The 56984-nt window shown below is 66.2% G+C and carries 51 protein-coding genes (1 of these 51 cut by a window edge); 27 read left to right on the forward strand and 24 right to left on the reverse strand.

All coding sequences use genetic code 11. The features are described from left to right. Positions 1-66: 66 nt before the first annotated feature. The 3 genes from ASE91_RS00055 to ASE91_RS00065 form a co-directional block, all read right to left on the reverse strand. On the reverse strand, positions 67-1707 hold the full coding sequence (locus ASE91_RS00055) for a glycoside hydrolase family 43 protein (RefSeq protein WP_056621624.1): 1641 nt from the start codon (positions 1705-1707) through the stop codon (positions 67-69). 29 nt (positions 1708-1736) lie between these two features. Continuing rightward, complete coding sequence (locus tag ASE91_RS00060) at positions 1737-3086, reverse strand: glycoside hydrolase family 27 protein (RefSeq protein ID WP_056621626.1); 1350 nt, start codon at positions 3084-3086, stop codon at positions 1737-1739. 97 nt (positions 3087-3183) lie between these two features. Beyond that, on the reverse strand, positions 3184-4746 hold the full coding sequence (locus tag ASE91_RS00065; protein WP_056621628.1) for a glycoside hydrolase family 43 protein: 1563 nt from the start codon (positions 4744-4746) through the stop codon (positions 3184-3186). Positions 4747-5028: 282 nt separating this feature from the next. Between ASE91_RS00065 and ASE91_RS00070 the strand changes: the two genes are divergently transcribed. Both ASE91_RS00070 and ASE91_RS00075 read left to right on the forward strand, forming a co-directional pair. Then, positions 5029-5808, forward strand: a complete 780-nt coding sequence (locus ASE91_RS00070; protein ID WP_082453726.1) for a FadR/GntR family transcriptional regulator — start codon at positions 5029-5031, stop codon at positions 5806-5808. 107 nt (positions 5809-5915) lie between these two features. Next, a complete protein-coding gene (locus ASE91_RS00075; protein ID WP_082453727.1) occupies positions 5916-7874 on the forward strand; it encodes a sialate O-acetylesterase in 1959 nt (652 codons plus the stop codon). A 42-nt stretch (positions 7875-7916) separates the two neighbouring features. Here the strand turns inward: ASE91_RS00075 and ASE91_RS00080 are convergent, their stop codons facing one another. Next, positions 7917-8543 (reverse strand): nickel uptake transporter family protein, encoded by a 627-nt coding sequence (locus tag ASE91_RS00080; RefSeq protein ID WP_056621632.1) that lies wholly within the window; start codon positions 8541-8543, stop codon positions 7917-7919. A 191-nt stretch (positions 8544-8734) separates the two neighbouring features. Between ASE91_RS00080 and ASE91_RS00085 the strand changes: the two genes are divergently transcribed. The 4 genes from ASE91_RS00085 to ASE91_RS00100 are packed head-to-tail and all read left to right on the forward strand — an operon-like array spanning position 8735 to position 13060. Beyond that, the gene (locus ASE91_RS00085; protein ID WP_235530200.1) at positions 8735-10918 is read left to right on the forward strand and encodes a TonB-dependent siderophore receptor; all 2184 of its coding nucleotides are present in this window, start codon (positions 8735-8737) and stop codon (positions 10916-10918) included. Continuing rightward, the gene (locus ASE91_RS00090; RefSeq protein WP_056621634.1) at positions 10915-11229 is read left to right on the forward strand and encodes a hypothetical protein; all 315 of its coding nucleotides are present in this window, start codon (positions 10915-10917) and stop codon (positions 11227-11229) included. The genes ASE91_RS00085 and ASE91_RS00090 overlap by 4 nt, the downstream gene beginning before the upstream one ends. Beyond that, on the forward strand, positions 11226-12812 hold the full coding sequence (locus ASE91_RS00095; RefSeq protein ID WP_056621636.1) for a PepSY-associated TM helix domain-containing protein: 1587 nt from the start codon (positions 11226-11228) through the stop codon (positions 12810-12812). Before ASE91_RS00090 ends, ASE91_RS00095 begins: the two co-directional genes overlap by 4 nt. Next, entirely contained in the window at positions 12809-13060 is a 252-nt protein-coding gene (locus ASE91_RS00100; RefSeq protein ID WP_056621637.1) for a DUF3325 family protein, read from the forward strand. Before ASE91_RS00095 ends, ASE91_RS00100 begins: the two co-directional genes overlap by 4 nt. Here ASE91_RS00100 and trmFO read toward each other — a convergent pair. Continuing rightward, positions 13047-14372 (reverse strand): methylenetetrahydrofolate--tRNA-(uracil(54)-C(5))-methyltransferase (FADH(2)-oxidizing) TrmFO, encoded by a 1326-nt coding sequence (gene trmFO, locus ASE91_RS00105; protein ID WP_056621639.1) that lies wholly within the window; start codon positions 14370-14372, stop codon positions 13047-13049. The two genes, ASE91_RS00100 and trmFO, sit on opposite strands and share 14 nt — an antisense overlap. Positions 14373-14476: 104 nt before the next feature. Here trmFO and ASE91_RS00110 point away from each other — a divergent pair, with 104 nt between their 5' ends. Next, positions 14477-14908 carry a DUF488 domain-containing protein gene (locus ASE91_RS00110; RefSeq protein ID WP_056003706.1) on the forward strand — a complete coding sequence of 144 codons (432 nt, stop codon included), beginning with the start codon at positions 14477-14479 and terminating at the stop codon, positions 14906-14908. A 23-nt stretch (positions 14909-14931) separates the two neighbouring features. On the opposite strand, the gene ASE91_RS00115 is transcribed toward ASE91_RS00110, so the two are convergent. Together ASE91_RS00115 and gyrA are read right to left on the reverse strand one after the other, a co-directional pair. Then, a complete protein-coding gene (locus ASE91_RS00115; RefSeq protein ID WP_056621641.1) occupies positions 14932-15276 on the reverse strand; it encodes a DUF952 domain-containing protein in 345 nt (114 codons plus the stop codon). Further along, on the reverse strand, positions 15273-18056 hold the full coding sequence (gyrA, locus tag ASE91_RS00120) for a DNA gyrase subunit A (protein ID WP_056621643.1): 2784 nt from the start codon (positions 18054-18056) through the stop codon (positions 15273-15275). Before gyrA ends, ASE91_RS00115 begins: the two co-directional genes overlap by 4 nt. Before the next feature lie 127 nt (positions 18057-18183). Between gyrA and ASE91_RS00125 the strand changes: the two genes are divergently transcribed. Continuing rightward, a complete protein-coding gene (locus ASE91_RS00125) occupies positions 18184-19269 on the forward strand; it encodes a mechanosensitive ion channel family protein (protein ID WP_056621645.1) in 1086 nt (361 codons plus the stop codon). Here ASE91_RS00125 and ASE91_RS00130 read toward each other — a convergent pair. The 3 genes from ASE91_RS00130 to ASE91_RS00140 are packed head-to-tail and all read right to left on the reverse strand — an operon-like array spanning position 19247 to position 22541. Continuing rightward, the gene (locus tag ASE91_RS00130) at positions 19247-21076 is read right to left on the reverse strand and encodes a DUF885 domain-containing protein (RefSeq protein ID WP_056621646.1); all 1830 of its coding nucleotides are present in this window, start codon (positions 21074-21076) and stop codon (positions 19247-19249) included. The two genes, ASE91_RS00125 and ASE91_RS00130, sit on opposite strands and share 23 nt — an antisense overlap. A 56-nt stretch (positions 21077-21132) precedes the next feature. Next, complete coding sequence (locus ASE91_RS00135; RefSeq protein ID WP_056621648.1) at positions 21133-21567, reverse strand: NfeD family protein; 435 nt, start codon at positions 21565-21567, stop codon at positions 21133-21135. Beyond that, the gene (locus tag ASE91_RS00140; RefSeq protein WP_056621650.1) at positions 21564-22541 is read right to left on the reverse strand and encodes an SPFH domain-containing protein; all 978 of its coding nucleotides are present in this window, start codon (positions 22539-22541) and stop codon (positions 21564-21566) included. The genes ASE91_RS00135 and ASE91_RS00140 overlap by 4 nt, the downstream gene beginning before the upstream one ends. Positions 22542-22590: 49 nt before the next feature. On the opposite strand from ASE91_RS00140, the gene ASE91_RS00145 reads away from it, so the two are divergent. From ASE91_RS00145 to ASE91_RS00170, 6 genes are all read left to right on the forward strand, one after another. Then, entirely contained in the window at positions 22591-23388 is a 798-nt protein-coding gene (locus ASE91_RS00145) for an HpcH/HpaI aldolase/citrate lyase family protein (protein ID WP_056621652.1), read from the forward strand. Positions 23389-23425: 37 nt separating this feature from the next. Then, the gene (locus ASE91_RS00150) at positions 23426-24877 is read left to right on the forward strand and encodes a M20/M25/M40 family metallo-hydrolase (protein WP_056621654.1); all 1452 of its coding nucleotides are present in this window, start codon (positions 23426-23428) and stop codon (positions 24875-24877) included. Between the two features lie 19 nt (positions 24878-24896). Continuing rightward, positions 24897-26354 (forward strand): IMP dehydrogenase, encoded by a 1458-nt coding sequence (gene guaB / locus ASE91_RS00155; protein ID WP_056621656.1) that lies wholly within the window; start codon positions 24897-24899, stop codon positions 26352-26354. Positions 26355-26521: 167 nt separating this feature from the next. Next, positions 26522-27700: an RsmB/NOP family class I SAM-dependent RNA methyltransferase gene (locus ASE91_RS00160; protein ID WP_056621659.1), complete on the forward strand. Its 1179-nt coding sequence runs from the start codon at positions 26522-26524 to the stop codon at positions 27698-27700. Positions 27701-27725: 25 nt separating this feature from the next. Continuing rightward, positions 27726-28250, forward strand: a complete 525-nt coding sequence (locus ASE91_RS00165; RefSeq protein ID WP_056621661.1) for a tetratricopeptide repeat protein — start codon at positions 27726-27728, stop codon at positions 28248-28250. Positions 28251-28318: 68 nt separating this feature from the next. Further along, positions 28319-29056, forward strand: a complete 738-nt coding sequence (locus ASE91_RS00170; protein WP_235530202.1) for an SIMPL domain-containing protein — start codon at positions 28319-28321, stop codon at positions 29054-29056. Between the two features lie 10 nt (positions 29057-29066). On the opposite strand, the gene rsmA is transcribed toward ASE91_RS00170, so the two are convergent. The 4 genes from rsmA to ASE91_RS00190 form a co-directional block, all read right to left on the reverse strand. Further along, the gene (rsmA, locus tag ASE91_RS00175; RefSeq protein WP_235530204.1) at positions 29067-29912 is read right to left on the reverse strand and encodes a 16S rRNA (adenine(1518)-N(6)/adenine(1519)-N(6))-dimethyltransferase RsmA; all 846 of its coding nucleotides are present in this window, start codon (positions 29910-29912) and stop codon (positions 29067-29069) included. Continuing rightward, complete coding sequence (pdxA, locus tag ASE91_RS00180; RefSeq protein ID WP_082453728.1) at positions 29909-30904, reverse strand: 4-hydroxythreonine-4-phosphate dehydrogenase PdxA; 996 nt, start codon at positions 30902-30904, stop codon at positions 29909-29911. Before pdxA ends, rsmA begins: the two co-directional genes overlap by 4 nt. Before the next feature lie 13 nt (positions 30905-30917). Beyond that, entirely contained in the window at positions 30918-32279 is a 1362-nt protein-coding gene (locus ASE91_RS00185) for a peptidylprolyl isomerase (RefSeq protein ID WP_082453738.1), read from the reverse strand. A gap of 86 nt (positions 32280-32365) precedes the next feature. After that, positions 32366-34570 (reverse strand): LPS-assembly protein LptD, encoded by a 2205-nt coding sequence (locus ASE91_RS00190; RefSeq protein WP_235530211.1) that lies wholly within the window; start codon positions 34568-34570, stop codon positions 32366-32368. A gap of 203 nt (positions 34571-34773) precedes the next feature. Here ASE91_RS00190 and ASE91_RS00195 point away from each other — a divergent pair, with 203 nt between their 5' ends. The 3 genes from ASE91_RS00195 (at position 34774) to ndk (ending at position 37287) form a co-directional block, all read left to right on the forward strand. After that, the gene (locus ASE91_RS00195; RefSeq protein WP_056621823.1) at positions 34774-36243 is read left to right on the forward strand and encodes a leucyl aminopeptidase; all 1470 of its coding nucleotides are present in this window, start codon (positions 34774-34776) and stop codon (positions 36241-36243) included. A gap of 109 nt (positions 36244-36352) precedes the next feature. Further along, positions 36353-36790 carry a DNA polymerase III subunit chi gene (locus tag ASE91_RS00200; RefSeq protein WP_056003755.1) on the forward strand — a complete coding sequence of 146 codons (438 nt, stop codon included), beginning with the start codon at positions 36353-36355 and terminating at the stop codon, positions 36788-36790. A gap of 74 nt (positions 36791-36864) precedes the next feature. Next, on the forward strand, positions 36865-37287 hold the full coding sequence (gene ndk, locus ASE91_RS00205; RefSeq protein WP_056399893.1) for a nucleoside-diphosphate kinase: 423 nt from the start codon (positions 36865-36867) through the stop codon (positions 37285-37287). Positions 37288-37689: 402 nt separating this feature from the next. Here the strand turns inward: ndk and ASE91_RS00210 are convergent, their stop codons facing one another. The 4 genes from ASE91_RS00210 to purM form a co-directional block, all read right to left on the reverse strand. Then, the gene (locus ASE91_RS00210; protein ID WP_056621668.1) at positions 37690-38301 is read right to left on the reverse strand and encodes a hypothetical protein; all 612 of its coding nucleotides are present in this window, start codon (positions 38299-38301) and stop codon (positions 37690-37692) included. A 105-nt stretch (positions 38302-38406) separates the two neighbouring features. After that, positions 38407-38667 carry a hypothetical protein gene (locus ASE91_RS00215; RefSeq protein ID WP_056621670.1) on the reverse strand — a complete coding sequence of 87 codons (261 nt, stop codon included), beginning with the start codon at positions 38665-38667 and terminating at the stop codon, positions 38407-38409. Then, a complete protein-coding gene (gene purN, locus ASE91_RS00220) occupies positions 38664-39236 on the reverse strand; it encodes a phosphoribosylglycinamide formyltransferase (RefSeq protein WP_268795930.1) in 573 nt (190 codons plus the stop codon). The genes ASE91_RS00215 and purN overlap by 4 nt, the downstream gene beginning before the upstream one ends. Further along, entirely contained in the window at positions 39226-40332 is a 1107-nt protein-coding gene (gene purM / locus ASE91_RS00225; protein ID WP_056621673.1) for a phosphoribosylformylglycinamidine cyclo-ligase, read from the reverse strand. The genes purN and purM overlap by 11 nt, the downstream gene beginning before the upstream one ends. A gap of 60 nt (positions 40333-40392) precedes the next feature. Here purM and ASE91_RS00230 point away from each other — a divergent pair, with 60 nt between their 5' ends. The 4 genes from ASE91_RS00230 to ASE91_RS00245 are packed head-to-tail and all read left to right on the forward strand — an operon-like array spanning position 40393 to position 45930. Then, positions 40393-41637 (forward strand): hypothetical protein, encoded by a 1245-nt coding sequence (locus ASE91_RS00230; RefSeq protein ID WP_056621675.1) that lies wholly within the window; start codon positions 40393-40395, stop codon positions 41635-41637. After that, positions 41634-42272: a hypothetical protein gene (locus ASE91_RS00235; protein ID WP_056003774.1), complete on the forward strand. Its 639-nt coding sequence runs from the start codon at positions 41634-41636 to the stop codon at positions 42270-42272. The genes ASE91_RS00230 and ASE91_RS00235 overlap by 4 nt, the downstream gene beginning before the upstream one ends. Further along, positions 42269-44443, forward strand: a complete 2175-nt coding sequence (locus ASE91_RS00240) for an RNA degradosome polyphosphate kinase (protein ID WP_056003777.1) — start codon at positions 42269-42271, stop codon at positions 44441-44443. The genes ASE91_RS00235 and ASE91_RS00240 overlap by 4 nt, the downstream gene beginning before the upstream one ends. Further along, a complete protein-coding gene (locus ASE91_RS00245) occupies positions 44413-45930 on the forward strand; it encodes a Ppx/GppA family phosphatase (RefSeq protein ID WP_082453730.1) in 1518 nt (505 codons plus the stop codon). Before ASE91_RS00240 ends, ASE91_RS00245 begins: the two co-directional genes overlap by 31 nt. A 210-nt stretch (positions 45931-46140) precedes the next feature. On the opposite strand, the gene ASE91_RS00250 is transcribed toward ASE91_RS00245, so the two are convergent. Both ASE91_RS00250 and rnd read right to left on the reverse strand, forming a co-directional pair. Then, the gene (locus ASE91_RS00250; RefSeq protein WP_056621677.1) at positions 46141-46491 is read right to left on the reverse strand and encodes an I78 family peptidase inhibitor; all 351 of its coding nucleotides are present in this window, start codon (positions 46489-46491) and stop codon (positions 46141-46143) included. After that, a complete protein-coding gene (gene rnd / locus ASE91_RS00255; protein WP_056621679.1) occupies positions 46488-47663 on the reverse strand; it encodes a ribonuclease D in 1176 nt (391 codons plus the stop codon). Before rnd ends, ASE91_RS00250 begins: the two co-directional genes overlap by 4 nt. A gap of 109 nt (positions 47664-47772) precedes the next feature. Between rnd and aspS the strand changes: the two genes are divergently transcribed. Continuing rightward, positions 47773-49569 (forward strand): aspartate--tRNA ligase, encoded by a 1797-nt coding sequence (gene aspS, locus ASE91_RS00260; RefSeq protein ID WP_056621681.1) that lies wholly within the window; start codon positions 47773-47775, stop codon positions 49567-49569. Positions 49570-49613: 44 nt separating this feature from the next. Here aspS and ASE91_RS00265 read toward each other — a convergent pair whose 3' ends face one another. After that, positions 49614-50240, reverse strand: a complete 627-nt coding sequence (locus ASE91_RS00265; protein WP_156357586.1) for a carbonic anhydrase — start codon at positions 50238-50240, stop codon at positions 49614-49616. A 107-nt stretch (positions 50241-50347) separates the two neighbouring features. Between ASE91_RS00265 and lipA the strand changes: the two genes are divergently transcribed. Both lipA and ASE91_RS00275 read left to right on the forward strand, forming a co-directional pair. Continuing rightward, a complete protein-coding gene (gene lipA / locus ASE91_RS00270) occupies positions 50348-51274 on the forward strand; it encodes a lipoyl synthase (protein WP_056621827.1) in 927 nt (308 codons plus the stop codon). Continuing rightward, positions 51274-51774 carry a type II toxin-antitoxin system RatA family toxin gene (locus ASE91_RS00275; RefSeq protein ID WP_056003792.1) on the forward strand — a complete coding sequence of 167 codons (501 nt, stop codon included), beginning with the start codon at positions 51274-51276 and terminating at the stop codon, positions 51772-51774. Before lipA ends, ASE91_RS00275 begins: the two co-directional genes overlap by 1 nt. Here ASE91_RS00275 and ASE91_RS00280 read toward each other — a convergent pair. From ASE91_RS00280 to ASE91_RS00290, 3 genes are read right to left on the reverse strand one after another with little or no spacing between them, the layout of a single operon-like run. Continuing rightward, positions 51696-52235 (reverse strand): CinA family protein, encoded by a 540-nt coding sequence (locus ASE91_RS00280; RefSeq protein ID WP_056621683.1) that lies wholly within the window; start codon positions 52233-52235, stop codon positions 51696-51698. The two genes, ASE91_RS00275 and ASE91_RS00280, sit on opposite strands and share 79 nt — an antisense overlap. 4 nt (positions 52236-52239) lie before the next feature. Continuing rightward, positions 52240-52755 (reverse strand): hypothetical protein, encoded by a 516-nt coding sequence (locus ASE91_RS00285; protein ID WP_056621685.1) that lies wholly within the window; start codon positions 52753-52755, stop codon positions 52240-52242. Then, positions 52752-53894 carry a bifunctional 2-C-methyl-D-erythritol 4-phosphate cytidylyltransferase/2-C-methyl-D-erythritol 2,4-cyclodiphosphate synthase gene (locus ASE91_RS00290; RefSeq protein ID WP_056621687.1) on the reverse strand — a complete coding sequence of 381 codons (1143 nt, stop codon included), beginning with the start codon at positions 53892-53894 and terminating at the stop codon, positions 52752-52754. The genes ASE91_RS00285 and ASE91_RS00290 overlap by 4 nt, the downstream gene beginning before the upstream one ends. Before the next feature lie 92 nt (positions 53895-53986). Between ASE91_RS00290 and dusB the strand changes: the two genes are divergently transcribed. The 3 genes in view from dusB to ntrC are tightly spaced (at most 25 nt apart) and all read left to right on the forward strand, a layout consistent with a single transcriptional unit that may run on beyond the window. Continuing rightward, a complete protein-coding gene (gene dusB / locus ASE91_RS00295) occupies positions 53987-54982 on the forward strand; it encodes a tRNA dihydrouridine synthase DusB (protein WP_056621689.1) in 996 nt (331 codons plus the stop codon). Between the two features lie 25 nt (positions 54983-55007). After that, complete coding sequence (locus tag ASE91_RS00300) at positions 55008-56039, forward strand: two-component system sensor histidine kinase NtrB (RefSeq protein ID WP_056621829.1); 1032 nt, start codon at positions 55008-55010, stop codon at positions 56037-56039. Further along, positions 56036-56984 carry the 5' portion of a nitrogen regulation protein NR(I) gene (gene ntrC / locus ASE91_RS00305; RefSeq protein ID WP_056621691.1) on the forward strand. Its footprint extends 506 nt past the window's final position, so the window shows 949 of its 1455 coding nt (coding positions 1-949); its start codon is at positions 56036-56038; its stop codon lies off the right edge, out of view. Before ASE91_RS00300 ends, ntrC begins: the two co-directional genes overlap by 4 nt.

The following is a 56984-nucleotide window of genomic DNA, read 5'->3' on the forward strand; positions in this document are numbered from 1 at the left end:
GCGCCTTACCGGACCGGTCCTTCGAAAACCGGAGCGCCCAACCGACGCTCCGGTCACCATTCGCTGTTATCTGGCCTGCCAGACATAGGGCCCGACGACCGTGCCGACGAAGCCACCGGCCATCTTCGTGCTGAGGAACCGGACGTCGACGTCGCGCTTCAACGTCTGTTTCCTACCCCCCGCCGCGACATCGAACGCCATCGTGCCACGGTCCGCACGGATGGTCAGCGTGACCGGCGCGGCCCCCTCAATCGGGGTCGACGCGACCAGTCGTTCCGCACCCTTTGCCCGCGTGTAGAGCGCGACGACGCGTTTGCCGGCCAGACGGGTAAGCCCGAAGAACAGGTAATAGTCGTCATTCTGGATCGCGGCCAGACCGGCGCGGTCGCCGTCCTGCCGGGGCGTGAACGCGACCGTCGTGGCGATCGTCGCGATATGATGCTGCTGACGCCGCCCGACGAAGCCCGGCACCCCGTTCAGGTCGCCGATCGGCGCGCCGCCGTCGATCAGCAGCTCGCCGCCGGCCAGCCGATACACCGGTGTCTTGGGCGTGCGGACACCGATCCATTGCAGGCCGAGCGCCTTGCCGTCGAATTCGTCGACATAGCCGAAATCCCCGCTGGTCGGCAGTTTGGGCACTGGCTGGCGCGGCAGCGTCGGGCGGGTGGCGACGAACGGGACACGCTGGCCGGGCGGGAGGATCGTGGGCCAGCCATCCTTCCATGTCACCGGCAGCAGGAACGTCTCGCGCCCGATATTGTAGTAATCGTCGCCATAGGGACGCACGGCGAGGAACGTCGCCCACCAGTCGCCGGCGCGGGTCTGCACCAGCTTGGCATGGCCCGCCGCCGATACTGGATCGCTGCGGTCGGCAGGCAGGTCGCGCTGGGTCAGGATCGGATTGCCGCTCCATGGGGTGAACGGTCCACGCAGGTTTCTCGAGCGGAACGCCACCTGCGAATGGTTGACGCTGGTGCCGCCCTCTGCCGCGGTCAGATAATACCAGCCGTCTTTCCGGAAGATATGCGGCCCTTCGATCCATACCGGTTTCTTGGTCAGGTCGACGCCGCCGTTGATGAGTTGAGTCGATTCACCGACCATCTTGCCGGCGCGCCAGTCATATTCCTGGACCCAGATCGCGCGGTGCCCCTCGTACCGCGGCGGTTCGTTCGGGGCACGGTTGTTCACGATATACGCGCGGTCGCCTTCCCAATAGATGGAAGGGTCGATCCCTTCGAACGGCAGCCAGATCGGGTTCGACCATGGCCCTTTCGGGTCTTTCGCGGTGATGACGAAATTGCCTTTGCACGCGACGCAGGTGTTGACGATGTAGAAAGTGCCGTCGTGATACGAGATGTCGGGCGCGAACACGGCCTCCGATACACGGCGACCGGTGAAATCCAGCTGTTCGGGCCGGCTGATCGCGTTGGCGATCTGTGTCCAGTGGACCAGATCCTTCGAATGAAAGATCGGCAGCCCCGGATAATGGGCGAAGGACGACAGCGCGAGATAATAGTCGTCGCCGACGCGGGTGATCGACGGGTCGGGATAATAGCCCGACAGGATCGGGTTGCGATACTGGTCGGGGCCGGGCGTTGCCCGCTCGACACTGCGCCCTTCATAGATAAAGCGGCTGAAGCGCGCCGGTTCGGCAAGGGCGCTGGTGCTTGCGGCCAGCGCCAACCCGGTCATCAGCGTTCGGAGCATCGGTTCGTCCTGTCGGAAAGGGAGGAAGATCAGGCGTCGAGGCGATAGAGCCCGGCACCGTGCGGCGGCAGGTCGGCCTCGACCCGCGTCGCCGCCGTGCCGAGATCGCGCCGCGCCCACAGGTCTCGGATCCGGACAGGGCCTTTCAGGTTCAACCAGCGCAGATCGACGCCCGGCCGCAGCGCCTTCTCACCCGGATTGAACAAGGCGAGATAGGTCGCGCCATTCATTGCCCTTGCGGTCCATGCACGCATGCCGTCCTGTACCTGCAACGGGCGGTTGGCGGTGCTGGCCTGATTGACCGCAATGACTTCCGGATTGGTCAGCAGCGCCAGCGTCGGCGCATCGAGGTGGCGAAGGTCGCCGCCCATGATCAACGGCGATCGGGCGATCGACCATAAAGTCATCAGCGTACGCTGTTCGGCGGGCGTGAATTTGGTGTCACGCTGGCCCAGCGCCAGCCGGCCGAGCGGCAGCATGTCGGCATCGGGCCAGCCGCCGGGGCCGGCGAAACGCTGCCAGTTTTCCAGCCGGACGAACTGCGCGTCGAGCAGCGACCATTCGTCCCAGAAATCGTCGCTGATCCGCCACATCTGGGCATGGGCGCGGACATGGTCGCCGTTCGCCACCGGGGTTTCTCCGGGCGACAGACTGAGCAGGATCGGGCGACCCGACCGCGCGATCGCCGCGCTCGCTGCCTCGATCTCCGGCGCGTGGGCGTCATAGGGGCGGCTCATATCGTCCATCTTGACCAGATCGACGCCCCAGTCGGCATATTGCGCGAACACGCTGTCGTAATAGGCCTGCGCACCGGGACGACGCATGTCGACGCCGTACATGTCGCTGTTCCACGAACAGATGCTCGACGTGTCGGCAATGTCCTGCGCGCGGTATCGGGTGCCCAGTATTGGCAGGTTGCGGCGCACCGCTTCGCGCGGGATGCCGCGCATTAGGTGGATGCCGAATTGCAGCCCCATCGCATGGACCTGATCGGCGATGGCGCGAAAACCCCGGCCGTTGGCGGCGGATGGAAACCGCTTCGGATCGGGCTGCAAGCGGCCATAGCCGTCGAGCACCGGCACTGCATCGGCGCGATAGGCATAGCCGGTCGCGCCCGGTTCGTACCACTGGATGTCGATGGTGAAGATCGAATAGCCGACTGGCAGCAGCTTTTCGCGCATGATCTGCGCCGTTTCGATTGCCTGCGCTTCGGTGATCGTCGTGGCGAAGCTGTTCCAGCTGTTCCAGCCCATCGGCGGGGTCTGCGCCAGCCTCGGCTTGCCGCGAGGGGCCGCTGTCGCCCGTGCCGCGCCGGCGACGATCGGGACCGCGCCTGCCGCCCCGATCAGTCCGCGCCGTGTGATCCCGTCGATGGTCATTCCCCGTCCCCCTTGCCTGTTGTCATCATTTGTCGAGCAGCCGTCCGGGAAGGTCACGGGCAGGCGGCGGCCGGCAACGCACCCGGCGGCCGACGCTTCATTTCGAGGCCTTCAGCGTGAAGCTGTCGACATCGAGGAAGCCAGCGCTCGGTGCCGGATTGTAGCAGGAGATCGCCATCTGCTCCCCCTGAAACGTCCCCGTCCGCCATGCGAACGCCAGCGGGAAATCGCCACCGATCGGCTGCCAGCGTCTGCCATCGCTGCTGTAGGAAAGCCGTCCGCGATCGATCGTGAAGTCGAGGTCCATTGCCATCCACAGTGCCCGTCCGCCGACCGGCTGTGCCGCCACACGTCGATCGGTCCTGGGACCGGCCTCGGTGCTTTCGAGTACCTCCATCGCCAGCGACGGCGCGCCGTTGGCGGCGCGTGTTACCGACAGTGTCGCGCTGTATTGGCCGAAGGTGCCGAACCCGCAGCGGTCACCGGGACGGATGTTGGCGATATCCAGCTTCACCTCGGCCCGGCTGCGCGGTCCCTGTGCCTTTTGCACCAGCGTGTTGCGCGCCGCCCAGAACCCATCCGCCCTTGTCGGGCGCAGCCGCAGATAGCCAGGGCGCTCGGTCAGCGACCAGCGATCGTCGATCGGATTGTGGTTCCACTGCCATTGCAGGCCCAGTTTCGACGCGCCGAAGTCGTCGGAGGTGGCGGGCTCGACGAAGGGGAAGCCCTTGATCGGCTTTTCGGCGCGATCGGGTACGCGGTCGGGTGCATCCGGCGTTCCCCATACAGGCCAGTCGTCGCGCCAGAAGATGGGGCTGAGGTTCGTCATCCGGCCGATCGATCCGGAATCGATCATCACGAAGCCGACCCACTTCCCGTCCGGCGTATCGACCAGCGCCCCCTGATGCCCGCCGCTTTTGTCGTCGATCTGCGGGCGGGTTTCCCATGGTCCATACAGGCTGCGCGCGCGCGATACCGTCAGGCCCAGTCGGCGGGGAATCGCATTGAACAGGTAATAATATCCGCCTCGCCGGATGATCTTCGATCCCTCGGCACCGGCGTTATAATGGATCTTGCGATCGTCGACCACGCTTCGGAAATCGCGGTCCAGCCTGAGCAGGCGGGTCGTGCCGTCCGAACCGATCGCGGTCGCGATGTAGCCGGTGCCATCGGGCTCGATGAACATGCCCGGATCGAAGGCCGCGCGGTCGAGTTCGTTCATCGTCCATGTCCCGCGTGGATCGCAGGTGCGATAGATGCGGGTATTCTGTCCGACCGGGGTCACGGCAATGTAAAAGGTGCCGGCATGATGGCGCAGGCTGGCAGCGAACAGTCCGCGCCGATACGCGTTCTTGCCGTCGGTCAGCGCATATTCGGGTCGATCGTCGAGGCGCGGTACGACATGGCTGATGACCTGCCAGTTCAACAGATCCTTCGAATGGAGCAGGGTCAGGCCCGGCGCATTGGCGAAGGTCGTCGTGACGAAATAATAATCGCTGCCGACGCGAATAATATCCGGATCGGGATAATCGGCGTAGAAAACGGGGTTGCGATAGCTGCCATCGCCCTGATCGGCGCGCCAAACCTGTGCGGACGCGGTACCGCCCAAAGCAGCGCTGACCACAAGCATCGCCACCCGGATCGATCTGGTCGCCAACATCGCTCTCCCATTCCGGCGACTTACGGCCGTTTTTGTCTGGGTATTCAGTTGCCGGCAACGCGTCAATGTCGTTCGCGGTAGCGTTAACAGCTTGCGCTTGGTATCGGTGGCTCGGAATTGCTGCGTGCCGGAGGAGCCGGTTTTGGCCGTGATTTGACGGCGGGTGTCCGGGTCCGTAGCATCGTTTGTAAATTTCATCCGGCATCGATCCGCGGCCCATTACGTATACATCGCGCTGGCGGCCGCCACGTCGACGCCGATGGCAAGGGAAGTACGGTGAGTATGGAACCGGGGCACGATATCGACATGACCGATATCGACGAGAACGCGGGCCAACCGCCGTTGGACGAAGCCGCTGCGCCGGCACGCAAGGGCTCGGGCCGGCGGCTGCGCGGCGCCGTCGCCCATTATCTCGGCACCGCAATCGTTTCCGGCCGGATCGCACCGGGCGAATTGCTGACCGGCGAAGTCGCCAATGCCGAGGCGCTCGACGTATCGCGCAGCGCCTATCGCGAAGCGGTACAGGTCCTGACCGCCAAGGGGCTGGTCGAAAGTCGCCCGAAGATCGGCACGCGCGTGCTGCCCCGCCGGCGCTGGAACTTCCTCGACCCGATGGTCCTTGCCTGGGCGTTCGAGGGTGAGCCGAACATGTCGTTCATCCGCGGGTTGTTCGAACTTCGCGCGGTCGTCGAACCGGCGGTGGCGCGGCTGGCGGCGGAACGGCGCGACAAGGAGGATATCAAGGCGTTGCGCGCGGCGCTGGGCGGTATGCGGCGGCATACGCTTGCCACAGAAGCCGGGCGCGCCGCCGATCGCGATTTCCACGACGCGCTGATCTATGCCACGCATAACGAGACATTCGTCGCGCTCAGCGCCAGCATCGGCGCGGCCGTCAACTGGACCACGCAGTTCAAACAGCGCCAGCGAGCGTTGCCCCGCGACCCGGTACCCGATCACTCCCGCGTGTTCGAGGCGGTGGTCGCCGGCGATCCCAAGGCGGCCGAAGATGCGATGACCCTGCTGGTATCGCTCGCACTGGAGGACACCCGCACCGCGATGTGAAGGCAGCCTCTGCCGCAGGGTCGCATCCGCGCATTGTCCGTACGCCGCGGTAGCGCGTCCCTGTCCACTACGGCATGGTAGCGGTCACAATGATTCGGGGAGGGGTTATGCGTTCGGTTCGGACTTCGGCGATCTGCGCGGTGGTCGTGTCACTGGCATGGGGGGTATCGGCCCATGCCCAATCGACGGCACCGGCACTCGCCAACATCTTTGCCGACCATGCGGTCCTGCAACGTGACCGACCGATCGCGATCTGGGGCAGTGCCGCGCCCGGCGCATCGGTCACGGTCCGGCTGAACGATCGTAGCGTCACCGCGCAGACCGGCAGCGACGGCAAATGGCGGGCGACATTGCCGGCGATGAAGGCCGGCGGCCCCTATGTGCTGGTGGTCAGCGGCGGGAACGCGACGGCGGCGCAGCGACTGTCCGACATCCTGATCGGCGACGTGTTCCTGTGCGGCGGACAGTCGAACATGGAATTCCAGGTCAAGCATGCGACCGGACTGGACGTGATCCCGTCGGCCAATGACGCGTCGCTGCGGTTCACGACGATCCCCGACAGCAGCAAGACCGCGCCCGCCGGCGACCTTGCCAAGCGGGTCGACTGGCGCAGCGTCACCCCGGAAACGATCGGCGACGCATCGGCTGTCTGCTATTTCATGGCCCGCTCGCTGCGCAGGACCGAGAAGGTGCCGATGGGGTTCATCGCCTCCGAATGGGGCGGTACGCGAATCGAAAGCTGGATCAGTGCCCCGGCGCTGGCGACGCAGCCGGGCTTTACCGATGGGCTGAACGCCATCGCGACGTTCGATCGCGATCCGGCCGCGGCAACGGCGGCGGACGGTGCGCGGCGCGAAAAGGCGTGGGAAGCACTCGACCCCGCCGCGAGGACCGAGCGTGCGTTTCGGGCGGCCGACTATGACGATCGCCGCTGGGGCACGGTGCCGGGGCAATATGAGCAGTTGCCCGCCGCAGATCGCGACCGGCTGGACGGCGTGGTGTGGCTTCGCACGACCGTCGACCTGACCCCGGCACAGGTTGCGGCGGCGCAGACATTGCGGCTGGGACCGATCGGTCGGTACGACGAAACCTATCTCAACGGCCGTTTCGTCGGCGGTGGGAGCGTCGATTGGGCATGGCGTAACTATGGCGTACCCGCCGGGTTGCTGCGCGCCGGTCGCAACGTCATCGCGATCCGCGCGGTCGGCGCGAAGAAGGACGGACGGTTCACCGACATGAGCATCCGCACGATCGGTCTGTCCGATGGCGGTGCGGTGCCGCTGTCGGGACCGTGGCGGTACCGCATCGGCACCGCGTTGAAGGACGGTTCGGTCGGCCCGGCGCCGTGGGACGTCCCGAACAGTCTCACCACGCTCTACAACGGCATGATCGCGCCGATCGCACCCTACGGTCTGAAGCTGGCGGCATGGTATCAGGGGGAGTCAAATACCGGACAGCCGGCGGCCTATCGCGGGTTGATGTCGACGTTGATGGCCGATTGGCGGCGGGCATTCGCCTCGCCCGAACTGCCTTTCTTCGTCGTACAGCTCACCGGCTATGGCGCCCCGGCGACCGCCCCGCGCGAGTCCGGCTGGGCGGCGCTGCGCCAGTCGCAGGCGCAGGCGGTTGCCGCCGATGCCCATGCCGGTCTGGCCGTGACGATCGATGTCGGGGACCGGTTCGACATCCATCCGGCGCAAAAGACGGTGATCGGCGAACGGCTGGCCCGACTGGCACGGGTCGTCGCCTATGGTCAGCCGGGCTTGCGCAGCGGTCCGGAAGCGGCCGAAGCAGTGCGGCAGGGGGGCGATATCGTCGTCCGCTTCCGCAACGTGAACGGCGGACTGCAACGCTATGGCGGGGCAGGGGCGATCGGCTTCGAACAATGCGCCGGTGCGACCTGCAGCTATGTCGACGGCCGTGTGCAGGGCGATTCGGTCGTGCTGCCCGGCGCGGGTCGCCCGGAGATGACGGCGGTGCGCTATGCGTGGGCCGATGCGCCGTTCGTCAACCTGTTCGACGGAGCCGACCTGCCGGCCGCCCCGTTCGAACTGCCGGTGCGCTGAGGCGGGCGGGGCGGCGGGGATTTGCGCCCGCCGCCCGCTTCGTCAGTCAACGACGAAGCTGGTCGTCGCGATGTGATGCAGCTTGTCGACCGGACCGGCTGCAACGTGCAGCTTGCCGGTTTCGACCTGCGCGGCCGTTAGCAGATACCGACCCTTACCCGCCACCGGCACTGCTACCGCGCCATTGGCGTCGGCGGTCAGTTCGACGCTTTTGCGCTCCGGCGTGATGACAGTGACCTTGGCGGCCGGGATCGGCTTGCCGTTCCGGATCAGCGCGAAACGATTGTCGCCGGCGGTCAACGGCGCGATCTCGTACGGCATCCGGGTCTTGATGTCCGCGCGACCTGCGCGTGCGTAATAGGCTACGCCCTCCTTCGCGCCGTCTTCGCCCCATGGCGCGAACACCGAATTGTCGATCACGCGGACATCGCCTGCGGGCAGATCCGCTTCGAGAAAGCCAGCCCTGCGTTGTAGCTTGGCGTTGGTCTGTCCAACGATCTTCGGCACGACAAGCCGCTTGAACTCCGGATCGCCACCCGGTGGCAAGGCTTCGGCAGGTTCACCAAGGTAGATGCGCGCCGGGCCGTTGCCGTCACGTTCTACCCAGACTTCGTGCGCTTCCGCCAGCGAGGGTAGCGCCAAAGCGAGGATAAGGGTCAGCACGCGCATAACTTTTCTCCCGATCGCCGGCGTTTGGTGCCAGCACCACGGCTCATAGGTGTAATGCGAGTAGGTCGCAATAGCGTTGCATTGTCCGTTTCTTACGGTTAGGTGGCATCGTATTGCAAATGACTCGCAAAGGGGGAATGATGGTGCATCCGGTACGCACGATGAGGCTGGTGGGAATGTTGGCGCTGGTGATGGCAGCTCCCGCAATGGCCGAACCGGTCCTGCCGGCGGATGAGGAAACGGACGCGCAACGTGGCGATGACATTCTGGTGGTCGGCAAAAGCTATGGGCAGGCGGTCGGCAAGACCGTCACCCCGCTGAAGGACGTGCCGAACACCGTTACCGTGATCGATCAGGTGCAGTTGCAGCAGCGCAACCTGTTCACCCTTGAGGACGCTCTCACTGTCACCAACGGCGTGACCGTCACCGGGATCAGCAGCGAGGATCCGTCCTACCTGTCGCGCGGCTTCACCATCAACAACTACCTTGTCGACGGCGTGCCGACCTTTGCGTTCGCCTTTCCGGCGGTCGTGCCCGACCTGTTCCTGTACGACCGGGTCGAGGTGTTGCGCGGACCGGCCGGGCTATTCAGCGGGGCGGGCAATCCGGCGGGCAGCATCAATCTGGTCCGCAAACGACCGCTCGACCGTTTCGAGGTCAGCGCCATGGCGGGCTATGGCAGCTTCCGGAATTTCCGGGGTGAGGTCGACGTGTCGACACCGCTGGATGATCGCTCCGGCCTGCGGCTGGGCGTGATGGCGCAGGACCAGGATCAGTTCTTCGACATTGCCCACCGCTACCGCTTCACCGCCTTCGCCGTGGCGGATACCGAGGTCGGCGAGAATACGACCCTGACCGTCGGCGGCAATTACGATCTGTTCAAACCGGCGATCCAGTCGGGGCTGCCGGGCGTTGTCGGCGGCGCGAACGGCAGCGACGGACGATTGCTCGATGTCGATCGCTCGACCTATCTCGGTGCCGACTGGAACCGGTTCCGGTCGGAAAGCTGGTCGGGCTTCGTCGAACTCGCGCATCGGGTCAGCGACCGCTGGACGCTGCGTGCCACGGGCCTGCTGACCGATGTCGATCGCATCGACATCTACAGCTATATCGGCAACCAGCCGGTGACGCCGGCCAATGGCGGTACCACCAACCACATCGCCTATCGCGGCGACAGTGCGATGCAGACGCGCTCGTTCGATTTCAACGGCGTCGGCAGCTTTCCCGCGTTTGGACGCGACCAGACCCTGATCCTGGGCGCAGATTATCAGGCGAGTTCGGCGACGTCGGACTTTACCCGTTTGTCCAACTATGCGCGGATCAACGTCTTCAACCCCGTATCGCCCGCCGAACCGCCGCTCGACCCCTATGGTCCGCTGCCCGCGTTTCAGGGACCGAACGGGCCGGTGACGCAGGTATTCGGCGGATCGGAGACCGAGGTCGAGCAATATGGCCTGTACGGACAGATGCGGCTGAGCCCGGTAAAGGGACTGACGCTGGTTGGCGGCGGTCGCATGACGTGGTGGGACACGACCGTTACCACCACGCGCGTGGCGACCGGTGCGATCCCGCTGCCGACCCGCTACAGCTTCGACGAACGCTTCACCCCCTATGCCGGGGTGGTATGGGACGTCACCGACGACCTGAACCTCTATGCCAGCTACGCCGACAGCTTCACGCCGCAGGCGCCACCGGTCGGCCGCAGCCTGCCCGGCGGCGGCGCGATCCAGCCGCTGGTCGGCGATCAATATGAGGCCGGCACCAAGCTGTCGTTGATGGACAAACGCCTGCTGCTGTCGGCGGCGGTGTACCAGATCACGCAGCGTAACCGCCTGTTCAACGATCCCGACGAACCGACACTGACCTATCAGATCGGCAAGGTTCGTGCGCGGGGGATCGAGGCGGAGGCGAGTGGCGAAATCCTTCCCGGCTGGCGCGTCAACGGCGGTTATACCTTTACCCGGACCAAATATCTGGAGGATGCCAATCCGGTGCTGGAGGGGTTGAGCCTGTTGCCGGTCATCCCGGACCATATGGTCAAGCTGTTCACCAACTATGAGGCTGGCGACGGCCCGCTGGCCGGTGCCAGTGTCGGGGCAGGTGTCACATGGTTCGACAGCACGTGGAGCGGCAACCCACCCGCCTTCAACGCCAACGGTACGCTGCGCACGGCGTCGACGATCGTGCGGCAAGGGAGCTATGCCGTCGCCGATCTTCGCGCCGGATATCGCATCAATGACAATCTGTCGTTGGCACTGAACGTCAACAACCTGTTCGACCGCATCTATTACGCCCGTATTTCCTCGACCGGGCGCGGCAATTATTATGGCAGCCCGCGCACGGTGTTCGCCAGTGTCCGGTTGACCTTTCCATGAGTGCGACCACGCCGGGACGGCACATCCTCTGGCGGCGGCTGGGCGACAATGCGCTGCGGCTGATCGCGGCGATGCCGGTCGGCTATGCCGTCGCCAGCCTGTGGGCGATGGCGCTGGCCCGGATTCTGCCGGGCGATCCGGTACAGACGACGATGGCGGCGGCGCTGTTCGCACTGCTGCTGTGCGGACTGGCGGTGATGTGGGCCTATGCCGCGCGTAGCGGCTGGCGGGCGCTGTGGACGCTCGTGATGGCGGGTGGCATCGCAGGGGCGATCACCTGGGGATCGATCGCGGTGTGGGGGCGGGTATGAGCAAGGGGTTTCGCCAGTCGCAATCGACGCTGCATACCTGGTCGGGCCTGTTGCTTGGCTGGCTATTGTTCGCGATCTTCGTGGCTGGCACCTCGGCCTATTGGCGGGAGGCGCTGAACCGCTGGGCGCGACCCGAACTGGCCCCGATCGCCAGCCGCGAACGCGTTGTGGATGGGGCCGTCGCGTTTCTGACGCGTAAAGCGCCCGATGCGCAAAGCTGGTTCATCACCGTGCCGAGCGCGCAGAGCGCGGGCGGCGATGTCTTCTGGGTACCGCAGGCCAAGCCCGGTGAGCAACGCCGCCGCGGACGCCGCGACACCCGCGCCTTCATCGGCAGCGACGGGCAGGAGGGGACCACGCGGGATACGCGTGGCGGCGACTTCTTCTACCGGTTCCACTTCGATCTGCACTACGTGCCGGTGCTGTGGGCGCGCTGGCTGGTCGGCATCGCCGCGATGTTCATGCTGGTCGCGATCCTTACCGGCATCGTCACCCACAAAAAGATTTTCCGCGATTTCTTCACCCTGCGGCGGGGCAAGGGCCAGCGGTCGTGGCTGGATGGCCATAATGCCAGCGCGGTGCTGGCGTTGCCGTTCCACCTGATGATTACCTATACCGGGCTGGTCACGCTGATCGCGATGCTGATGCCATGGGCGATCGTCGCCCATTACGACGATCCCGCCAAGCTCTACGCCGCAGTCTTCCCCGAAGCGCCGACGGCCGAACGAACCGAGCGTCCCGTACCGTTGATCGATCTCGGCACGGTGCTGCGCGATGCCGAGCGCCGCGTGGGCGGCGAGATCGGCTATATCACCGTCTTCAATCCTGGCGATGCCGCCGCACGGATCACGCTGACCCGGTCGGGAACGTCGATGCTGTCGGCGCGAACGCCTGCCATCGCCTATGACGGCGTTACCGGGCGGCTGGTGTGGCAGGCACCGCCCCCGGGCGGCGCGGTCGAGACGCAGGGGGTGATGGTCGGGCTGCATGCCGGGCGGTTCGGCGACTATCCGATGCGCTGGCTGTATTTCCTGTGCGGCATCGCCGGGTCACTGATGGTCGCGAGCGGGCTGGTGCTGTGGACCGTCAAGCGGCGCGAGCGGCTACCCGATCCCGCCCGGCCGCATTTCGGGTTCCGGCTGGTCGAGCGGCTGAATGTCGGGTTCGTCGCTGGCTTCCCGATCGCGATGACGCTGTATCTTTGGGCCAACCGGTTGCTGCCGGTCGGTGCAGCGGGCCGGGCCGATGCCGAGGTCAACGTCATGTTCGCCGGCTGGGCGGCGCTGTTCCTCTACGCCCTGGCACGGAAACCGGCACGCGCATGGGTCGAAATGCTGACGTTGCAGGCGGCGCTGCTGATCGCCCTCCCGCTCTACAATATGGCAGCGCTGCCGACCGGACTTCCGGCAACGATCGCGCGCGGCGACTGGGTACTGGCCGGGGCCGACCTGACGTTCCTAGCGCTGGGCATGGGCTTCGGCTTCGCGGCGTGGCGCGTTCACCGCTTCCGTCCGACGGTGCGGCGGCGTGCCGTCCGGACCGCATCGCCGATCGACACTACAAGCTGGGCACCCGCCGAATGATCCTGATCGCAATGTTGAGCGCACTCGCCGCTTTCGCGCTGCTGGCGCTTGCCAGCGAGCGGCATCGCAGCCGCTGGGAGGGGATCGACCGGCGCTGGCGACGGCGTGGCGGCTGGGCGCTGGTCGCCGCGACCTTCCTCGCCGCATTTGCGGCGTGGGGGCCGGTGTACGGCGCGATCGGCGGTACCGGCCTGCTGATGCTGGGGGCGGGCGCGAGTTTCCTCGCGCTCAACCTCACCCGACCGTAAGCGCGCTCGCCCACGGTTCGAACGCGTCGCGGGCGCGCGCCGTGTACATCTTTTTCCGGTCCGCCTTCTTGGTACGGCCGGGGATCGGCGGCATCAGTCCGAAATTGACGTTCATCGGCTGATAGGTCTCTGCCACCGCCGCGCCGGTGATGTGGTGCAGCAACGCCCCCATCGCCGTTTCGACCGGCGGCGGCGCGACACTGCGCCCGGCCAGCTCGGCGGCGGCGAAGCGCCCGGCCAACAGCCCGACCGCGGCACTTTCGACATAGCCCTCGCATCCCGTCATCTGCCCGGCGAAGCGCAGATGCGGCCGCGCCTTTAGTCGCAGCGTTTCGTCGAGCAGCTCGGGCGAGCGGATGAACGTATTGCGATGCAGCCCGCCCAACCGGGCGAACTCGGCATTCTCGAGGCCGGGAATGGTGCGGAACAGCCGGACCTGTTCGCCATGTTTCAGCTTGGTCTGGAACCCGACGATGTTCCACAACGTGCCCGACGCATTGTCCTGTCGCAGCTGCACCACGGCATGTGGCCAGCGGCCCGTGCGCGGATCGTCCAGCCCGACCGGCTTCATCGGCCCGAAGCGCAACGTATCCAGCCCGCGTTCGGCCATCACCTCGATCGGCATGCAGCCTTCGAAATAGGGGACGTTCTCCCATTCGCGGAACTCGGCCTTTTCCGCCGCCATCAGCCCGGCGTGAAAGGCTTCATACTGCTCGCGGTTCATCGCGCAGTTGATGTAATCCTTGCCGTCGCCCTTGTTCCAGCGGCTCTGGAACCAAGCCTGATCGAGGTCGATCGAATCGCGGTGCACGATCGGCGCGATCGCGTCGAAAAAGGCGAGCGCCTCCGCCCCCGTCGCGCTGCCGATATCGCCGGCCAGACCGGCGGCGGTCAGCGGGCCGGTGGCGACGATCGTCATGCCGCTGTCGGGCAGGGTGTCGATCCGTTCGCGGACGATGGTAATGTTCGGGTGCGCCGACAACGCGGCGGTGACGCCCGCCGAAAAACCGTCGCGATCGACCGCCAGTGCGGACCCGGCCGGCACCTTGTGTTCGTCGCCCTTGGTCATGATGAGCGAGCCGAGCGCTCGCATCTCGGCATGCAGCAGCCCGACCGCATTCGATTCGGCATCGTCGGACCGGAAGCTGTTCGAACAGACCAGTTCGGCGAGATCGTCCCCCTGATGCGCAGGGGTGCTGTCGCCACCACCCCGCATTTCAGACAGGCGGACCTTCGCGCCGGCCTCTGCCAGTTGCCACGCGGCCTCGGACCCGGCGAGGCCGCCGCCGATGATGTGAACGTCATACTCCATGTCAGGGCGTCTAGGCCGCACAAGCCCAACCGGCAATGAACGTACGAAACGGGCCGTCGTTTTCTTGGGTTATGCGTTGGTGGCGTACGACGAAGGGAAGGCGCATGAAAATCTACACCATCGGCTATGAGGCAGTAACCATGGCCGAATTCGTGGCGGCGTTGCAGGCGGCGGGAGTGCGGCGGGTCATCGACGTGCGCGCGCTGCCCTTGTCGCGACGGCCGGGCTTTTCGAAATCGTCGCTCGCGGCCGAACTGTCGACGCACGCGATCGATTATGTGCATCTGAAGGCACTCGGTACGCCCAAACGCGGGCGCGACGCCGCGAAGAAGGGCGACGTCGCCACGCTTCGTGCGGTGTATGACGAACAACTCGAACTACCCGAAGCGCAGGCACAGGCGGCGATCATGCTCGGGCTGGCTGCCGAAATGCCGTCGGCCCTGTTGTGCTTCGAGCGCGAACCGGCGCATTGCCACCGGACCTTATTGCTCGCAGCGGTCGGGCAGGGGGCGGAGGTCGTGGAACTTTACGCGTAATTTCTCCCCGGCGCGGGGAGGAATTAGCCGGTAACCGGCCGTTGCACCTGACCCGCATCATCCCGGTGCAGCGGCCCGTACGCCACCACGACGTTCAGTGGCAACGGCCCATACACATGCGGGAACAACTGCCCGCCGCGCGAAGGCTCCCACTTCACCGCCTCGCCCAGCGCGTCCAGATCGACCTCCGCCACATGCAGATCGTCCTGCCCGGCGAAGTGCTTGTCGACCGTTTCGGTCAACTGTTCGAAGGTCGACAGGTGGATATAGCCATCGGCCAGATCGACCGGTGCCCCGTCGAAGCTGCCCGTCTCCAGCGCCGCCATCTGCCCGGCGGTCAGCACCTTGAAGGCGGTCGCGGCGGTCATTCCTCGATATCCTTCTCGCTGATCGTCGCCGGACCGGTGCCGTCGTCGAGTACGATATCGCCTTCGATCGGCGGCATTGCGGTGCGTTCCTCGGCGACGATCGCTTCGGCCTCGTTTTCGGGGTTCTCGTCCTCGTCGATCTTCGCCGCCGACACGACCTGTTCGCCCATCCCGACGCGGAAGATGGTGATCCCTTGCGTGTTGCGGCCGGCGACGCGGATGTCGCCGACGGTGGTACGGATCAGCTTGGCCTGATCGGTCACCAGCATCAGCTGTTCGCCATTATGCGCCGGGAAGCTCGCCACGACCGGGCCGTTGCGGTCGGAGGTGACGATGTTGGTGATCCCCTGACCACCGCGATTGGTCCGACGATATTCATAGGCCGAGGTACGCTTGCCAAAGCCGTTGGCGGTGACGGTGAGGATGAACTCTTCCGCCGCCTCGAACTCGGCCATGCGTTCGGCCGACAGCGTAACCTCGCGGTCGCCTTCCTTCCATGGTGCGGCCTTAAGATACGCCTCACGCTCGTCGGCGCTCGCTTCGAACCCGCCGAGGATCGACAGCGAGATGACCTCGTCGTCCTTGCCCAGCGCGATCCCGCGCACCCCGGTCGAGGTGCGGCTCTGGAACTCGCGCACGTCGGTCGCGCTGAAGCGGATCGCCTTGCCGGCCTTGGTCGCGAGCAGCACGTCGTCGGTCTCGGTCAGCAGCGCCACGCCGATCAGGCGATCGTCGCTGTCATCATCGAAGCGCATCGCGATCTTGCCCGCGGTCGGGATGTTGGCGAACGCGTCCATCGAATTGCGCCGCACCGTGCCGTTCGCGGTCGCGAACATCACGTGCAGGTCGGCCCAGCGTTCCTCGTCCTCGGGCAACGGCAACACGGTCGAGATCGTCTCTCCCGCCGCCAGCGGCAGCAGGTTCACCATCGGCCGTCCGCGCGTCGCCGGCCCACCTTCGGGCAGGCGCCACACCTTCATGCGGTATACCTTGCCGGCGGTTGAGAAGAACAGCACCGGGGTATGGGTGCTGGTCACGAACAGGTTCGTGATCGCATCCTCGTCCTTGGTCGTCATGCCCGCGCGGCCCTTGCCGCCGCGCTTCTGCGCACGGAACGCGTCGAGCGGGGTGCGCTTAATGTAGCCCTGCACCGTGACAGTGACGACCATCTCCTCGCGCTCGATCAGGTCCTCGTCGTCGATCCCGTCGGCGGCACCGGCGATCTCGGTTCGGCGCGGCGTCGCGAATTCGGCGCGGATCTCGACCAGCTCCTGCCGCATCACCGCATAGAGCATGCCCCGGTTGCCGAGGATTTCGAGCAGATGGCTGATCGACGCGGCCAGCGTCTTCAGTTCGTCGCCGATCTCGTCGCGGCCGAGCGCGGTCAAGCGGTGGAGGCGCAGGTCGAGGATCGCGCGGACCTGCAGATCGGACAGGCGATACACGTCGTCGGTCAGGTCGGCCTCGACCGCCTCGACCAGCTTCAGATAGGGTGCGATCTCGGCGACCGGCCATTCGCGCGCCAGCAATGCGGCGCGGGCGGCGGCGGGGCTGTCCGACCCGCGGATGATCCGCACCACTTCGTCGAGATTAGTGACCGCGATGACGAGCCCGAGCAACAGGTGCGCCCGCTCGCGCGCCTTGGCCAGCTCGTATTTCGACCGCCGGGTGATGACCTCCTCTCGGAAGCCGACGAACGCGTCGATGATCTGGGCGAGGTTGAGCAGTTCGGGTCGACCGCCACGGATCGCCAGCATGTTCGCAGCGAAGCTCGACTGCGCCGGCGTGTGCCGCCACAACTGGTTCAGCACGACATCGGGCGTGGCATCGCGCTTCAGGTCGATGACGATACGGACGCCTTCGCGGTTCGACTCGTCGCGAATGTCGCTGACGCCCTCGATCCTTTTGTCCTTGGCCGCCTCGGCGATCTTTTCGACCAGCCCCGACTTGCCGACCTGGAACGGGATTTCGGTCAGGACGATCGACCGCCGCTCGCCCCGCGCCTCGACGGTGTGGCGCGACCGCAGGATGATCGACCCGCGCCCGCCGGCATAGGCCGCGCGCGCACCGGCCCGGCCGAGCATCAGCGCGCCGGTCGGGAAATCCGGTCCCGGCACGATCTCGCACAGTTCCTCGTGCGTCAGCGGCTCGCCGCCCTCGACCCGGCGGTCGATCGTGGCGAGGCAGGCGTCGACCACTTCGCCCAGATTGTGCGGCGGGACGTTGGTCGCCATGCCGACCGCGATCCCGCCCGCGCCGTTGACCAGCAGGTTCGGAAAGCGCGCCGGCAGGACAGCAGGCTCACGCTCCGACCCGTCATAGTTCGGCACGAAATCGACCGTATCCTTGTCGAGATCGTCGAGCAGCGCCATCGCCGACTTGGCAAGCCGCGCCTCGGTATAGCGCATCGCGGCGGGCGGATCGGGATCCATCGAACCGAAATTGCCCTGACCATCGATCAGCGGCAGCCGCATCGACCAAGGCTGTGCCATGCGCGCGAGGGCGTCATAGATCGCGGTGTCGCCGTGCGGGTGATATTTACCCATCACGTCACCGACGATACGCGCCGATTTGCGATACGCCTTGCCGGGAACGAAGCCGCTTTCCTGTGCCGAGAACAGAATGCGGCGATGGACCGGCTTCAACCCGTCGCGCACGTCGGGCAAGGCGCGCGATACGATGACGCTCATCGCATAGTCGAGATAGCTCGACCGCATCTCGTCCACGATCGAGATGGGGGCGATATCGGATGGGTCGGCGATCAGCGTCGCGTCTGTCAAAGTTCGATGCTTTCGGGGAATGTTTCGGTTGGGCGACAACCTAGCCGGTCGGGTGGCGAAAGCCAAGCGTCGCGGCGCCGTTCAGCGGGTGACCGGAACATGCTGCGGCGCAAAAGGTTGCCCGTCCATGCGCGACGTACAACGGTTTCTGAACACGCTGCCCCCGGCCGCCGCCGATCTCGCCACCGTCGCGATATCGGTATTGGCGGCCCTGTTGTTGCATGCCGCCGTGTTCCGGTTGCTCCAGCGCTTCGCACAGCGCACGCCGGGGTCGGTCGACGACGTCTATGTCGACCATGCGTGGCGGCCGATGCGCTGGATCCTGATCGCCATGGTGTTGGCCAGTGTCCGCCGGCCGCTGCGCCTTCCCGAACGCTGGGACGATCTGTGGACGCAGGTCGCCGGCCTCGTCGTGCCGCTGCTGATGGGCTGGTTCGCGATCGCGATGATCCGCGCGTCGGTGAAGGCGATCGAGGTCGCGACCGACATCACCGTCGCCGACAATCTGCGCGCGCGGCGGCGGCGGACGCGCAGTGCCATCCTGGGACGGATCGCAGTGATCGCCATCGGCTTCATCACCATCTGTCTGATGCTGCTGTCGATCCCCAGCATCCGATCGATCGGGGTCACGCTGATGGCCTCGGCGGGTTTGGCCGGTCTCGCGGTGGGTGCCGCCGCACAGCCCGCGCTCAAGAACATCATTGCGGGCGTGCAGATGGCGTTCACCGAACCGATCCGCATCGACGATGTGGTCATCATCGAGAATGAATGGGGCCGGATCGAGGAAATCCGCCTGACCTATGTCGTCGTGCAGATCTGGGACGAACGACGCCTCGTCGTCCCGGTATCCAAATTCCTCGAATCGAGTTTCCAGAACTGGACGCGCACGACCAGCGGCCTGCTGGGATCGGCGTTCTTCTGGCTCGACCCCACGACCAACATTCCCCGCCTGCGCGCGCGGTTCGAGGAACTGGTGAAGAGCGATCCGCTCTGGGACGGGCGGGCCTATGTGCTGCAGGTGACCGATACCAAGCCCGACGCGATCGAGGTCCGCATCCTCGCCACCGCTTCCGACGCCGCCCGCGCGTTCGACCTGCGCTGTTCGCTACGCGAGGGGATGCTGGCCTATATCCGCGACGAGATGCCCGAAGCGTTGCCGCGCCGGCGTCTCGCCATCGACCAGCCCGATCCTATCCCCGGCGCGCCGCGATGAACGCATCGACATTGCGCCCGAGCACCGTCATCGGCACCCCGCCGCCCTGCACGACCGCATCGTTGAACGCCTTGAAGTCATAGCGTCCGCCAAGCGCGGTCTTCGCCCGATCGCGCAGCCGGTTGATCTCCGAGTGGCCGACCTTGTAGCCGCAGGCCTGCCCCGGCCACGAACAATAGCGATCGACCTCGCCGGTCACCTCGTCGACGCTCGATCCGTTGGTGCTGGCGAACCAGTCGATCGCCTGGCCGCGGGTCCAGCGTTTGGCGTGCAGCCCGGTATCGACCACCATCCGGCACGCGCGGAACGCGATCGACTGGAGATAGCCGAGCCGCCCGACCGAATCGCCCTCATACGCGCCCAGTTCGTCGCCCAGTTGCTCGGCGTAGAGCGCCCACCCTTCCGAAAAGGCGTTGAATTGCAGCAGCGAGCGGATCAGCGGCAGGCGGAAGCTATATTCCCCCTGCCAGACATGGCCGGGAATCGCTTCGTGATACACCAGCGTCGGCAACGAATAGCGGGTCCAGATGCCGGTCGTGCGCAGGTTGATCCACATCTTGCCCGGCACCTTGCCGTCGATCGAACCCGCCCCGCCATAAGCACCCGGCGCACCCGCTTCCTCGACCGGCGGGATGCGGCGGACCTCGACATTGCCCGGTGCCAGCGTGTTGAACGCACGCGGCATCCGGGCGCGGATATCGCGCAGACGGTTCTGCACCAGCTCCATGATCTGCGCGCGTCCGGCATCGCCTTCGGGAAAGATGAAGCGCGGGTCCTTGCCCAGCGCCGTCATCCGCGCGCCGACACTGCCCTTGCTATAGCCCAGCCCCTTCAGGATCACGTCCATCTGCGACTGCAACCGTGCCAGTTCGTCGCGGCCCATCGCATGGACCTCGTCAGGCGTCATATTGGTCGTGGTCGATGCCCGCAGCCCCCAGCGATACCACGCGTCACCATCCGGCCGCGCCCACATGCCGGCATCGGAGGTCGCCTTCTTCCGGTCGTCCTGCATCGCTGCCAATTGTCGTTCCAGCGCCGGCTTGACCTTGTCGCGGGCGATGGCGGCCGCCTGATTGCTCCAGTCGCCGGGAATGTCCCGGGTACGCCGCGTGAGCGACGTCACCACGTCCCAGCCTGCCGGTTCGCCTGCCAGCGACTGCGTCATCTGCTTCAACGTCTTGTCGAGCAGGAAGTCGGGCGGCACCACGCCCCGTGCCGACGCGGCGCGCACCCGCGCCGTCTCCCCATCCAACTGCGTCGCATAGCTTTCCAGCCGTGCCAGATACGCATCGGCATCGGCCTTCGTCGCGATGCTGTGATCGCTGTCGAGGAAGCGCGGCACGTCGAGATACGCGCCGACATTCTGGATCACGACATAGGGCGTGTTGCGCCATCCGCCGACCGCAACGTCGCCATAGGGCAGAGCAAATCCGTCGAGTGCGGTTTCGAACGCGGTCCGCACGACATCGATATCGGTGCGCGTCGCCGCCGAAACCTTGACCGCGTCGATCGTCTTCAGCGTAGCGACATGCGCGCGCAGATGATCGGCGACGGCGCGCTGTCCGGCTGCCGACCGATCGCCCAGCCGCTCCTTCAGCGCCGCGCGCGCGCCGGTATCGATGCCCAGACCGCTAGCGGCCTCGGGCGAATCGACCAGCATCGCCTCGGCGATCCGCGACAGCGTCGCCTCGGCCGCCGTTTCTGCGGCGCTGGCAGCGACGGGCACGTTCTGCGCGCGGGCGGGCAGGGCGGTGGCGAGCGTCGTCGCGGCGGCTCCGGCGATCCAGTCGCGGCGGGTCAGGTCCATCGGCAATCCCTTGTGAACGACGTGTCGCCGCCTTGTCCCGTCCCCGGCGCCGCGCGTCAATCGTCCGCCACGACCGTCAGGGTCGATCCGCTGACCCCGACGATCCGGACGCGGTGGCCCACCGCCAGATCGGGTCCGCGCGCGATCCACTCGCTGTCGCCGACCCGCACGCGGCCGCATCCGCCGACAATCGCCTCGACCACGACGACCTGTTGCCCGATCAGCCGCGCCGCGCGATCGTTCAGCAACGGATCGTCGCTGTCGACCGGATATTCGGCATACCAGCGCCGTCCGATCAGTACCGTTACCACGCTCCACGCACCGAACACCGCCAGCTCGGCCGGTAACGTCAGCGCCGGAAACAGCAGCGACAGCAGCCCGGTGAGCGCCGCCGCGATCGCCACGAATACGACGAATACGCCCGGCACCGCCAGTTCGGCGGCACCGAGCGCCGCCGCCAGCAACAGCCAGCCATAGCCGCCGTCGATCATCGGGCGGGCGGTTCGAACGGACCGACCGGTCGGTCCCGCAGCGCGGGTGCCGGCGTTCCGTCCTTGTGTTCGCCCAGCGCTTCCTTCGCCAACTGGCCGATCCCGCCCAGCGTCCCGATCAACTGCGTCGCCTCGACCGGGAACAGGATCGTCTTGGCATTGGGGCTGGTCGCGAACTTGCCGACCGCCTCGACATATTTCTGGGCAATGAAATAATTGATCGCCTGCGTGCCGCCCGACTTGATCGCGTCACTCACCACTTGCGTGGCCTTCGCCTCGGCTTCGGCGGCACGTTCACGCGCTTCGGAATCGCGGAACGCCGACTCCCGCCGGCCTTCGGCTTCGAGAATGCGGGCCTGTTTCTGGCCCTCGGCGCGCAGGATTTCGGACGCGCGCGTGCCTTCCGCTTCCAGAATGTTCGCGCGCTTCTCGCGCTCGGCCTTCATCTGCCGGCCCATCGCATTGACGATGTCGGCGGGTGGGCGAATGTCCTTGATCTCGACACGGGTGATCTTCACGCCCCATGGGTTGGTGGCGTGGTCGACGACTCCCAGCAACCGGGCGTTGATCTCGTCGCGCTTCGACAGCGTCTCGTCGAGGTCCATCGACCCCATTACCGTGCGCAAATTGGTAGTCGTGATCTGCTGGAGCGCGATATACAGGTCCGACACCTCATAGGCCGCCTTGGCCGGGTCGAGCACCTGAAAGAACACCACGCCATCGGTCGACACCATCGCATTGTCCCGGGTGATGATTTCCTGACCCGGAATGTCGATCACCTGCTCCATCATGTTCACCTTGCGGCCGACACGATAGAAAAAGGCGGGGTAGAAGTTGAACCCGGGCCGGGCGACCGCGGTGAAGCGACCGAAATGTTCGATCGTGTATTGATGCCCTTGCGTGACGATCTTCACGCTCGCGAACAGGTAGAGCAGCACCATCAGGACCAGTGCCGCGATCACGCCCACTATCATCGTTCATCCCCGCTTGCCTCGACCGGGACGGGTCTAGCATAGCGCCCGGATGGAACCCACCATCCCCCTTGCGCCGCGCAGCCTTTTGTTCGTCCCCGCCGCGCGCCCTGGCATGATCGAGAAGGCAGTCGGCCTGCCCGCCGACCTGATCGTCCTCGACCTCGAAGATGCGGTCCGTGCGGATGAAAAGGCGGCGGCGCGCACGGCGTTGCCGGCGGCGATCGGCCGCCTCGGGCTGCGTGCCGCCATTCGGGTTAACGCCCCCGACAGCGAGCATTTCGCCGCCGATCTGGCAGCGATCCGGGACCTCGCCGGTCCGCTGATCGTCGTGCCGAAGGTCGAATGTAGCGCGGAGCTCGCACCCCTTGCCGGGCGCGCGATGCTGGCGATGATCGAAACGCCGCGCGGCGTGCTGGCGGCGGCGGAGATCGCGGCATCGCCCGGCGTGGTCGGGCTGCTGATCGGCACCAACGATCTTGCCGCCGCCTTGCGCCTGCCACCGGATGCGGGCCGGGGGGCGATGATGCTGGCATTGCAGAATGTGGTGCTCGCCGCGCGGGCGGCTGGCGGCTGGGCGATCGACGGCGTGTTCAACGCGCTCGCCGATGCCGACGGGCTGGCACGCGAATGTGCGGAGGGTCGCGCGCTCGGCTTCGACGGAAAATCGCTGATCCACCCCGGCCAGATCGCGGCTGCCAACGCCGCCTTCTCGCCCAGTCCCGCCGAACTGGACGAGGCACGGGCGCTGATTGCCGCCGCGACCGGCGGGGCGGGGCGGTTTCGCGACCGGATGATCGAGGATATGCACGTCGAAACCGCGCGAAGGTTGATCGAACGCGCGCGTTGACGCTTGCCCGTCACGTTTCGGATCGATAGTGGGGCGCATGTCGCTCCGCCCGATCCTCGGACTCGCCGCCCTGCTGTGCAGCGGCTCGTCGGCTCTCGCCCAGCAGATCACGCCACAAATGCTGCGCGACCATGTCGCGGTGCTGGCCAGCGATGCCTATGAAGGCCGTGAACCCGGCACGCCCGGCGGTGACCGGGCCGAAGCCTATGTGTTGCAGGCCTTCGCCGCCGCCGGCCTGAAACCCGGCGCGCCCGATGGCCGCTGGCGGCAGGAAGTGGCGCTGGCCGAATATCGCGCGGGAAAGATCACCGCCGCCGTTCGGCAGGGCGATCGTACCACGCCGCTGACCGCCGATCAGATCGCAGGACTCGGACTGTCCGCCAGGACCGATATCCAGCGCGCGCCGCTCGTGTTCGTCGGGCGCGGCGATCCGGCGCAGATGCGTGGTACGGCGCTGAACGGTGCGATCGCTGTCGTCATCGGCGGTACCGCGCCCGATGCGCCGCCCGTTCCGACCGCCGACCGTAACGCGGTACTGCTGGCGGCGGGTGCGATCGGTGTGCTGCTGATCGCGCCGGCGCAGACACCGTGGACCGATGTCGCGCACAGCTTCACCAGCGCAACCGTCACCGGCACCGCCAAGCGTCCCGATTTCAGCGGAGTCGTGCCCGCGTCGCTCGCCGAAACGCTGCTGGGGCGATCGGCTGCCGATCTGCGGAAAGCCGCCATCGCCGCGGATTTCCGCCCGGTCCGTACCGCGGCGACGATCGACATCGCCGCGACCGGCACCGTCCATCGCTACACCACCGCCAACATCGTCGGCATGATCCCCGGCACGACGCGCCCGAACGAAGCCGTTCTGCTGTCGGCGCATTGGGACCATATCGGCATCTGCCGGCCCGAGGGTGCCCCCGACCGCATCTGTAACGGCGCTGCGGACAATGCCAGCGGCACCGCGATCCTGATCGAGGTCGCCCGCGCGCTGACGAAGGGACCTCGCCCCGAACGCAGCATTTATTTCGTCGCGACGACCGCAGAGGAGAAGGGGTTGATTGGTGCCGACGCCTATGCCGCCGCCGTCGCCGAAACGCCGCTGAAGATCGTCGCGAACCTGAATATCGATACGACCGCGATCATCCCGACCGGGACGCCGGTCGCGATCGTCGGTCGCGGCAATCACCCGAAGATCGACGCGATCGTCGACGCCACCGCCCGTTCGCTCGGCCGCAAGGTCGATACCGATAGCGAGGCGAACATCATGATCCAGCGGCAGGACGGCTGGGCGTTCGGCAAGCGCGGCATTCCCGCGATCATGGCGACCGGTTCGGTCAGCGACATGAAGCAGTTGTTCGCCTATCTTGACGGCCCCTATCACAAACCGAACGACGACCTCGCGCATCTCGACCTGTCGGGTGCTGCCGAGGATGCCGACCTGCATGCCGCGCTCGCCCGCGCGCTTGCCGACCCGATCCGCTACCCCGCCAACTGAAGACGAGACGACGCCTGTTATGGATATCACCCTCGGCCTGACCTTCGACGACGTCCTGCTGGTTCCGCAGGAATCGGACGTGCTGCCCAGCCAGGCCGACCCGCGCACCCGCGTCGCGCGCGATCTGGCGCTCAACATCCCGTTCCTGTCGTCCGCCATGGACACGGTGACCGAAGCCGACATGGCGATCGTCATGGCGCAGCTGGGGGGGATCGGTGTGCTTCACCGCAACCTGACCGTCGAGGAACAGGTCGCGGCGGTGCGCGCGGTCAAGCGGTTCGAAAGCGGCATGGTCGTCAACCCTATCACCATCACCGCCGACGCGCCGCTCTCGGCCGCGCGCGCTTTGATGGGGCGACACCGGATCAGCGGTATTCCGGTCGTCGAGGGTTCGGGCAAGCTGGTCGGTATCCTGACCAACCGCGACGTCCGCTTCGCCGAAAACCCGAACCAGCCCGTCGCCGAACTGATGACGCACGAGAACCTCGCCACGGTCCGCATCGGTGTGTCGCAGGAAGAGGCACGGCGCCAGCTGCATCATCGTCGCATCGAAAAGCTGCTGGTCGTCGATGACGACTATGCCTGTGTCGGCCTCATTACCGTCAAGGATATCGAAAAGGCGGTAACCTATCCCAATGCGACCAAGGACGGGACCGGTCGCCTGCGCGTCGCCGCCGCGACCACGGTCGGGGATAAGGGCTATGAGCGGACCGAGGCGCTGATCGCGGCCGAATGCGACCTGATCGTCATCGACACCGCGCACGGCCATAACCGGCAGGTCGCCGAAGCGGTGAAGCGCGTGAAGGCGATCGCACCGCACGTACAGGTCATCGCCGGCAACGTCGCGACCGGCGAAGCGACCCGCGCGCTGATCGATGCGGGCGCGGACGGGATCAAGGTCGGCATCGGTCCGGGTTCGATCTGCACCACGCGCGTCGTCGCCGGCGTCGGCGTGCCGCAGCTGACCGCCGTCATGGACGCGGCGAAAGCGGCGCAGGGGACGGGCGTTCCGGTCATCGCCGACGGCGGCATCCGCACCTCGGGCGACGTTGCCAAGGCGCTGGCCGCCGGCGCATCGGCGGTGATGATCGGATCGCTGCTCGCCGGTACCGAAGAAGCGCCTGGCGAAACCTTCCTGTACCAAGGCCGCGCCTATAAGAGCTATCGGGGCATGGGGTCGGTCGGTGCGATGGCCAAGGGGTCGGCCGACCGCTATTTCCAGCAGGACATCAAGGATCAGCTTAAGCTGGTACCCGAGGGGATCGAGGGACAGGTCGCGTTCAAGGGACCGGCCAAGGACGTGATCCACCAGCTGGTCGGCGGGGTGAAGGCGGCGATGGGCTATACCGGATCGAACACCATCACCGATCTGCAGGCGCGCGCCCGTTTCGTCCGCATCACCAATGCTGGTCTGCGCGAGAGCCATGTCCATGACGTGACGATCACCCGCGAAGCACCGAACTACCCGACGCGCTGAGGATCGCCGGCTGCGTGTCGATTGCGGCACGCAGCCTTTTCCATCCTTCCGTTCCCTTTCCCGCTGCCATGCGTTTGACCGTCCGACACCACGCCCGCGTCTTCGCGTACTGGATTGATCTAGGTTATGTTGATAGCGTCGGGCATGGTTTTTCTGGACAGTAGCGCATGACCCCGGCGGCACGTACCCAGGCTGCGATCGATCTGGTCGATGCGATCCTCGATGCCGCGCGTACAGGCGGCGCGGCGGGCGATCAGGTCGCCAAACGGTTCTTCGCCGCGCGCCGCTATGCCGGGTCGAAGGATCGGCGCGCGATCCGCACGCTTGCTTATGACGCGGTTCGCCGGTTCGGTGCGGTGCCGGTCAACGCTCGCGCCGCGATCGTCACACTGGCCGAAAGCGACCAGGATCTTGCCGCGACGTTCGACGGTTCGTCCTACGGCCCCGCGCCGATCGCTGCGGAGGAGCCCCGCGCCGAACCCGCCTATGCCCCGGCATGGCTCGCCGATGCACTGCGGAACTCCGGGCTGAACGACGCCGACCTTGCCGCGCTGCTGGAACGCGCGCCGCTCGACATCCGCGTCAACCGGCTGCGCACCGATCGCGATACGTTGCTCGACGAACTGGGTGGCGAGCCGGCGACCGACCTGCCCGACGCGATCCGACTGCCCGCCGACACGCTGCCAGCCAGCGAAGCGCTGCGCGACGGACGCGCCGAAGTCCAGGATTTCGGTAGCCAGATCGTCGCACTCGCCGCCTGCGCCGAACCGGGTGGCTTCGCCATCGACCTGTGCGCCGGTGGCGGCGGCAAGACGCTGGCGATCGCTGCCCAGATGGCGGGGGAGGGGCGCATCCTTGCCACCGATACCGATCGCCCGCGTCTGTCGCGCCTTGCCCCCCGCGCCGCACGTGCCGGGGTGTCGATCGCCGAACCCCGCCTGCTTGATCCGGGCAAGGAAACGGCGATGCTGGCCGATGTCGCCGGGCAGGCCGATTGGGTGGTGGTCGACGCCCCGTGTTCGGGTACCGGCACGTGGCGGCGCAACCCGGAGGCGCGCTGGCGGCTGACGCCCGAAAGGCTTGACCGGGTGGTCGCGACACAGAAGCGGTTGCTCGATATTGCAGCCGGCCTTACGTCGCCGACCGGCACGATTACCTATGTGGTCTGTTCGCTGCTCGACGCCGAAGGGGCGGGTCAGGTCGATGGCTTTCTGAAGCGCAATCCCGAATGGCGCGCGCTGCCGCTTGCATTGCCGCGCGGGCGCGTCCACGGTCGCGGAATGCGCCTGACCCCGGCATCCGATTCAACCGACGGCTTCTTCGTCGCACGGCTCGGTCGGGGATAAGGCTGTGTCGCGTTCGGAGAAGTTGATGCGGTTCACCTCGGTTTCGGTCGCGGCCGCGCTCGCGCTGGTATGCGCTTCGACGTCGCTCAGCGGGCAGCGTCCCGATAACCAGATCGACCCGCGTTCGACCGCTCTGCTGCAACAGGGGCGCGCGGCACAGGCATCCGGCAATATCGAGGGCGCGGTCGGACTGATCGAAAGCGCCCTCGTGGTCGATCCTCGCAACCGGCCCGCCTATATCGCGCTGGCCGATATTGCACGCGGGCAGGGATTGCCGGGAAAATCCATCCGCCTGTATCGCGAGGCGCTGAGCCTCGAACCCAATGACGTCGTCGCGCTGAAGGGCGAGGGTGAGGCGCTGGTCCAGAAGGGCGCTGTCACCAAGGCGCGCGAAACGCTTGCAAAGCTGAAGACCGTGTGCGGTGCTACCTGCCCGGCGAGCGACGAACTGGCAGCGTCCATCGCCAACGGTCCGCCGGTGACTGCGACCGCGCTCCAGACTCCACCGGCGGTACCGGTGCCGGGCAAGGTCGCTCCGACGAACCAGTAATCGCCTTTGCGCGGTCATGTGCGGCGCTTGGCATCGAAAACGCAGGGAGAGATGCGATGCAACGTGCGATGCTGCTGCTTCTGGGCCTGGCCGCGACGCCTGCAATGGCCCAGTCTGCCGATGAACGGGTGCCGGTCATTCAGGTTCTGGGTGTCGGCACCGTATCCACGCCGGCCGACGTGGCGACCATCTCTTATTCCGTCATCGGCGAAGGCAAGACCGCCGACGACGCCAGCGTGACCTTGGCAACGAAGCAGCGGGCGATCGTCGCGGAGTTGACGGCGTTGCTCGGGCGTGGCGCGCGATTGTCGTCGGGGGAGGTGAGCGTAATCGAAGCCCGATCCGACAAATGCGAGAATTTCACTGGTTATAACAGCCGCCCCCGACTGAGCGACGGGAATTGCGCCGTTACCGGATACATCGCGATCTTGCAGGGCACGGCGCGGACGGGTGCGGTCGATCGGGCCGGGACCGCCGTCGGTGCCGTCGCCCGACTAGGGGCGCGGGATGCGCGGATACAGGGGTTCTCGTTGCGCGATCCAGCGGAAGCACAACGCCGCGCAACCGCCGCCGCGATCGCTGCCGCCCGCGCCAAGGCGGAGGTGATGGCCGCCGGTGCTGGCGTCCGGCTTGGCGAATTGCTGGCGTTGCACGATCCGAACGCGCAGATGGACATGGCGATTTCGGCCGACGATATTGGGTCGATGAGCCTCGCTAACGCGCGTCCGAGGGTGGAAATCGCCGTTTCGCCCAAGGCGATCGAGACGCAGGCCCGTGTGAGCGCCCGGTACGCGATCCAGCGGTAAGGCTCGGCGGCTATCCGGTTCGGCTACCGTCCAGCACCCGCGCCATCGCCACGAATTCCGCAACGCTGACCGTTTCCGCGCGACGCGTCGGATCGATGCCGATCGCTTCCGCTGCGTCGATCGCGCCCGGCACTGACTTCAAACTCTGCCGCAACATCTTGCGTCGCTGTCCAAATGCGGCGGCGGTCAGGCGTTCCAGTGTCTTGAGCAAAACGCCTTCAGGTGCATCGGTCGGGACGACATGCACCACCGCCGACATGACCTTCGGCGGCGGAGTGAAGGCGCTGCGATGCACCGGCATCGCGATGCGCGCCGCACTCCGCCACTGCGCCAGTACGGCCAGCCGCCCGAACGCGTCGTCATTGGCACTGGCGACGATCCGGTCCGCCACCTCGCGCTGGAACATCAGCGTCAGGCTTTGCCACCACGGTTCCCACGCCGCCGACAGCCAGCCGACGAACAGCGCGGTGCCGACATTATAGGGCAGGTTGGACGCGATATGCGGCCGCCCCGCGAACAGCGACGGCGCATCAATCTCGAGGGCGTCGCCTTCGATCACGCGCAAGCGTCCGGGAAACGCCGCGCCCAGTTCGTCGAGTGCCGGAATGCACCGCCGGTCGCGCTCGATCGCGGTCACCTTCGCCCCGGCCAGCAACAGCCCGCGGGTCAGGCCGCCCGGCCCCGGGCCGACCTCCAGCACCTCCTGATCGTGCAGATCGCCGGGTACGCGCGCAATCCGGTCGAGCAATTGCTGATCGAACAGGAAATTCTGCCCTAGCGCCTTGTTCGCCGACAGATCGTGCCGCTTGATGACCTCCCGCAGTGGCGGCAGGTCGCCGACCGGAGCAACGCTCACGCGGCGGCCCGGCGGGCGGCGGCTTCGCCCGCCATCCGGATCGCGGCGATCATCGCGCCCGGCTCCGCCATGTCCCGGCCGGCGATGTCGAAGGCGGTGCCATGATCGGGCGAGGTCCGCACGATCGGCAGGCCCAGCGTAATGTTGACGCCGTCGTCGAAGTGCAGCGTCTTGATCGGGATCAGCGCCTGGTCGTGATAGGCGCACAGCGCCGCATCGTATCGCGCCCGCGCGCGGGGATGGAACATGGTGTCGGCCGCCAGCGGCCCGACGATATCGATCCCTTCGGCCCGCAATAGCTCGACCGCGGGGATCATCACGTCGATCTCCTCGCGTCCGATCGCGCCGCCTTCGCCGGCATGCGGATTGAGTCCGGCCAGCGCAAGGCGCGGTGCCCCGATCCCGAAATCGCGGATCAGGCCGCGCGCCGTCACCCGCGCCCGCGCGAGCAGCAGTTCCACCGTCAGCACCCGTGGCACGGCCGCCAATGGTTCGTGGATCGTCACCGGCACCACGCGCAAGGTCGGGCCGGCGAGCATCATCACCGCATTCTCACGCGCCACGCCGCAGCGTTCGGCGACGAATTCGGTCTGCCCCGGATAGTCGAAACCGACCCGGTACAGATCGGCCTTGGACACCGGGGCCGTCACCAGTCCCGACACCGCATCCGATCGCGCCAGTCCGGCGGCCAGCTCGAGCGACTGCAACGCACAGCGTGCCCCCCCGATATCGGGCCGTCCGGGTACGATCGCTTCGTCATCGACCACCGACACGACCGGCAGCGCACGGCGAAACACGTCTGCGGCATCGCGCGGTTCGTCGATCCGCTCGACCGGCCCGTTCCACACCGCCGATACCGCGCGCACGTCACCGACGGCAAAGAAACATGGCAGCTTCTCGCTGTCGCGCCGTTCCCACGCCTTGGCGATCACCTCCGGGCCGATCCCGGCGGGATCCCCCATCGATATGGCGAGAGGAGCTATTCCCCGCATCGCGCGCGCTGCCTCAGCGATACTCGATCACCGCGTCCCGCCGCAGATCGCGCATCATGCGCTGCGCCCGCAGGTTGACGCGTTCCTGCTCCAGGCCCTGCTGGATCTGCGCCGCACTGGGTAAGGCACCGTTGCGTGGGTCCTCGCGACCGCACAGCACCAGCACGCGCACACCGTCCTTGGGCGAACCGAAGGGCGGAGTCGCCTGTCCCACGTTCAGTTTCAGGATGATTTCCTGCAACGCCGGCGGCAGGCTGCGGACGGTCACCGCGTCGTTGTCGACGATTTCCGCCTTTTGCATCTGCGCGATCTTGGTCGCGTCGCCGCACCCGCGGATCGTCTGCGTCGCTTCGGTGAAGGCCGCGACCTTCGCGCTCGCCTGCGCTTCGGTCGTGCCGGCGGGGAAGGGCAGGAACAACTGCCGCAGCGCCAGCTTGGCGTCGCGCGGATCGGCGGTCAGCACCTGCCGCTTGTCGGTCAGATACAGGATCGAATAGCCGCCCGGCACTTCGATGGGTCCGGCGATCTGCCCGACCTGCATCTGTTGCGCGGCCCGCTGCAACGGTTCGGGCAGCATGTTCAGCCGCACGAAGCCCAGATCGCCACCGACCGCACGGGTCGATGCTTCGGAGAAATTACGCGCGAAATATTCGAACGGCGCACCCTGCCGGATCTGCTCGACCATCTTGGTCATGCCCGCCTGCACCTCGGCGGCGCGATCGGGCGTGGCGCTCATGTAGATTTCGCGCAGGCTGTATTCTTCCGCGCCCTTGGATTCCTCCATGCGCTTGATGACGGCGGCGACTTCTTCCTCGCCGACGTTCACGAACGGTTCTACCTGCCGCCGCAGCAACCGGCTCCACGCCAGCTCGCCCTCGATCTGCCGCCTGAGCGAACGATCCGACGACCCGACGGTGCGCAGATAGGCGCGCAGCTGGTCGGGCGTCTGGTTGAAACGCTGCTTGGCCAGCCGGTTGAAGCTCTGCTCCAGTTCGGCCGGCGTGACGGTGATGTCCTTCGCTTTCGCCTGCTGGATCTGCAGCGTCTCGTCGATCAACTGGCGCACGACCTGCTGGCGCAGCACCTCGCGGTCCGCGTCGCTCAGCTTGAAATCGTTCAGCGCGACGATCAGCGCCATCCGCTGGTCGACATCGGTGCCGGTCAGCACCGTATCGTTCACGATCGCGGTCGGCTTGCGGATGTTCGGGTCCAGCTTCCCGAAGATGATCGGGTTGCCGGGAAGGTTCAGGTTGGCGCCGGGTACCTCCTGCCCGTCGCTGACGGTCTGCGCCGCCAGCGTGGCGGCGGCGGCGATCGCGACGAAGCCGGCGATCGAACGGCCGATGCGGCCGACATTCACGATGTTCTTGGTCACTTGGTCGTCATATCCCATGCGCGCGAAATCAGGGCGGTGCCGCACCATTCGGGCAAATTCATGACCCGCCGCGCCTGAACAGGGCCTTATCGCCCAAGGTTCTTCAATGCCAGCGTTACCAGATAGCTGCTACCGCTGCGCGCGTCACCGATCCGCTGGTAATCGCGCTTCCACGTCAGCCCCAGCCGCAGGCAGTCGTCCTCATACTGGACGCCCAGCCGGTGACGGATCGGGTCATAACCATCGGACAGCGATAGCGAATCCTCCGATTTGTCGGTCAGATCGACCGTCGCCGATCCGAACGCCGACCAGAACGGACCATAAGCGATGCGACCCGCCACGCGGATTTCCTCGCGGTCCTGCAAATCTTCCAGTTCGTCGATATCGCGATTGAGCCGGAGATATCCGACCTGCAGATACGTCCGGCGGCTGCCGACCGTCGCGTCCAGTTCGTTGCGACGAATCTTCAGCCCGTCCTTGTCGAGCCGGTAGCGATGGGTGAAGCTGACCAGCTCGCGGAACCGGATATCGGTCCGCCCGACGATATCGGACCAGCGATCGTCCAGCCCGGTGCCGCTCGGCAGGATGCTGGCGCGCTCGCTCGCGCGATAGCTTTGCCCGACCGTCGCCGCGACCGTCATGCCGGGCAGATCGAGCGCATAATCGAGGCCGTAGGTGATGCGCGACGAATCCTCGAACCGGTCATATCCGGCAAAGCGATTCAGCGCGAACAGGTTGGAATCCTCTAGGTCGACGGCGCGGGCATCCTCGTTCGGGACCGCCAGATTCGCGATCTTCGGCGAAGCCACCAGCTGCACGCGCGGGCTGATCCGCTGCGTACCCGCCCCGAGCGGCCCGACGAACGGCCAGCGGACGTCGATCGCCGCCGCTGCGATGCCGCGCAGGGTGAAGCCTTCATCGCCGCGATAGCTCAGGACCGCCGTATCGATCGTGTCGCGCGCGTTATAGGCGTCGCCGCGCGCATAGGCGGTGAAGGTCACTTCCTGCCCCAGCGGCGTGTAGCGGGTCAGGTCCCAACGCGCGGCGGCGAACGCGCGCTGCGTATCCTGCCCCTCGCTGCGGCCGATCGCCAGCGTGTTGAGCTGCACCTGTGCGACCCCGCCCAGCAGGCCGTTGAACCGGCGTCGGTAATCGAGTTCGGGCAGCGCGACCGGCTGCATCCCCTGATCGTCGCCGACCCGCAGCGTCTGCACCGCCCAGCCGCTGATCGTCAGCATCGAATCGCGATCGATCCGCTCGACCGTCACATTGTTGCGGAGGCGGTCGTCGCGCGAAATGTCGTAGCGGCGCAGGAACGTCTGGTCGGTGGTATAGCGCAACGATCCCGACACTGCCCAGTTCGGATCGAGCTGAAACCGTCCGACCGCGTCGAGATAGCCGCGAAACGACTGTTCGCTGCCGGTCGGCACGATGCCGAGGACCAGATCGTCGCTCCGCCGGCTGACCGTCGCATAGCCCTGAACCCGGTACGCGCCGTTCGCCGTCAGGGCGCGATACTCGCCCTGCACCATCGGCAGGACGGCGGTGTAGACGTGCGGCGTGATCGTTAGGTCGCGATTGGGCGCGAGGTTGAAATAATAAGGGACGGCAACCTCGACCCCGTTGACGCGGTCGAGCCGGATCGACGGTGCCAGCAGTCCCGAATCGCTGCCATCGCCGATCGAATGCGAAAAGGACGGCAACGGGATGGCCGGCAGGCCGAAGATGGTCAGCCCCGCGCCGGTATAGCGGATGCGCTTGCGCGTCGGATCGTAGCGGACGCGGATCGCGGTGATCTTCCACGACGGCTCTTTCGGGCATCCCGCCGAATTGGTCACCGAACAGGGCGTATAGGCCGCGCTTTCGACCGTCACGACGCCGTTTTCGGACCGGGTGCCGCGTTTCGCCGCGATCCGCCCGCCTTCGTCGAGCACGACCAGCATATTGTCGACCACGCCGTCCTTCAGCGTGTCGGTCAGTTCGATCCGGTCGCCATAGGCCACGTCGCCCTGCGGGTTGGTCACCGCGATATTGCCGTCGGCGACGACCTGGCCGGTCTTGCGGTTCCACGTCACCCGGTCGGCGCGCAGCCGGTTGCCGTCGCGCAGCAGCCGCACCTCACCGCTGGCGGTGACGATATCGGCGTTACTGTCATATTCCAGCAGGTCCGAGGAAAAATCGATCTGGTCGCTAGTCGGTGCGGTCGGCAGCGCTTGTTCGGGCGCGGGCGGCGGCTTGGGCCGATCCTGCAGTTCCTGCGCAAACGCCGGCCCGCCGAACGCCAATGTCAACCCAAGGGCAAGCGACCCGATCGAACGCACCACTAGTCCCGCTTCCCCAGCACCGTCGCCGCCCCATGGCGAGCCTGTCGCCTGTGCCTATCGCATCGTGCAGCGGGAACCGCAATCGCCGTCCACCCGCTTTACCTGCCCACGCCCTGCGGCCTAGAAGAGCGAGCGCCGTAGCGCGCCAGCGTAGAAGGAAGTGCATGTCGATCTCGATCCAGTTCGCCCCCGACCGGGGAACCGCCGCCGCCCTCGTCCTGCCCGTCGCTACGGGAGGGCTCGACCGGATCGCCGCGGCCGGGCTGGACGATGCGACCGCTACGCTGGTCGCCGGTGCTGCCCGTGCCGGCCGGTTCGAGGGGGAAGCCGGTTCGATGGCCGAAATCTTCGTCGCCGGTGAAGGCGACAGCGCCAACCGCGTCATCCTGCTCGGCATCGGTGCCGGCGACGGCGCGGCGCTGGAAAAGGCGGGCGGCGCGCTGACCGGGCGTTTCCTGCTGTCGGGCCTGACCGACCTGACCGTCGATTTTGCCGGCACCGACGCATCGGCGGCATCGGTCGCGCGCTTCGCGGCGACGGCGGCCCAGCGCGGCTGGCGGCAGGATGGCTATCGGACGAAAATGCCCGAAAAGTCCAAGCCGACGCTGTCGACGATCACCATCGCCAACGCGCCGGACGGTATCGACGACGCCTTCGTCGCCGCCGATGCAATCACGCAGGGGATGGACCTGACCCGCACGCTGGTCACCGACCCGCCGAATATCCTGTACCCGGTCAGCTTCGTCGAAAAGTGCCGCGAACTGACCGAACTGGGCGTGGAACTGACCATCCTCGACGAACGGCAGATGGCCGAACTGGGCATGGGCGCGCTGCTCGGCGTCAGCCTCGGTTCGGAAAAGGAGGCGCGCCTGCTGGCGATGCGCTGGAACGGGAAAGGTCAGGGCGACGTCGACCTCGCATTGGTTGGCAAGGGCGTGACCTTCGACACCGGCGGTATTTCGCTGAAGCCCGGACCCGGCATGGAGGACATGAAGTGGGACATGGGCGGCGCGGGCGCGGTCGCCGGCACGATGAAGGTGCTCGCCACGCGCAAGGCGAAGGCCAATGTCGTCGGCGTCGTCGGGCTGGTCGAGAACATGCCCGATGGCAAGGCGATGCGCCCCGGCGACGTCATCACCAGCATGTCGGGCCAGACGATCGAGGTGCTCAACACCGATGCCGAAGGTCGTCTCGTCCTGTGCGACGTGCTGACCTGGGTCCAGAAAACGCATTCGCCCAAGACGATCGTCGATCTTGCCACGCTGACCGGTGCGATGATCGTGTCGCTCGGCAGCGAGCATGGCGGGATGTTCGCCAACGACGATTCGCTGGCCGACCAGTTGCTGGCCGCATCGCGGGAATCGGGTGATCTGTTGTGGCGCTTCCCGCTGTCGCCCGCCTATGACAAGCTGATCGACAGCCCGATCGCCGACATGAAGAATATCGGGCCGCGCGGCGCCGGGTCGATCACCGCCGCGCAGTTCCTGAAGCGGTATATCGACGACGGCGTCCGCTGGGCGCATCTCGACATCGCCGGGATGGTGTGGGCCGACAAACCCGGCAATCACCACGACAAGGGTGCGACCGGCTTCGGTGTGCGCCTGCTCGACCGGTTCGTGACGGATAATTTCGAACAGTAACGTCATTCCCGCGCAGGCGGGGATCCATAAACGCTGATCTGGCGGCTCCATCGAGGTCGTCAGCGGATATGGGTTCCCGGCTGCGCGGGAACGACGCGTGGGCACAGCCATGAAAGTCGACTTCTACCACCTGACCCGCAGCCCGCTCGACCGCGTGCTCCCGCGCATCGCCGCCCGCCTCCACGGCGACGGCGAGCGGCTGTTGCTGGTATCCGACGATGCCGACCAGCGCCGCGATCTCGACATGCTGCTCTGGACCTACGCACCCGACAGCTTCCTGCCGCACGCGCAGGCCGGGGCAGGGGACGACAGCCGGCAAGCGGTCCTGATCGCCGCCGACGCCACCCCCGCCAACGCCGCGCGCAACATTGCGATCGTCGACGGGCAGTGGCGCGACGAAGCGCTGACGTTCGACCGGGCGTTTCACTTCTTCGGCGAAGACCATATCGCCGCCGCCCGCGGCGCGTGGAAAGCCCTTGCCGAGCGCGACGGCGTCGAACGCCGGTACTGGCGGCAAGGCGACAATGGTTGGGAGCAGGCGGCGTAACGCTTGCCTGCCGCGCGGTGCCCGACTAGGGGGACCGTCAACTTCCAACCAGCAACGCAGGAGCTGCGACCACCATGGCCGCCACCCGTACCTTTTCGATCATCAAGCCCGATGCGACCCGCCGCAACCTGACCGGCGCCGTCACCAAGATGCTGGAGGAAGCCGGCCTGCGCGTCGTCGCTTCGAAGCGCATCCAGATGACCCGTGAACAGGCCGAAGGCTTTTACGGCGTGCACCGTGAGCGTCCATTCTTCAACGACCTGGTGTCGTTCATGATTTCGGGTCCGGTCGTCGTGCAGGTCCTCGAAGGCGAAGACGCCGTCCAGAAGAACCGCGACATCATGGGCGCGACCAACCCGGCGAACGCCGATGCCGGCACGATCCGCAAGGAACTGGCCGAATCGATCGAAGCCAATTCGGTCCATGGGTCGGATTCGGAAGAGAATGCGAAGATCGAGATCGACTTCTTCTTCAAGCCCGAAGAGATCGTCGGCTGATCGAACAGCTAATGTGAAAAAGGCCCGCTTCCCTGTCGGGGAGCGGGCCTTTTTTGTGTTTGCGCTGCGTGGGAGCAGACGGCGCCGATCGGTTCGTGCCGAGTAGGGACTGAGCGAAGTCGAAGAAACGTATCGAGGCACCTGTTGCGGTCCTTCGATACGCCATTTCGACAAACTCAATGCCTATTCAGGAAGAACGGTAACCTTGCGGCCGGAAATACTCCGCTAGTTGTCCACCGCTCAACCCCGTTCGGTTCGAGCAGCTTCGAGCTTGTCGAGAAGCGCCCGTCGAGAACGCGGTCGCTTGAGGCAACCCCGTCCCGACTGCGGTTCGCGCCAAGTTCGAACCAAACGGAATGGGCCAGCGAACGGTAAAAAGGGAAGGGGCCGAAGCCCCGACCCTTACTTGACCGCCGCAGTCGCCGCGACCGCGACCACCGGCGTCCCGACCGAAACCGCTGCCGTGGCCGGCACCGCAACCGGCGTCGCCGATTCGGTGAACGCCTTCAGTTCCCGCCCGGCCGGGATGCGCGCGCTCTTGCCGGTGACGAACGGCGCCGCCGGCCACAGCAGCGCCACCGACGCGACCGTCGCAACGGTATTGCCTTCGCCTTCCTGACGATACTTTCCGGTCACCGGAATGCGGCGGCCGTTCAGGTCGATCGAGCGGACCTGGATTTCCATCTTGCCCGACTTGCCGAACGCACCCTTGCCGGTCAGCCATGTGACTTCGCCGACGGCGGGCGTGCCCTTCGGGATCACGACATAGTCGCCCAGCATCACGTCGGCGACGACGGTCAGACCGAACTTGTACCCGACGTCGATGCGACCGCCCTTGGTCGTCAGGTCTTCGTTCATCGACAACAATATTTCGGTGTTTGCCGGCAGTTGCGCATTGGCAGCGGCGCCCCCGCGCGCGACGGCGGTCAACGGCACCGCCGAATCCTGCGCAACGGCAGCCGAAACCGACGCGCCAGCGACAGCCGCGACGCAAAGCATCTTCACGATATTCATAAACTTCCCCTCTACTTCCCCCCCATGGGAAGTCGGGGCCGGTATCTATCCGATCACTGTCCGACTGAATAGAGGCGCACCGGTCGTAACTGGACCGAAACGGGGTTAACGCCCGCCTGCTTCCAGCAAGCCGCGCGGTGCTGCCAGTTCCCACGCATGGGCAACGGCATCCTCGACCGCGACGGGATCGCTGTCGGCGTCGATCTCCATCCAGCCATCGTCGCCACGCACGGTCGTACTGTCGCCGACGATCCGCACGAAATCATTACCTTCGACCGAAAATACCGTCGCCTCACCCGCGTCGCGCTCTTCGGTGGCCGGCAACACCTTCACGGCTTCACGAATATGGTCGAACATGTCGGTCATCGCGTCACAAACTCCGCCAGGGTAAGGGGGTAGAGCCGGTGTTCCTCCACCAGCACCCGCGCCGCAAGGGTATCGGGGGTATCGTCGGGCAGGATCGGAACGCGCGCCTGCGCCAATACGCTCCCGGCATCCAGCTCTTCGGTCACGACATGGACCGAACAGCCAGCCTGCGTCTCGCCGGCCGCGATCGCACGCGCATGGGTGTCGAGGCCTTTGTAGGCAGGCAGCAACGACGGATGGATATTGACGATCCGGTCGCGCCACGCCGCGACGAATTCGCCGGACAGCAGTCGCATATAACCGGCGAGCGCGATCGTCTCGACCCCCGCCGCCCGCAGCGCGCCGTCGATCGCCGCTTCATACTCCGCCTTGGGAATACCCCGCGGCGACTTCGCGAAGGTCGCGATACCCCGTTCGGCGGCGTGGGTCAGGCCGGCGGCATCGGGCTTGTCCGACGCCACCAGTACGATCTCGTATGGACAATCCGCCTCGCGTGCCGCCGCGACCAGCGCCGCCATATTCGATCCCCGCCCCGAAATCAGGACGCCGACACGGTGTTTAGCCAAGATGCGTCGCGCTCCACTCGCTCCGCGCACTCCACGTGCCGGCGCTCCCCTTGACGGTGCAGCCCTTCTCGCCCGCATCCACGGTGCCGATCCGTACGACCGTCTCCCCGGCTCCCGTCAGCGCGGCCGCGACCGCATCGGCTTCCTCCGCCGAAACCAGCACCGCCATGCCGATCCCGCAATTGAACGTCCGCGCCATCTCACCCGGCTCGATATTGCCCTGCGCCTGTAGGAACGCCATCAACCGCGACTGCTCCCACGCATCCGCGTCGACCGTCGCGTGCGCACCGTCGGGCAGGACGCGCGGGATATTTTCCAGCAAGCCGCCACCGGTAATATGCGCGAGTCCGTGGATGCGCCCTTCGCGCAGCAGCGGCAGCAGCGACTTCACGTAGATCTTCGTCGGCGCCATCAGCGCGTCGATCAGCAGCACGTCCTGATCGAACAGGGCAGGGCGGTCGATCTTCCACCCCTTGTCCGCCGCCAGCCGCCGGACCAGCGAAAAGCCGTTCGAATGGACGCCCGACGACGCCAGTCCGAGGATCACGTCGCCGACAGCGACCTTGTCGCCGGTCAGCAACTGCTCGCGCTCGACCGCACCGACGCAGAAGCCCGCCAGATCGTAATCGCCATCGGCGTACATGCCCGGCATCTCGGCGGTCTCGCCACCGATCAGCGCGCAGCCGGCCTGCCGGCACCCTTCGGCGATCGACGCGACGACCCGCTCGGCGGTATCGGCGACCAGCCGGCCCGACGCGTAATAATCAAGGAAGAACAGCGGCTCGGCACCCTGTACGATCAGGTCGTTGGCACACATCGCGACCAGATCGATGCCGACCCCGTCATGCGCGTCGTGTTCGATCGCCAGCTTCAGCTTGGTACCGACGCCGTCATTGGCCGCGACCAGCAACGGGTCCTTGAATCCGGCGGCCTTGGGGTCGAACACGCCGCCGAACCCGCCCAGTTCGGCATCGGCGCCCGGCCGCTGCGTCGACTTCGCCAGCGGTCCGATGGCGCGCACCAGGGCATTGCCCGCCGCGATCGAGACGCCTGCCTGTGCGTAGGTATAGCCGCCGCCGCGGTCCGCTTCGTTGCTCATACCCGCCCGACTAACCACATCGCGCTTGGATTTCCACGCCTGCTTCGTCAAAAGGCGCGCATGACTTTGGTTCAGCCCCGCCGCATCCTTGCCGCCCTCGCATTGGGCGTGGTCGCGACCGGGGCGGTCGTGGCGCAGCAGGGTGGCATCGCGGCGGTCGACGGATCGGGCAGTTTCGAGGTGAACGGCGTCCGCGTCGACGTCGCCGGAACCTCGGCCGATGCCGCGCGCACCGCCGGCTGGCGGCTGGCACAGCGCAAGGGCTGGCAGATGCTGTCGCAGCGGCTGACCGGACAGGCGCGCTCGCTGCCCGATGGTACGCTCGATTCGCTGGTCACCAGCATCGTCGTCGAAAGCGAACAGATCGGCCCGAACCGCTACATCGCCCGGCTGGGGGTGCTGTTCAATCGCGGCCGCGCCGCCTCGATCCTCGGCATCGCCGGCGTGTCCGAACGCAGCCCGGCGATGCTGGTCGTGCCGCTGATATGGGACGGCGGCACCGGCACCGTGTTCGAACGGGCGACGCCGTGGCAGGCAGCATGGGCGCGTTTCCGCACCGGCGGCAGCGTCATGGACTATGTCCGCCCCAGCGGCACCGGCGCCGACGGCCTGCTCCTCAACGCCGGACAGGTGACCCGGCGCGGCCGTGGCTGGTGGCGTACCGTACTCAACCAATATGGCGCGTCCGACGTGCTGATCCCGCAGGTCCGCTTGTACCGGCAATGGCCCGGCGGCCCGGTCATCGGCACCTTCACCGCCGGCTATGGCCCGGACAACCGCCTGCTCGGTAGCTTCTCGCTACGCGTCAATCAGGGGGATGCGGTGCCGGCACTCCTCGACGAAGGCGTCCGCCGCCTCGACGCGCTCTACCAGCAGGGCTTGCGCAGTGGCGCGCTTCGCCCTGATCCGGTGCTGGCCGCCCCGCCGCCCGGCAGCGTCGTCTTGCCCGACGAAGTGGACCTGATCGATCCGACGATCACCGAACCCGGTATCGGTCCCTCGCCGCTGCCGACCGGGGAAAGCGTCACCCTGTCGATCCAGGCCGATACCCCGACCGTCGCCGATGTCGAATCGACCGAAGCCGCGCTGCGTTCGGTCCCCGGCATCCGCTCGGCAGCGACCTCCAGCCTTGCGCTGGGCGGCGTATCGGTGCTGCGCGTGACCTTCGACGGCGACATCGCGATCCTCACCGCCGCGCTCGAATCGCGCGGCTGGCAGGTTCAGCAGGGGGAGGGCGCGCTGCGCATCCGTCGTCGTGCCGCCGGCGCGACCCCGACCGCCCCGTCGAGTGCACCGCAGGGATGACGATCCTGTCTCGCGGTACGGTTCAGCTTACCCTGCCTCTGGAACTGCCCGCCGGTGCCCGGCAGGACCTGTTCCTCGTCGGGCCGTCGAACGAAGCCGCCGTCCACCATCTCGACCATTTCGCGACATGGCCGGTCCATGCGGCGCTGCTGGTCGGCCCGCGTAAATCGGGGCGCACGCTGCTGGCGCGGCTGTTCGCGGCGAAGAGCGGCGGAACGATCGCCGACGATGCCGACCGCTGGAGCGAGGCCGATCTGTTCCACGCGTGGAACCGCGCGCAGGGCGACGCCCGCCCGCTGCTGATCGTCGCCGACGCCGCGCCGCCGATCTGGCGGATCGGCCTGCCCGACCTGCGTTCGCGGATCAATGCGACGCCGGTGCTGCGGCTCGAGGCGCCCGACGATGTGCTGATCGAAACACTGCTGCAATATCTCTTCGACAGGAAGGAACTCGTCGCCGCGCCCGATCTGGTGCGCTGGCTTGCCCGCCGCGTCGAACGAAGCCACCTTGCGGTGCTTCGCATCGTCGAGGCTTTGGAGGAAGATGCCATGTTGCGCTCGACGCGCCGTCTGACCGTTCCCGCCGCGCGCGTCGCGCTGACCGGCAACCCGCTGTTGCTGGACCGACTACTGTGAACGATCCCGTCCCCTCCGCCCGCACGACCGTCGCCGCCGCGCCCGAGGCCCGCTATTTCAACCGCGAACTGTCGTGGCTGGCGTTCAACCGCCGCGTCCTCGACGAAGCGTGCAATCCCGATCACCCGCTGCTCGAACGGCTGCGCTTCCTGTCGATTTCGGCGACCAATATCGATGAATTCTTCATGGTCCGCGTCGCAGGTCTGAAGGGGCAGCAGATGCAGGAGGTCGGCCACGAATCGGTCGACGGGCTGACCCCGTCGCAGCAACTGGCCGCGATCACCGTCGACGCCGCCGGGCTGGTCGACAGCCAGCAGCGTATCTGGCGCGATATCGCCGCGCGACTGGCCGATGCCGACATCCTCGTGCTCGGTGCCGACGAAATCCATGGCGAGACCGAGGAATGGCTGGCCCGCTATTTCCGCGAACAGGTGTTCCCGGTCCTGACCCCGCAGGCGCTGGACCCGGCGCATCCGTTCCCGTTCATCCCGAACCTCGGCTCGGCGATGCTGTTCGACCTGATCCGCCGGTCGGACGATGTCGAGGTGCGAGAGGTCGTGCTGCTGCCCCCGGCGATGCCGCGCTTCGTCCGCCTGCCGGGCAAGACCGCACGCTATGTCGCGATCGAAACCGTGCTGCGCCATTTCTCCGGCCTGTTCTTCCCCGGCTACACCGTCCGCGCCTCTGCCGCCTTCCGCGTCATCCGCGACAGCGATATCGAACTGGAGGAAGAGGCGGAGGATCTGGTCCTTTATTTCCGAACCGCGATCAAACGGCGGCGTCGCGGCCGGATCATCCGGCTGGAGATCGAATCGGGCATTTCCGACGAACTGGTTCAGTTGCTGCGCGACGAAATGGGCGGCAGCGACGCGCTCATCACCGAAACCGGCGGGTTCCTCGGCATCGGCGACCTTGCGATGCTGGTCGCCGAGGACCGCCCCGACCTAAAATTCCCGCCCTTTTCGCCGCGTTTTCCAGAACGCATCCGCGAATATGGCGGCGATTGTTTCGCCGCGATCCGCGCCAAGGACATCGTCGTCCACCACCCGTATGAAACCTTCGACGTGGTGCTCGCCTTCCTCAAGCAAGCCGCCGCCGATCCCGACGTCGTTGCGATCAAGCAGACGCTGTATCGCGCCGGCAAGCAATCCGCCGTCGTCGCCGCGCTGGTCGCCGCGGCCGAAGCCGGCAAGTCCGTAACGGCGGTCGTCGAACTCAAGGCGCGGTTCGACGAGGAGCAGAATCTCAACCTCGCCTCGGTCCTCGAACGCGCCGGTGTGCAGGTCGTCTACGGCTTTATCGAGTGGAAGACCCACGCCAAGATTTCGATGGTCGTCCGGCGCGAGGAACAGGGCTATCGGACCTATTGTCACTTCGGCACCGGCAATTATCACCCGATTACTGCGCGCATCTACACCGATCTCAGCTTTTTCACTGCCGATCCGGTGATCGGGCGCGATGCGGCGCAGGTGTTCAACTACATCACCGGTTATGTCGAACCGCAGGCGCTGCAACAGCTTGCCATCTCTCCACGCGACCTGCGCGACCGGCTGGAGGCGCTGATCGAGGGCGAGATTCAGACCGCGCGCGCCGGTGGCGAAGGCTCGATCTGGCTCAAGATGAACTCGCTGGTCGATCCGGCGCTGATCGACAAGCTGTACGAGGCATCGGCGGCGGGCGTGCAGATCGACCTGATCGTGCGTGGCATCTGCTGCCTGCGGCCGGGCGTGCCGGGCATGTCGGACAACATTCGCGTCAAATCGGTCGTTGGCCGGTTCCTCGAACACAGTCGCATCTATTGCTTCGGCAATGGGCAGGCACTGCCGAACGACGACGCCCTGATCTATGTGTCGTCCGCCGACTGGATGCCGCGCAACTTCGACCGCCGCGTCGAATATCTGCTCCCGATCACTAACCCGACCGTCCACGATCAGGTGTTGGATCAGGTGATGGTCGCCAATCTGCTCGATACCGAACAAAGTTGGGACCTTGGCCCCGATGGCAGCTATCGCCGGATGGCGAAGGGTGACAAGCCGTTCAATCTGCACCGCTATTTCATGACCAATCCGTCGCTGTCCGGGCGCGGCGCGGCGATCGAGAGCGGTGCTGCCACCGTACCGCAAAAACTGTCGCTGCGTGCATGGCGGGCGGCCCGGGAAGGAACGACGTGATCCGTTTGCCGTGGAGCCGCCCCGCCACTGTCGCGCACAGCGCGATCATCGATATCGGATCGAACTCGATCCGCCTGGTCGTCTATGGCGGGCCGGATCGCATCCCGGCGACATTGTTCAATGAAAAGGTGCTGGCCGGTCTCGGCCGGTCGCTCGCCGAAACGGGGACGATCGACGCCGACGCGTTTCGCGTCGCCGGAGCGGCACTTGCCCGCTTCGCATGGCTGACCCGCGAGATGCAGGTCGATGTCGTCCGCACCGTCGCGACCGCCGCGGTGCGGGATGCGAGTAACGGGCCGGATCTTATCGCGCTGGCTGAACGCTACGGTCTGACCGTCGAAACCCTGTCGGGTGAGGAAGAGGCGCAGGCCGCAGGGCAGGGCGTGTTGTCCGCCATCCCCGATGCCGACGGGATCGTCGGCGACCTTGGCGGTGGCAGTCTCGAACTGGTCCGGGTGAAGGGCGGCAAGCTCGGCGAGCGGGTGTCGTTCCCATTGGGGGTGTTGCGCATCGGCGCGATCCGCGAACGTCGCGCCGGCGAACTCGACCGCACGGTGCAGCGGATGGTGCGCGATGCCGGGTGGATCGGGCGGGGGCAGGGGTTGCCCTTCTACATGGTCGGCGGGTCATGGCGCGCGCTGGCCCGGCTCGACATGCATCATACCGGCTATCCGCTGCCGATCGCGCATGGCTATTCGATTTCATTAGCCCGTATCAATGCGTTGCGGAAGATTCTTGCCGAAGTGCCTCGCACCGATCTGAAGGCGGTGCCGAACCTGTCGGGGGGGCGCGTGCCGACGCTCGACAATGCCACCTCGGTTCTTGCCGCGATGACCAAGCATCTCGGATCGGCGACGACGATGGTGTCGGCCTACGGCTTGCGCGAGGGGCTGCTCTACGCCGCACTGCCAGCCGACGTCCGCGCGCAGGACCCGTTGCTGATCGCCGCGCATGACGAGGGTGCCCGGCAGGGCCGGTTCGCCGAACATGGCGACCTGTTGCACAAATGGATCGCGCCGCTGTTTCCGCGGGACGATCCGGCGATGGTCCGGTTGCGCCACGCCGCCTGCCTGCTCGCCGATGTGGGTTGGCATGCGAACCCCGAATTCCGCGCCGAACGCGGGGTCGAGATCGCCTTGCACGGCAATTGGGTCGCGATCGACGCCGCCGGCCGCGCGATCCTTGCACAGGCGCTGTACAGTTGCCTCGGCGGCGGCGGCGATTCAGCGCCGGACCCGCTGCCCCGCCTCGCCCCGGCCGCAGCGCTGTCCGCCGCCCATCGTTGGGGGCTCGCCATGCGTCTCGGTCAACGCCTTAGCGGTGGCGTCGCCGCCCCGCTCCAGCGCACCGACCTGCGTCGCGGTCGGGGTCAGGTCGAACTGGTCGTGCCCGCCCGCGACACCGCGCTCTATGGGGAAGCCGTCCAGAAACGGCACAAGGCGTTGGCGACCGCCCTTGGCATGGAAGCCGCTCTGGTCACTCCCTAACCGCGCTTTCCTACACGCGCCCGATCTGCGACCGTCCGACCGTTCCTTCCACCGTCCGGATCACCCCGTCATACCGACCGTGCGTTGCTGAGGACACAACGCGAACGTGTCAACTTCCGCGCCCGCAACGCCGACTAACCTACTGCGATATATAGAATCTAACTGATTTCACCGACCGGCATACTGTAACCTTCGTCGACTTCCGCCACGTCATCCGCAACGCAAATTGGTCACGATACCCTTGTCGTCGACATCGATATTCAGCCGATCCTGCCGGAAGTCCATCATTACGATCGTGCCCGGCCGAATCACCCGAACCGTCCGCGTGCCGGACCGCTTGCGGGCGTCGTCCGCCATGTTTTGCGTCACCGTCTTGCCGACCAGATCCCTGATCGTTCCGAGGCCGCAACTGTCGATCTGTCCAACCGGTCCCGGCCCGACCGGACGACCACCTATGATCATCGGCGGCGTCCTTACCGGCGGTCCGGCCACCGGTGGGGTGTAGGTCTGCGGTTCGGCACAGCCGACCATCGCCACCGCCATCAACGCAAATTGCTTCATTCCACCACCTCCGTTCGGGTCATCTTCAATCGTCCACCCAGCACCGTGAACCCAAGCTGACCCTCGACCAATGCCAATGCGTCGCGGCCAAACTGTTCGAACCGCCACCCGGTCAGGATCGACAGCCCCTCGCGCTGTCCGGCGGCCAGCGCCTCCAGATCGTCCGACCGGGCGAGCAGCCGCGATGCGACCTTGATCTCGTTGGCCCGGATTTTCAGCAGCAGTTTCAGCAGGTCGGCGACCAGCGCGCCTTCCTTGCCCAATGCGGGCTTGCGTTCGTCGCGGCCCGGCATCTCGTCGGCGGGCAGCGGCTTCGCTTCGGCCAGCGCGGTCATCATTCGCGAACCGATATCGTTGTGCGCCCATGCCGCCGACAACCCGCGCACCTTGGCCAGATCGGCCTGCTTGCGCGGTGGATTGCCCGCCAGATCGGCGATCGTCTCGTCCTTGACGATCCGCCCGCGCGGCAAATCCTTGCCCTGCGCCTCCAGCTCGCGCCATTTGCCGAGCGCCTTCAATCGCCCCAGCACCTCGGGCTTGCGGCTGTTGACGCGGACGCGCTGCCACACCATCTCCGGATCGTTGAAATAATTGGACGGATCACCGATCCGCTCCATCTCCTCGTCCAGCCACAGCCCGCGCCCGGTCTTGCGCAGCTTGCCCAGCATCTTGGGGAAAATGACCGACAAATGCGTCACGTCGGCGATCGCATAGTCGATCTGCCGATCGTCGAGCGGCCGCCGCGACCAGTCGGTGAAGCGCGCGCCCTTGTCGACGGTGATCCCCAGATAGGCGTCGACCAGATTGGAATAGCCGACCTGCTCGCCCTGACCCAGCGCCATCGCCGCCACCTGCGTGTCGAACATGGGGAAGGGGGTCTTGCCGGTCAGATTATAGACGATCTCGATATCCTGCCCGCCGGCATGGAAGACCTTCAGCACGTCATCGTTATCGGTCAGCAGGTTGAGCAGCGGGGTCAGGTCGATCCCCGGTGCCATCGGATCGATCGCCGCGGCTTCCTCGGTATTGGCGATCTGGATCAGGCACAGTTCGGGCCAATAGCTATTCTCGCGCATGAATTCGGTGTCGACGGCAACGAAGTCGGACGTGGCGAGGCGGGTACAGAGGGCAGCGAGCGTCGCGCTGTCCGCGATCAACGGATGGATGTGCATCGCGCCCGCATAGCAAGGGTCGCGCGCCTTGACAAAAGGGGGTGGGAGAGGGAAGCGGCCCACGTTCCAAAATCACTATTTTAGTGAAACACCGCCAAAGGTCTTACCGATGCACGCCTATCGCACTCATAACTGCGGCCAGCTGACCGACGCGAACGATGGCGAGACCGTCCGCCTGTCGGGCTGGGTGCATCGCAAGCGCGACCATGGCGGCGTGTTGTTCATCGACCTGCGCGACCATTACGGCATTACCCAGGTCGTCGCGGACAGCGATTCGCCCGCGCTCGCGCTGCTGGAATCGGCACGGACCGAATCGGTCCTGACGATCGACGGCAACGTGAAGCTGCGCAGCGAGGCGACCAAGAACCCGAATCTCGCCACCGGCGCGATCGAAATCTACGCGCGCGCCGCGGCGCTCCAGTCGGCGGCGCAGGAATTGCCCATGCCGGTCGCGGGCGAAGCCGAATATCCCGAAGACATTCGGCTTCGCTATCGCTTCCTCGATCTGCGTCGCGAACGGCTGCACGCGAACATCCTGCTGCGCTCGAACGTCATCGCGTCGCTGCGCCGCCGGATGATCGATCAGGGGTTCACCGAATTCCAGACTCCGATCCTGACCGCATCGTCGCCGGAAGGGGCGCGCGACTATCTCGTCCCCAGCCGCGTTCATCCCGGCAAATTCTATGCGCTGCCGCAGGCACCGCAGATGTTCAAACAGTTGTTGATGGTCGCCGGTTTCGACCGTTATTTTCAGATTGCGCCCTGTTTCCGCGACGAAGATGCTCGCGCCGACCGTAGCCCCGGCGAATTCTACCAGCTCGACTTCGAAATGAGCTTCGTCACGCAGGAAGACGTGTTCGCCGCGATCGAACCCGTGCTGCACGGCGTGTTCGAGGAATATGCCAACTGGCAGGGCAAGGGCCGCACGGTGTCCCCGCTGCCGTTCAAGCGCATCCCCTATCGCGAATCGATGCTGAAATACGGCAACGACAAGCCCGACCTGCGCAACCCGCTGATCATCACCGACGTGTCCGACCTGTTCGTCGGTTCGGGCTTCGGCCGCTTCGCCTCGATCGTCGAGGCGGGCGACGTGGTCCGCGCCGTGCCGGCACCGAGGACCGCCGAAAAGAGCCGCAAATTCTTCGACGACATGAACGCGTGGGCGCAGTCGGAAGGGTTTGCCGGCCTCGGCTATGCCACCCGTAAGGGCGGCGAATGGGGCGGCCCGATCGCCAAGAACCATGGCGAGGAAGGCATGGCCAAGATCGCCGAAGCGCTTGGCCTCGGCCCCGATGACGGTGTGTTCTTCGCCGCCGGCAAGGAAGCGCAGGCCGCAAAGCTCGCCGGACTGGCACGGACCCGCGTTGCCGAGACGCTGGGCCTGATCGACGACAAGCGGTTCGAGTTCTGCTGGATCGTCGATTTCCCGATGTTCGAATATGACGAGGACGCGAAGAAGGTCGACTTCAGCCACAACCCCTTCTCGATGCCGCAGGGCGAGATGGAAGCGCTGGAGACGATGAACCCGCTCGATATCCTCGCGTACCAGTACGACATCGTCTGCAATGGCGTGGAGCTGTCTTCGGGCGCGATCCGGAACCATCGTCCGGAGATCATGTACAAGGCGTTCGAGATCGCCGGCTACACGCAGGAAGACGTCGACACGAATTTCGCGGGCATGATTAACGCGTTCAAGTTCGGCGCGCCGCCGCACGGGGGCTCTGCACCGGGTGTCGACCGGATCGTCATGCTGCTGGCGGACGAACCGAACATCCGCGAAGTCATCACCTTCCCGATGACGCAGAAGGCGGAGGATCTGATGATGGGTGCGCCGAATTACGCGACGCCCAAGCAGCTGCGCGAACTCAATATCCGCGTGACCGTCGACGGCCCGAAGGAAGGGTAAGCGGCATCAGGGGGGCGGGGGAGTATCCCCGCCCCGCGTCCTATTCACGCGTTCTCGAACGTATCGCCCTCGAGCACGCGCAAACGCCCGTCCTCGATCGCGAAGACCGCGCCGTGCAGCTTGAGCGTACCGGCCTCGACCCGTTCCTTGACGAACGGGAAGGTCATCAGGTTGTTGAGCGAGACTTTCACGCCTTCCTGCTCGAGCGCCTTCTGGCCTTCGGGACCGGTGCCATGTTCGGCCACGACCTTTTCGCGTGCCCCATCGAGCAGGTCGATCCAGTGGGCGACGAAGCCGCCTTCCCCCGGCTTGGTATTCGCCAGCGCCTGGGTGAGGCAGGCGTTGACGCCGCCGCAAGCGCCGTGGCCAAGGACGAGGACTTCCTCGACCTCCAGCTTCGTCACCGCGAATTCCAGCGCTGCCGACACGCCGTGCCGCCCGCCATCGTCCTCGAACGGCGGCACGAGATTGGCGACGTTGCGCACCACGAAAATTTCGCCCGGACGTGCGCCAAAAATGGTCGCCGGATCGACGCGGCTATCGGAGCAGGCGATCACCATGACCTTGGGGCTCTGGCCACCGGCCAATTCGCTCCAGCGCTGGCGTTCCTGCTGCCACTCGGTGCCACGAAAGCGATAATAGCCCTCTTTGAGGTCGCTGAAGTGCATCAATGATTCTCCGTCGAAATGTATAATTCTTCCCTCGGTCGGTAGACGCATGGCGCGCGCGAACGTTGCAGGCGGTTGTTCGTTTCGCCGTGCATCGCTATCTGACACGCATGAACGAGATGACGCCGCTGCCCCGCCCCGAGCGGATCCGCAAGCCCGACTGGATTCGGGTCAAGGCACCGACCGGCAAGGTCGTGCAGGAAACCCGCGCGCTGATGCGCTCGAAAAGCCTGACGACGGTGTGCGAGGAAGCGGCCTGCCCGAATATCGGCGAATGCTGGTCCAAAAAGCATGCGACCGTCATGATCCTCGGCGACACCTGCACCCGCGCTTGCGCGTTCTGCAACGTGAAGACCGGCATGCCGCGCGCGGTCGATCCGATGGAGCCGCAGCATGTCGCCGAAGCGGCGGCGGCGATGGGACTGAACCATATCGTCATCACCTCGGTCGATCGCGACGACCTGCCCGATGGCGGCGCCAGGCAGTTCGTGAGGGTGATCGAGGCGATCCGCGCCGCGAACCCGACCACGACGATCGAGATCCTGACCCCCGATTTCCGCAACAAGCATGAGGCCGCGGTCGAGATGATCGTGGCGGCACGCCCGGACGTCTATAACCACAATCTGGAAACCGTACCGCGCCTCTATCCGACCATCCGTCCCGGTGCGCGCTATTACGCATCGTTGCGCCTGCTGGAGAGCGTAAAGAAGCTCGACCCGTCGATCTTCACCAAATCCGGCATCATGCTCGGCTTGGGCGAAGAACGTCTGGAAGTGCATCAGGTGATGGACGACATGCGATCGGCCGACATCGATTTCCTGACGATGGGCCAGTATCTGCAACCCACGCCCCGCCACGCGAAGGTCATCGACTTCGTCACGCCCAAGGCCTTTGACGGCTTTGCGGCGATCGCCCGGGCCAAGGGCTTCCTGCTGGTCGCGTCGTCGCCGCTGACCCGGTCGAGCTACCATGCCGGTGACGATTTCGAACGGATGCGGGCGAACCGCGATGCCAAGCTGGGCGTTGTCCGCGGCTGATGCCAAAGCACAACGAAACCCGCCATCTGCCCTATTCCCCCGAGCAGATGTTCGATCTGGTCGCCGATGTCGCGCGCTATGGCGAATTCCTGCCATGGGTAAGCGCGATCCGGGTGCGATCAAACAGCGATACCGAAATGGTCGCCGACATGATCGTCGGGTTCAAGGGGCTGCGCGAGAGCTTCACGTCGAAGGTTCAGAAGGAACGGCCCGACCATATCCGGGTCGATTATCTCGACGGGCCGCTCAAATACCTCAACAACGACTGGCGCTTCCGCCCCGACGGGCAGGGCGGCTGCTATGTCGATTTCGGCGTGGATTTCCAGTTCAAGAGCCGCATGTTCGAAATGCTTGCCGGGCAGGTGTTCGACCGGGCGCTGCGCAAGATGATCGGCGCGTTCGAGGATCGCGCCGCCGATCTTTACGGCGATTCTGGCACCGGTTCTTCCGGTGCGACTTCGGGCGGCAGCAGCAGTTCGAGCGCACATAGCGCCGCCTGAAGACGGACCCCGCCACGGCCAAGGTCACCGAACTGGCGCAGGTCGGCAACGACCTTCGCCGGATCGCCGCCCTTTTCGGCGCGCGCGAACACGACGGTCCCGACCGGTTTCTTTTCGGTACCGCCGCCTGGACCGGCGACGCCGGTGATGGCGACGGCGACATCGGCCTGCGTCACCTCCAGCGCGCCCTGCGCCATGCTCCATGCCGTTGCGATCGATACTGCGCCGAACGTTTCGATCACGTTGGTGCTGACCCGGACCAACTCGACCTTGGCATCGTTCGAATAGGTCACGAAGCCCGCGTCGAACACGTCCGAGCAACCGGGAATTTCGGTTATAGCCGCCGACACCAGCCCGCCGGTGCAGCTTTCGGCCAATGTGATGCGCCGGCCCGCGGCACGGTTCGTTTCGACGACGCGGCGTGCGGCCTCGATCAGTTCATGGGGTAGGATACTGTCCATTACATCAATTCCGGGCGCGCTGTCCGCATAGCGGCAGGCGCATCTGGGGGTTGGGCCGGTCGGCATCGACCTGCGCGAACAGGACGATGAGACCGGCGACATTGCGTGGGGGCAACGGTTGCACGAGGTTCGCTGCCCGCTCGATGCGCGGACAATCCGCCGGATCGATATTGCCGACCACCATCGGCGCGATCAGCGATGCGACCAGCGGCGCGGCGAACGACGAATCAAGCAGCTGGATCGCCTGCGGTGCGGTCAGGCGGGCGAGCGCCGCCTTCGCCTGCGGCCACGCCGCATCGGTTTCGGCTTCGTAACGCGCAAGGAACGGACCACTGGTCCGGCGGACCAGCGCCGTCGGGGGCAGGGCGTTGGCACACCGTGCGCCGGCCTGCCGGATCAGTTCGGGTGCGACGAACAGCACCAGCGCCTCTGCCTCGACCGGCGTCACGCACGCCTGCGGCGTCTGCGCCGACGCCGAACCGCAAGCGAACAGTGCGAGGAACGCGGCGAGGCGCTTCATGCCGGCACCCGGATCGTTGCGATCGCCTGTGCCGCGATTCCTTCCTGCCGTCCGGTAAAGCCCAGTCGCTCGCTGGTCGTCGCCTTGATGCTGACCTGCCGTTCCTCAATCGTCAGGATTTCGGCGATCCGACTGCGCATGGCGGCGCGGTGCGGCCCGATCTTGGGCGCTTCGCAGATCAACGTCAGGTCAACGAAATCGATGATCCCGCCCTCGGCACGGACGAGCTTGGCAGCGTGCGCCAGAAACTGTCCCGATTCGGCACCGCGCCACTGCGCATCGCTCGGCGGAAAATGCGTTCCGATATCGCCGGCGCCGATCGTGCCGAGCAAGGCGTCGGTGATGGCATGCAGCGCGACATCGGCATCGCTATGCCCCGACAGCCCGCGATCATGCGGGATCAGCACGCCGCCCAGCCACAATTCCTCCCCGGTTTCGAGGCGATGAACGTCGTAGCCGGTGGCGCTGCGCGAAACGAGCGCGGGCAGGGCGCGCGCCTCGGCCAGTGCAAAATCGGTCGGATAGGTGATCTTGTCGAGCATAGTGTCCCCTTCGACCATCGCCACGTTCAGCCCGATCGCGCGCAACATCTGCGCATCGTCGGTGGCTTCGGTGCCGGCATCCCATTCGGCATGCGCCTGACGGATCGCCGCCATGTCGAACGCCTGTGGCGTCTGCACCCGCACCAATGCGGCGCGCGGCACGACATCGCCAAGGCCTGCGCCAGCCTGTGCCAGCGTATCGGCAACCGGCAGGACCGGCACGGCACCGGGCGCATTGTCGAGCGCAGCTAGCAGCCGATCGACTACGGCGGCCGGGATGAACGGCCGTGCCGCGTCATGGATCAAGATGCGCGCCGCGTCGGCGACGACGGCAAGGCCGGCGGCGACGCTCTCGCGCCGGGTCGCGCCGCCGATGACATACTCCACGTCGCCGATGGCAGCGTGCAGCGCGTCGGCCTGCCCTGCACCGATCACGACGACCACCCGGTCGATGCCGGGATGCGACGACAGCGCAGCATAGGCGTGCGCGACCATCGGACGTCCGGCGACAGGCGCGAATTGCTTAGGGGTGGCGCTGCCCGATCGCGTCCCGTTACCGGCGGCGACGATCAGCGCGACTGTTGGTCCGGTCTGCATGGCCGTCCGCCTAGCGCAAGGCGCTTGCGCCCGCCAGCCTTGCCCTGCGCACAGCGTTGCGCTAGAGCGTGCCTGATTTTCAGGCACGATTGATGACCATAGCTCCCATCCGTATCGGCGATGTCGTCATCGACACGCCCGTGATCCTCGCGCCGATGACCGGTGTCACCGACCTGCCGTTCCGCAAGATGGTGCGGCGGCACGGATCGGGGCTGAACGTCACCGAGATGATCGCCAGCCAGGCCGCGATCCGCGAAACCCGTCAGTCGATTCAGAAGGCGATGTGGGATCCGGTCGAGGAACCGGTGTCGATGCAGCTGGTCGGCTGCACACCTATCGAAATGGGCGAAGCCGCGAAGCTGGCCGAGGACAAGGGCGCAGCGATCGTCGACATCAACATGGGCTGTCCGGTGCGCAAGGTGACGAACGGCGATGCCGGATCGGCGCTGATGCGCGATCTGCCGCTCGCCGCCGAGCTCATCGCGGCGGTGGTGAAGGCGGTGGACGTGCCGGTCACCGTGAAGATGCGGATGGGCTGGGACCATGCCAGCCTCAACGCTCCCGAACTGGCGCATATCGCCGAGGATCTGGGGGCACAGATGGTGACCGTCCATGGCCGCACCCGCAACCAGATGTACCGCGACCATGCCGACTGGGGGTTCGTCCGCCTGGTGAAGGATGCGGTAAAGGTGCCGGTCATCGTCAACGGCGATATCTGTTCGGTCGACGATGCCCGGACCGCGCTCGACCAGTCGGGTGCCGATGGCGTGATGATCGGTCGTGGTGCCTATGGCCGCCCGTGGCTGCTGGCGCAGGTTATGCAGGCCCTGTCGGGCGAGCATGTTCGGGACGATCCCTCGGTCGAGGAACAATATCGCCTGATCCTCGAACATTATCATATGATGCTCGACCATTATGGCACCGAAACCGGCGTCAACATGATGCGCAAGCATATCGGTTGGTACACCAAGGGGCTGCACGGCTCCGCCGATTTCCGGAACAAGGTCAATCAGGAAGCGAGCGCCAAGACGGTACTGACGATGCTCGACGACTTCTACGCACCATGGTGCTCGCGCGCAGCGGCGTGACGGCGTCGTGACGTCCGCAGCGGCGATGCCGGCGTTTGCCGACCTGTTCGCAGGGCTTCCGGTCGCCGCGCTGGTGCTCGATGAGGCGGGGTGTATCGCCCATGCCAATGGTGCCGCCGAACTGCTGCTGAACCTGTCGGACCGGGCGATGCGCGGCCTGTCACTCGAACAGATCATCTCGCTGCCACCGGGCTATGCCGAACAGCGCGATGGCCGGGCCTTTGCCAGCTACGACTGCGAATTGCAGTTGAAGCGCGGCGGGCGGCTCCGCCTTGACTTTCACGACAGCCCGGCGGCGCACGGCTCGGCATGGCGGATCGTCATGCTGTACGGCCGGCGCGGCGGCCACGCGATGTCGCAGGCCGCCGGCGCGCGGGCCGCGATCGGTGCGGCGGCGATGCTGGGGCATGAGATCAAGAACCCGCTGTCGGGAATTAGGGGTGCCGCTCAATTGCTGGCGGGCGACGTCGACGATCGCCCCGTCCTGACCGACCTGATCATCGCCGAGGTCGATCGCATCGCCGCATTGATCGATCGGATGCAGGATTTTACCGACGATCGGCCGCGCGAGTTGGTCGCGCAGAACATCTATCCGGTGCTGGCCCATGCGGTGCAGCTTGCCTCCGCCGGCTTCGCCCGCGGCGTAACGATCGAGGAGCGCTTCGATCCGTCACTGCCGCCGGTCCGCATCGACCGCGACGCCTTTGTTCAGGTCATGGTAAACCTGCTCAAGAACGCTGCCGAAGCGCTTGAGAAGGTGGAGAAGCCCCGCATCATTCTCGGCACGGCCTATCGCCACGGCCTGTCGCATGGCATTCATGACGGCAGCCGACGGGCCGTACCGATCGAACTGACCGTCACTGACAACGGCCCCGGTGCCCCCGCCGATATTGCCGGCCATCTGTTCGAACCCTTCGTCTCGGGCAAGCGCGAGGGGCGGGGGTTTGGCCTGCCGATGGTCGAGAAGCTGGTCAGCGAGATGGGCGGTCTGGTTCGCTATGCCCGTGAAGGATTTCCCGCGATGACCGTGTTCCGCATGCACCTGCCGCGCGCATGACCGGCCCCGCCCGCATCCTGCTGGTCGATGACGACGCCGCGATCCGCATGGTCGTGGCACAGGCGTTGCGGCGTGAGGGGTACGACGTACAGAGCGTCGCGACGCTCGGCCAGTTGCGCGCCGAACTGCGCGCCGGGCTGCCGGGCGTGCTGGTCACCGACGTCGTCCTGCCGGATGGCGACGGCCTCGAAATGGCCGCGTCGCTGGCCATCGAATATCCGGATCTGCCGATCATCGTTCTGTCGGCCCGCAACACGCTGACGACCGCCGTTCGGGCCGCGGAGGCGGGGGCCTTTGATTATCTGCCCAAGCCGTTCGATCTCGACACCCTCGCGCTGGCGGTGCGCGGCGCGCTGGCGAGGCGCGCCGGAGTGACGGAGGATCAACCGGTCGACGCACTCGATTCGTCCTTGCCGTTGATCGGTCGTTCTCCGGCGATGCAGGACGTTTACCGCGTGATCGCCCGCGTCGTCGCGACCGACCTGACCGTACTGGTCACCGGCGAGTCCGGGACCGGCAAGGAACTGGTCGCCCGCGCCCTCCACGACCTCGGCCGGCGGCAGCGTGCGCCGTTCATCGCCCTGAATATGGCGGCGATCCCGCGTGAACTGATCGAGGCGGAACTGTTCGGCCACGAACGCGGTGCGTTTACCGGTGCTGCGCAACGTTCGGCCGGCAAATTCGAGCAGGCCGCCGGCGGCACGCTGTTCCTCGACGAGATAGGCGACATGCCGATGGAGGCGCAGACCCGGCTGTTGCGGGTCCTGCAATCCGGTGAGTTTACCAGCGTCGGCGGTGCCCGCCTGATCCGGGCCGACGTCCGCATCGTCGCGGCAACGAACAAGACACTGGCAGCGCAGGTCCAGTCGGGCCAGTTTCGTGAGGACCTGTTCTACCGCCTCAACGTCGTCCCGATCGCACTGCCGCCGCTGCGCGAACGGCGAC

This window comes from Sphingomonas sp. Leaf62 (assembly GCF_001421915.1).
Lineage (GTDB): Bacteria > Pseudomonadota > Alphaproteobacteria > Sphingomonadales > Sphingomonadaceae > Sphingomonas.

Excerpts from the sequence above, each read along its gene's own strand:
- ASE91_RS00075 (WP_082453727.1), top strand. The coding sequence starts at position 5,916 with ATGCGTTCGGTTCGGACTTCGGCGATCTGCGCGGTGGTCGTGTCACTG.
- ndk (WP_056399893.1), top strand. The coding sequence starts at position 36,865 with ATGGCCGCCACCCGTACCTTTTCGATCATCAAGCCCGATGCGACCCGC.
- ASE91_RS00115 (WP_056621641.1), bottom strand. The coding sequence starts at position 15,276 with ATGACCGCCGCGACCGCCTTCAAGGTGCTGACCGCCGGGCAGATGGCG.
- ASE91_RS00060 (WP_056621626.1), bottom strand. The coding sequence starts at position 3,086 with ATGACCATCGACGGGATCACACGGCGCGGACTGATCGGGGCGGCAGGC.
- ASE91_RS00245 (WP_082453730.1), top strand. The coding sequence starts at position 44,413 with ATGGCGGGCGGCCCGGGAAGGAACGACGTGATCCGTTTGCCGTGGAGC.
- ASE91_RS00280 (WP_056621683.1), bottom strand. The coding sequence starts at position 52,235 with ATGGACAGTATCCTACCCCATGAACTGATCGAGGCCGCACGCCGCGTC.
- ASE91_RS00145 (WP_056621652.1), top strand. The coding sequence starts at position 22,591 with ATGGAACCCACCATCCCCCTTGCGCCGCGCAGCCTTTTGTTCGTCCCC.
- ASE91_RS00085 (WP_235530200.1), top strand. The coding sequence starts at position 8,735 with ATGGCAGCTCCCGCAATGGCCGAACCGGTCCTGCCGGCGGATGAGGAA.
- ASE91_RS00100 (WP_056621637.1), top strand. The coding sequence starts at position 12,809 with ATGATCCTGATCGCAATGTTGAGCGCACTCGCCGCTTTCGCGCTGCTG.
- ASE91_RS00300 (WP_056621829.1), top strand. The coding sequence starts at position 55,008 with ATGCCGGCGTTTGCCGACCTGTTCGCAGGGCTTCCGGTCGCCGCGCTG.
- ASE91_RS00215 (WP_056621670.1), bottom strand. The coding sequence starts at position 38,667 with ATGACCGACATGTTCGACCATATTCGTGAAGCCGTGAAGGTGTTGCCG.
- ASE91_RS00065 (WP_056621628.1), bottom strand. The coding sequence starts at position 4,746 with ATGTTGGCGACCAGATCGATCCGGGTGGCGATGCTTGTGGTCAGCGCT.
- ASE91_RS00140 (WP_056621650.1), bottom strand. The coding sequence starts at position 22,541 with ATGATAGTGGGCGTGATCGCGGCACTGGTCCTGATGGTGCTGCTCTAC.
- ASE91_RS00130 (WP_056621646.1), bottom strand. The coding sequence starts at position 21,076 with ATGGACCTGACCCGCCGCGACTGGATCGCCGGAGCCGCCGCGACGACG.
- ASE91_RS00125 (WP_056621645.1), top strand. The coding sequence starts at position 18,184 with ATGCGCGACGTACAACGGTTTCTGAACACGCTGCCCCCGGCCGCCGCC.
- ASE91_RS00070 (WP_082453726.1), top strand. The coding sequence starts at position 5,029 with ATGGAACCGGGGCACGATATCGACATGACCGATATCGACGAGAACGCG.
- ASE91_RS00080 (WP_056621632.1), bottom strand. The coding sequence starts at position 8,543 with ATGCGCGTGCTGACCCTTATCCTCGCTTTGGCGCTACCCTCGCTGGCG.
- ASE91_RS00160 (WP_056621659.1), top strand. The coding sequence starts at position 26,522 with ATGACCCCGGCGGCACGTACCCAGGCTGCGATCGATCTGGTCGATGCG.
- ASE91_RS00165 (WP_056621661.1), top strand. The coding sequence starts at position 27,726 with ATGCGGTTCACCTCGGTTTCGGTCGCGGCCGCGCTCGCGCTGGTATGC.
- ASE91_RS00200 (WP_056003755.1), top strand. The coding sequence starts at position 36,353 with ATGAAAGTCGACTTCTACCACCTGACCCGCAGCCCGCTCGACCGCGTG.
- ASE91_RS00235 (WP_056003774.1), top strand. The coding sequence starts at position 41,634 with ATGACGATCCTGTCTCGCGGTACGGTTCAGCTTACCCTGCCTCTGGAA.
- ASE91_RS00210 (WP_056621668.1), bottom strand. The coding sequence starts at position 38,301 with ATGAATATCGTGAAGATGCTTTGCGTCGCGGCTGTCGCTGGCGCGTCG.
- pdxA (WP_082453728.1), bottom strand. The coding sequence starts at position 30,904 with ATGCGGGGAATAGCTCCTCTCGCCATATCGATGGGGGATCCCGCCGGG.
- ASE91_RS00230 (WP_056621675.1), top strand. The coding sequence starts at position 40,393 with ATGACTTTGGTTCAGCCCCGCCGCATCCTTGCCGCCCTCGCATTGGGC.
- ASE91_RS00095 (WP_056621636.1), top strand. The coding sequence starts at position 11,226 with ATGAGCAAGGGGTTTCGCCAGTCGCAATCGACGCTGCATACCTGGTCG.
- ASE91_RS00135 (WP_056621648.1), bottom strand. The coding sequence starts at position 21,567 with ATGATCGACGGCGGCTATGGCTGGCTGTTGCTGGCGGCGGCGCTCGGT.
- ASE91_RS00275 (WP_056003792.1), top strand. The coding sequence starts at position 51,274 with ATGCCAAAGCACAACGAAACCCGCCATCTGCCCTATTCCCCCGAGCAG.
- ASE91_RS00055 (WP_056621624.1), bottom strand. The coding sequence starts at position 1,707 with ATGCTCCGAACGCTGATGACCGGGTTGGCGCTGGCCGCAAGCACCAGC.
- dusB (WP_056621689.1), top strand. The coding sequence starts at position 53,987 with ATGACCATAGCTCCCATCCGTATCGGCGATGTCGTCATCGACACGCCC.
- ASE91_RS00110 (WP_056003706.1), top strand. The coding sequence starts at position 14,477 with ATGAAAATCTACACCATCGGCTATGAGGCAGTAACCATGGCCGAATTC.
- guaB (WP_056621656.1), top strand. The coding sequence starts at position 24,897 with ATGGATATCACCCTCGGCCTGACCTTCGACGACGTCCTGCTGGTTCCG.
- lipA (WP_056621827.1), top strand. The coding sequence starts at position 50,348 with ATGAACGAGATGACGCCGCTGCCCCGCCCCGAGCGGATCCGCAAGCCC.
- aspS (WP_056621681.1), top strand. The coding sequence starts at position 47,773 with ATGCACGCCTATCGCACTCATAACTGCGGCCAGCTGACCGACGCGAAC.
- ASE91_RS00090 (WP_056621634.1), top strand. The coding sequence starts at position 10,915 with ATGAGTGCGACCACGCCGGGACGGCACATCCTCTGGCGGCGGCTGGGC.
- purM (WP_056621673.1), bottom strand. The coding sequence starts at position 40,332 with ATGAGCAACGAAGCGGACCGCGGCGGCGGCTATACCTACGCACAGGCA.
- rnd (WP_056621679.1), bottom strand. The coding sequence starts at position 47,663 with ATGCACATCCATCCGTTGATCGCGGACAGCGCGACGCTCGCTGCCCTC.
- trmFO (WP_056621639.1), bottom strand. The coding sequence starts at position 14,372 with ATGGAGTATGACGTTCACATCATCGGCGGCGGCCTCGCCGGGTCCGAG.
- ASE91_RS00250 (WP_056621677.1), bottom strand. The coding sequence starts at position 46,491 with ATGAAGCAATTTGCGTTGATGGCGGTGGCGATGGTCGGCTGTGCCGAA.
- ASE91_RS00170 (WP_235530202.1), top strand. The coding sequence starts at position 28,319 with ATGCTGCTGCTTCTGGGCCTGGCCGCGACGCCTGCAATGGCCCAGTCT.
- ASE91_RS00285 (WP_056621685.1), bottom strand. The coding sequence starts at position 52,755 with ATGAAGCGCCTCGCCGCGTTCCTCGCACTGTTCGCTTGCGGTTCGGCG.
- ASE91_RS00290 (WP_056621687.1), bottom strand. The coding sequence starts at position 53,894 with ATGCAGACCGGACCAACAGTCGCGCTGATCGTCGCCGCCGGTAACGGG.
- ASE91_RS00150 (WP_056621654.1), top strand. The coding sequence starts at position 23,426 with ATGTCGCTCCGCCCGATCCTCGGACTCGCCGCCCTGCTGTGCAGCGGC.